60 protein-coding genes, 1 pseudogene and 1 other annotated feature (2 of these 62 cut by a window edge) are annotated in these 57671 nt (G+C 42.1%); of the genes and pseudogenes, 29 read left to right on the forward strand and 32 right to left on the reverse strand.

Annotated elements, in window-relative coordinates:
* From PQR79_RS03150 to PQR79_RS03200, 11 genes are all read left to right on the forward strand, one after another.
* A protein-coding gene (locus PQR79_RS03150) for an S-adenosylmethionine decarboxylase proenzyme (protein WP_238104384.1) crosses the window boundary here: on the forward strand, positions 1 to 215 show its 3' end. It extends 715 nt beyond the left edge of the window; only the last 215 of its 930 coding nucleotides appear in the window; its start codon lies off the left edge, out of view; the stop codon is at positions 213 to 215.
* A gap of 348 nt (positions 216 to 563) precedes the next feature.
* Complete coding sequence (gene pdxH / locus PQR79_RS03155; protein WP_238104386.1) at positions 564 to 1202, forward strand: pyridoxamine 5'-phosphate oxidase; 639 nt, start codon at positions 564 to 566, stop codon at positions 1200 to 1202.
* Between the two features lie 29 nt (positions 1203 to 1231).
* Positions 1232 to 1687, forward strand: coding sequence for a YaiI/YqxD family protein (locus PQR79_RS03160; RefSeq protein ID WP_238104388.1), 456 nt, complete (start codon positions 1232 to 1234; stop codon positions 1685 to 1687).
* Between the two features lie 87 nt (positions 1688 to 1774).
* Positions 1775 to 2350 (forward strand): YceI family protein, encoded by a 576-nt coding sequence (locus tag PQR79_RS03165; RefSeq protein ID WP_238104390.1) that lies wholly within the window; start codon positions 1775 to 1777, stop codon positions 2348 to 2350.
* Positions 2351 to 2430: 80 nt separating this feature from the next.
* Positions 2431 to 2781: a DUF3802 family protein gene (locus PQR79_RS03170; RefSeq protein WP_188919796.1), complete on the forward strand. Its 351-nt coding sequence runs from the start codon at positions 2431 to 2433 to the stop codon at positions 2779 to 2781.
* A gap of 50 nt (positions 2782 to 2831) precedes the next feature.
* A complete protein-coding gene (locus tag PQR79_RS03175; RefSeq protein WP_238104392.1) occupies positions 2832 to 3719 on the forward strand; it encodes a putative ATP-dependent zinc protease in 888 nt (295 codons plus the stop codon).
* Positions 3720 to 4320: 601 nt separating this feature from the next.
* Positions 4321 to 5304, forward strand: a complete 984-nt coding sequence (gene pheS, locus PQR79_RS03180) for a phenylalanine--tRNA ligase subunit alpha (RefSeq protein WP_238104444.1) — start codon at positions 4321 to 4323, stop codon at positions 5302 to 5304.
* 15 nt (positions 5305 to 5319) lie between these two features.
* The gene (pheT, locus tag PQR79_RS03185) at positions 5320 to 7707 is read left to right on the forward strand and encodes a phenylalanine--tRNA ligase subunit beta (RefSeq protein ID WP_238104394.1); all 2388 of its coding nucleotides are present in this window, start codon (positions 5320 to 5322) and stop codon (positions 7705 to 7707) included.
* Between the two features lie 3 nt (positions 7708 to 7710).
* Positions 7711 to 8010 (forward strand): integration host factor subunit alpha, encoded by a 300-nt coding sequence (gene ihfA / locus PQR79_RS03190; protein WP_160052251.1) that lies wholly within the window; start codon positions 7711 to 7713, stop codon positions 8008 to 8010.
* A 161-nt stretch (positions 8011 to 8171) separates the two neighbouring features.
* Positions 8172 to 9107, forward strand: coding sequence for a lauroyl-Kdo(2)-lipid IV(A) myristoyltransferase (gene lpxM / locus PQR79_RS03195; RefSeq protein ID WP_238104396.1), 936 nt, complete (start codon positions 8172 to 8174; stop codon positions 9105 to 9107).
* Positions 9108 to 9183: 76 nt separating this feature from the next.
* Positions 9184 to 10053: a mechanosensitive ion channel family protein gene (locus PQR79_RS03200; RefSeq protein WP_238104398.1), complete on the forward strand. Its 870-nt coding sequence runs from the start codon at positions 9184 to 9186 to the stop codon at positions 10051 to 10053.
* Positions 10054 to 10134: 81 nt separating this feature from the next.
* Here the strand turns inward: PQR79_RS03200 and hisIE are convergent, their stop codons facing one another.
* The 9 genes from hisIE to PQR79_RS03245 all read right to left on the reverse strand — a co-directional run bounded on the left by hisIE (position 10135) and on the right by PQR79_RS03245 (position 19130).
* Positions 10135 to 10758 carry a bifunctional phosphoribosyl-AMP cyclohydrolase/phosphoribosyl-ATP diphosphatase HisIE gene (gene hisIE / locus PQR79_RS03205; protein ID WP_238104401.1) on the reverse strand — a complete coding sequence of 208 codons (624 nt, stop codon included), beginning with the start codon at positions 10756 to 10758 and terminating at the stop codon, positions 10135 to 10137.
* Positions 10759 to 10782: 24 nt separating this feature from the next.
* Positions 10783 to 11556, reverse strand: coding sequence for an imidazole glycerol phosphate synthase subunit HisF (hisF, locus tag PQR79_RS03210; RefSeq protein ID WP_238104403.1), 774 nt, complete (start codon positions 11554 to 11556; stop codon positions 10783 to 10785).
* Positions 11538 to 12275: a 1-(5-phosphoribosyl)-5-[(5-phosphoribosylamino)methylideneamino]imidazole-4-carboxamide isomerase gene (gene hisA / locus PQR79_RS03215; protein WP_238104406.1), complete on the reverse strand. Its 738-nt coding sequence runs from the start codon at positions 12273 to 12275 to the stop codon at positions 11538 to 11540. The genes hisF and hisA overlap by 19 nt, the downstream gene beginning before the upstream one ends.
* Complete coding sequence (gene hisH, locus PQR79_RS03220; protein ID WP_238104408.1) at positions 12272 to 12922, reverse strand: imidazole glycerol phosphate synthase subunit HisH; 651 nt, start codon at positions 12920 to 12922, stop codon at positions 12272 to 12274. The genes hisA and hisH overlap by 4 nt, the downstream gene beginning before the upstream one ends.
* A 9-nt stretch (positions 12923 to 12931) precedes the next feature.
* The gene (gene hisB / locus PQR79_RS03225) at positions 12932 to 13999 is read right to left on the reverse strand and encodes a bifunctional histidinol-phosphatase/imidazoleglycerol-phosphate dehydratase HisB (RefSeq protein WP_238104410.1); all 1068 of its coding nucleotides are present in this window, start codon (positions 13997 to 13999) and stop codon (positions 12932 to 12934) included.
* 59 nt (positions 14000 to 14058) lie between these two features.
* Entirely contained in the window at positions 14059 to 15120 is a 1062-nt protein-coding gene (hisC, locus tag PQR79_RS03230) for a histidinol-phosphate transaminase (RefSeq protein WP_238104412.1), read from the reverse strand.
* Between the two features lie 27 nt (positions 15121 to 15147).
* Positions 15148 to 16440 carry a histidinol dehydrogenase gene (hisD, locus tag PQR79_RS03235; RefSeq protein WP_238104414.1) on the reverse strand — a complete coding sequence of 431 codons (1293 nt, stop codon included), beginning with the start codon at positions 16438 to 16440 and terminating at the stop codon, positions 15148 to 15150.
* 3 nt (positions 16441 to 16443) lie between these two features.
* Positions 16444 to 17343, reverse strand: coding sequence for an ATP phosphoribosyltransferase (gene hisG / locus PQR79_RS03240; RefSeq protein ID WP_238104416.1), 900 nt, complete (start codon positions 17341 to 17343; stop codon positions 16444 to 16446).
* Positions 17344 to 17412: 69 nt separating this feature from the next.
* Positions 17413 to 17531 (reverse strand) — a sequence feature (His leader region).
* Between the two features lie 255 nt (positions 17532 to 17786).
* A complete protein-coding gene (locus tag PQR79_RS03245; protein ID WP_238104417.1) occupies positions 17787 to 19130 on the reverse strand; it encodes a hypothetical protein in 1344 nt (447 codons plus the stop codon).
* A 461-nt stretch (positions 19131 to 19591) separates the two neighbouring features.
* Between PQR79_RS03245 and PQR79_RS03250 the strand changes: the two genes are divergently transcribed.
* On the forward strand, positions 19592 to 19960 hold the full coding sequence (locus PQR79_RS03250) for a Fis family transcriptional regulator (RefSeq protein WP_238104419.1): 369 nt from the start codon (positions 19592 to 19594) through the stop codon (positions 19958 to 19960).
* A gap of 13 nt (positions 19961 to 19973) precedes the next feature.
* Here the strand turns inward: PQR79_RS03250 and PQR79_RS03255 are convergent, their stop codons facing one another.
* The 3 genes and pseudogenes from PQR79_RS03255 to PQR79_RS03260 form a co-directional block, all read right to left on the reverse strand.
* Positions 19974 to 20297: a DUF1569 domain-containing protein gene (locus PQR79_RS03255; RefSeq protein WP_303648301.1), complete on the reverse strand. Its 324-nt coding sequence runs from the start codon at positions 20295 to 20297 to the stop codon at positions 19974 to 19976.
* Between the two features lie 202 nt (positions 20298 to 20499).
* Positions 20500 to 20688: pseudogene (locus tag PQR79_RS20265) on the reverse strand (DUF1569 domain-containing protein); the annotation flags it as partial.
* Between the two features lie 101 nt (positions 20689 to 20789).
* Complete coding sequence (locus PQR79_RS03260) at positions 20790 to 21260, reverse strand: DUF6265 family protein (RefSeq protein ID WP_238104155.1); 471 nt, start codon at positions 21258 to 21260, stop codon at positions 20790 to 20792.
* A gap of 168 nt (positions 21261 to 21428) precedes the next feature.
* On the opposite strand from PQR79_RS03260, the gene yoaA reads away from it, so the two are divergent.
* The 8 genes from yoaA (at position 21429) to rnd (ending at position 30180) form a co-directional block, all read left to right on the forward strand.
* Positions 21429 to 23354 carry a DNA repair helicase YoaA gene (gene yoaA / locus PQR79_RS03265; RefSeq protein ID WP_238104154.1) on the forward strand — a complete coding sequence of 642 codons (1926 nt, stop codon included), beginning with the start codon at positions 21429 to 21431 and terminating at the stop codon, positions 23352 to 23354.
* Between the two features lie 71 nt (positions 23355 to 23425).
* Positions 23426 to 24127 (forward strand): tRNA (adenosine(37)-N6)-threonylcarbamoyltransferase complex dimerization subunit type 1 TsaB, encoded by a 702-nt coding sequence (tsaB, locus tag PQR79_RS03270; protein ID WP_238104153.1) that lies wholly within the window; start codon positions 23426 to 23428, stop codon positions 24125 to 24127.
* A gap of 62 nt (positions 24128 to 24189) precedes the next feature.
* Entirely contained in the window at positions 24190 to 24519 is a 330-nt protein-coding gene (locus PQR79_RS03275) for a hypothetical protein (RefSeq protein ID WP_238104152.1), read from the forward strand.
* Entirely contained in the window at positions 24512 to 25186 is a 675-nt protein-coding gene (locus PQR79_RS03280; protein ID WP_238104151.1) for a M50 family metallopeptidase, read from the forward strand. Before PQR79_RS03275 ends, PQR79_RS03280 begins: the two co-directional genes overlap by 8 nt.
* A complete protein-coding gene (locus PQR79_RS03285) occupies positions 25183 to 26043 on the forward strand; it encodes a class I SAM-dependent methyltransferase (protein WP_238104150.1) in 861 nt (286 codons plus the stop codon). Before PQR79_RS03280 ends, PQR79_RS03285 begins: the two co-directional genes overlap by 4 nt.
* 176 nt (positions 26044 to 26219) lie before the next feature.
* Entirely contained in the window at positions 26220 to 27107 is an 888-nt protein-coding gene (locus tag PQR79_RS03290; protein WP_238104149.1) for an alpha/beta fold hydrolase, read from the forward strand.
* Positions 27108 to 27321: 214 nt separating this feature from the next.
* Positions 27322 to 28995: a long-chain-fatty-acid--CoA ligase FadD gene (gene fadD, locus PQR79_RS03295; RefSeq protein ID WP_238104148.1), complete on the forward strand. Its 1674-nt coding sequence runs from the start codon at positions 27322 to 27324 to the stop codon at positions 28993 to 28995.
* 72 nt (positions 28996 to 29067) lie between these two features.
* Positions 29068 to 30180 (forward strand): ribonuclease D, encoded by a 1113-nt coding sequence (gene rnd / locus PQR79_RS03300; protein WP_238104147.1) that lies wholly within the window; start codon positions 29068 to 29070, stop codon positions 30178 to 30180.
* A 75-nt stretch (positions 30181 to 30255) separates the two neighbouring features.
* Here the strand turns inward: rnd and minE are convergent, their stop codons facing one another.
* From minE to minC, 3 genes are read right to left on the reverse strand one after another with little or no spacing between them, the layout of a single operon-like run.
* A complete protein-coding gene (gene minE, locus PQR79_RS03305) occupies positions 30256 to 30516 on the reverse strand; it encodes a cell division topological specificity factor MinE (RefSeq protein ID WP_188919744.1) in 261 nt (86 codons plus the stop codon).
* 2 nt (positions 30517 to 30518) lie between these two features.
* On the reverse strand, positions 30519 to 31328 hold the full coding sequence (gene minD, locus PQR79_RS03310; protein WP_188919742.1) for a septum site-determining protein MinD: 810 nt from the start codon (positions 31326 to 31328) through the stop codon (positions 30519 to 30521).
* 27 nt (positions 31329 to 31355) lie between these two features.
* Positions 31356 to 32021, reverse strand: a complete 666-nt coding sequence (minC, locus tag PQR79_RS03315) for a septum site-determining protein MinC (protein ID WP_238104145.1) — start codon at positions 32019 to 32021, stop codon at positions 31356 to 31358.
* A gap of 118 nt (positions 32022 to 32139) precedes the next feature.
* Here minC and PQR79_RS03320 point away from each other — a divergent pair, with 118 nt between their 5' ends.
* The 3 genes from PQR79_RS03320 (at position 32140) to PQR79_RS03330 (ending at position 33921) form a co-directional block, all read left to right on the forward strand.
* Positions 32140 to 32418 (forward strand): YcgL domain-containing protein, encoded by a 279-nt coding sequence (locus PQR79_RS03320; RefSeq protein WP_238104191.1) that lies wholly within the window; start codon positions 32140 to 32142, stop codon positions 32416 to 32418.
* Positions 32419 to 32450: 32 nt separating this feature from the next.
* Complete coding sequence (locus PQR79_RS03325; protein ID WP_238104144.1) at positions 32451 to 33413, forward strand: lytic murein transglycosylase; 963 nt, start codon at positions 32451 to 32453, stop codon at positions 33411 to 33413.
* 61 nt (positions 33414 to 33474) lie between these two features.
* On the forward strand, positions 33475 to 33921 hold the full coding sequence (locus tag PQR79_RS03330; protein ID WP_238104142.1) for a YcgN family cysteine cluster protein: 447 nt from the start codon (positions 33475 to 33477) through the stop codon (positions 33919 to 33921).
* Positions 33922 to 34001: 80 nt separating this feature from the next.
* Here PQR79_RS03330 and dsbB read toward each other — a convergent pair whose 3' ends face one another.
* Together dsbB and nhaB are read right to left on the reverse strand one after the other, a co-directional pair.
* Positions 34002 to 34511 (reverse strand): disulfide bond formation protein DsbB, encoded by a 510-nt coding sequence (gene dsbB, locus PQR79_RS03335; RefSeq protein WP_238104141.1) that lies wholly within the window; start codon positions 34509 to 34511, stop codon positions 34002 to 34004.
* Between the two features lie 121 nt (positions 34512 to 34632).
* Positions 34633 to 36225, reverse strand: a complete 1593-nt coding sequence (gene nhaB, locus PQR79_RS03340; RefSeq protein ID WP_238104140.1) for a sodium/proton antiporter NhaB — start codon at positions 36223 to 36225, stop codon at positions 34633 to 34635.
* Positions 36226 to 36813: 588 nt separating this feature from the next.
* Here nhaB and fadR point away from each other — a divergent pair.
* Positions 36814 to 37533, forward strand: coding sequence for a fatty acid metabolism transcriptional regulator FadR (gene fadR / locus PQR79_RS03345; RefSeq protein ID WP_238104139.1), 720 nt, complete (start codon positions 36814 to 36816; stop codon positions 37531 to 37533).
* 72 nt (positions 37534 to 37605) lie between these two features.
* Here fadR and PQR79_RS03350 read toward each other — a convergent pair whose 3' ends face one another.
* The 4 genes from PQR79_RS03350 to sodB form a co-directional block, all read right to left on the reverse strand.
* Positions 37606 to 39147: a SpoVR family protein gene (locus tag PQR79_RS03350; protein WP_238104138.1), complete on the reverse strand. Its 1542-nt coding sequence runs from the start codon at positions 39145 to 39147 to the stop codon at positions 37606 to 37608.
* Positions 39148 to 39156: 9 nt separating this feature from the next.
* Entirely contained in the window at positions 39157 to 40425 is a 1269-nt protein-coding gene (locus PQR79_RS03355) for a YeaH/YhbH family protein (protein WP_238104137.1), read from the reverse strand.
* A 56-nt stretch (positions 40426 to 40481) separates the two neighbouring features.
* Positions 40482 to 42416: a PrkA family serine protein kinase gene (locus PQR79_RS03360; protein ID WP_238104136.1), complete on the reverse strand. Its 1935-nt coding sequence runs from the start codon at positions 42414 to 42416 to the stop codon at positions 40482 to 40484.
* A 298-nt stretch (positions 42417 to 42714) separates the two neighbouring features.
* Entirely contained in the window at positions 42715 to 43299 is a 585-nt protein-coding gene (gene sodB, locus PQR79_RS03365) for a superoxide dismutase [Fe] (RefSeq protein ID WP_238104134.1), read from the reverse strand.
* A 422-nt stretch (positions 43300 to 43721) separates the two neighbouring features.
* Between sodB and PQR79_RS03370 the strand changes: the two genes are divergently transcribed.
* Positions 43722 to 44063, forward strand: a complete 342-nt coding sequence (locus tag PQR79_RS03370; RefSeq protein ID WP_238104132.1) for a Grx4 family monothiol glutaredoxin — start codon at positions 43722 to 43724, stop codon at positions 44061 to 44063.
* A gap of 84 nt (positions 44064 to 44147) precedes the next feature.
* Here the strand turns inward: PQR79_RS03370 and PQR79_RS03375 are convergent, their stop codons facing one another.
* Complete coding sequence (locus PQR79_RS03375; protein ID WP_238104130.1) at positions 44148 to 45377, reverse strand: uracil-xanthine permease family protein; 1230 nt, start codon at positions 45375 to 45377, stop codon at positions 44148 to 44150.
* A 518-nt stretch (positions 45378 to 45895) separates the two neighbouring features.
* Between PQR79_RS03375 and PQR79_RS03380 the strand changes: the two genes are divergently transcribed.
* Positions 45896 to 46993: a DUF2066 domain-containing protein gene (locus PQR79_RS03380; protein WP_238104128.1), complete on the forward strand. Its 1098-nt coding sequence runs from the start codon at positions 45896 to 45898 to the stop codon at positions 46991 to 46993.
* Positions 46994 to 47078: 85 nt separating this feature from the next.
* A complete protein-coding gene (gene hda / locus PQR79_RS03385; protein WP_238104127.1) occupies positions 47079 to 47789 on the forward strand; it encodes a DnaA inactivator Hda in 711 nt (236 codons plus the stop codon).
* A 102-nt stretch (positions 47790 to 47891) separates the two neighbouring features.
* Here the strand turns inward: hda and PQR79_RS03390 are convergent, their stop codons facing one another.
* From PQR79_RS03390 to bepA, 4 genes are all read right to left on the reverse strand, one after another.
* Positions 47892 to 49838 (reverse strand): PKD domain-containing protein, encoded by a 1947-nt coding sequence (locus PQR79_RS03390; RefSeq protein ID WP_238104126.1) that lies wholly within the window; start codon positions 49836 to 49838, stop codon positions 47892 to 47894.
* A gap of 144 nt (positions 49839 to 49982) precedes the next feature.
* Positions 49983 to 50354, reverse strand: coding sequence for a DUF2069 domain-containing protein (locus PQR79_RS03395; protein WP_238104125.1), 372 nt, complete (start codon positions 50352 to 50354; stop codon positions 49983 to 49985).
* Positions 50355 to 50365: 11 nt separating this feature from the next.
* Positions 50366 to 50722, reverse strand: a complete 357-nt coding sequence (gene arsC / locus PQR79_RS03400) for an arsenate reductase (glutaredoxin) (protein ID WP_238104124.1) — start codon at positions 50720 to 50722, stop codon at positions 50366 to 50368.
* Between the two features lie 84 nt (positions 50723 to 50806).
* Complete coding sequence (gene bepA / locus PQR79_RS03405; RefSeq protein WP_238104123.1) at positions 50807 to 52276, reverse strand: beta-barrel assembly-enhancing protease; 1470 nt, start codon at positions 52274 to 52276, stop codon at positions 50807 to 50809.
* Between the two features lie 127 nt (positions 52277 to 52403).
* On the opposite strand from bepA, the gene PQR79_RS03410 reads away from it, so the two are divergent.
* Entirely contained in the window at positions 52404 to 52625 is a 222-nt protein-coding gene (locus tag PQR79_RS03410) for a sulfurtransferase TusA family protein (RefSeq protein ID WP_188921610.1), read from the forward strand.
* Positions 52626 to 52653: 28 nt separating this feature from the next.
* A complete protein-coding gene (locus tag PQR79_RS03415) occupies positions 52654 to 53733 on the forward strand; it encodes an AI-2E family transporter (RefSeq protein ID WP_238104122.1) in 1080 nt (359 codons plus the stop codon).
* A 73-nt stretch (positions 53734 to 53806) separates the two neighbouring features.
* On the opposite strand, the gene PQR79_RS03420 is transcribed toward PQR79_RS03415, so the two are convergent.
* The 6 genes from PQR79_RS03420 to dapE all read right to left on the reverse strand — a co-directional run.
* Entirely contained in the window at positions 53807 to 54064 is a 258-nt protein-coding gene (locus tag PQR79_RS03420) for a DUF2897 family protein (RefSeq protein ID WP_238104121.1), read from the reverse strand.
* A 56-nt stretch (positions 54065 to 54120) separates the two neighbouring features.
* A complete protein-coding gene (gene kdsB / locus PQR79_RS03425) occupies positions 54121 to 54858 on the reverse strand; it encodes a 3-deoxy-manno-octulosonate cytidylyltransferase (RefSeq protein ID WP_238104119.1) in 738 nt (245 codons plus the stop codon).
* Between the two features lie 315 nt (positions 54859 to 55173).
* Positions 55174 to 55788, reverse strand: coding sequence for a carbonate dehydratase (gene can / locus PQR79_RS03430; RefSeq protein WP_238104118.1), 615 nt, complete (start codon positions 55786 to 55788; stop codon positions 55174 to 55176).
* 108 nt (positions 55789 to 55896) lie between these two features.
* Positions 55897 to 56745, reverse strand: a complete 849-nt coding sequence (locus tag PQR79_RS03435; protein ID WP_238104117.1) for an alpha/beta fold hydrolase — start codon at positions 56743 to 56745, stop codon at positions 55897 to 55899.
* A gap of 37 nt (positions 56746 to 56782) precedes the next feature.
* Positions 56783 to 57490: a M15 family metallopeptidase gene (locus tag PQR79_RS03440; protein WP_238104116.1), complete on the reverse strand. Its 708-nt coding sequence runs from the start codon at positions 57488 to 57490 to the stop codon at positions 56783 to 56785.
* On the reverse strand, positions 57481 to 57671 hold the end of the coding sequence (dapE, locus tag PQR79_RS03445) for a succinyl-diaminopimelate desuccinylase (protein WP_238104115.1). 940 nt of this gene lie beyond the right edge of the window; 191 of the gene's 1131 nt are visible here — the last part of the coding sequence; the start codon falls outside the window, past its right edge; its stop codon occupies positions 57481 to 57483. The genes PQR79_RS03440 and dapE overlap by 10 nt, the downstream gene beginning before the upstream one ends.

Consider the following 57671-nt stretch of genomic DNA (forward strand, 5'->3'; position numbering starts at 1 on the left):
ACTCACCCGATAATCCTATCGCGACGCAATTACTGGCTTTATTGCAGCCCATCAGTTGGGACACTATCGGATTTAATACGCCAGTGATTGCGTCTGCTAAGCCGAAAAATATATGTTTAGCCCATTGTACTTATCCTATTGAGCAAGATTACCAAGTACATTTTGGTCACTTTCAGCAACTCGACTCTGAGGTGCTGACCCCTGAATTTATGTGATTAGCTGGGGGAATGTTGATTACAACTTTTAATGGCAGCTAAAGCCTTAATTAAAAAGTCGTTGATAATGCCTCTTTAAATGATAAAGCCAACGTTTAGGCGTTGGCTTTTTTGTGTCTGCTGAGCGTAAAATAGTACCAACAAGTATAATCAACCTCAACTCGGGATAATAAAAGGCTTTCAAACAGTCCTTTGTCTCGCTAATGGCGTTATTTTTACTGCGATTAACGCGTCAATTCGCCTAATCGCAAAACAAAAGACAAGTGTGAAATAGATGTGATTTATTATTTTAATATTAAATGTTTATTTCACCTCTTACCCCGAATTCAGGTTAATCAAGGAAGCACAATGAGTGATTTAAGTGATATTCGTCGAGAGTACACCCAAGGCGGCTTAAGACGTGGTGATTTACCTGTTAATCCAATGGATTTATTTGAAAAGTGGCTTCAGCAAGCTAAAGATGCACAATTAACCGATCCCACCGCTATGTGTGTTGCGACCGTTGACGAGCAGGGCCAACCCTTTCAGCGTATTGTGTTGCTTAAGCGTTTTGATGATAACGGCTTTGTGTTTTTTACAAACCTTGAGAGTCGTAAAGCCAAACAAATTGGCGTGAATAGCAAAATCAGTTTGTTGTTTCCTTGGCATTCATTAGAACGCCAAGTGGCCGTCACCGGTGAAGCTGAGCCCCTTTCGATGTTAGATGTGGCTAAATATTTTATGAGCCGCCCTAAAGACAGCCAAATCGCGGCTTGGGTATCAAAACAGTCGAGTAAAATTTCAGCACGTCAGGCTTTAGAAGGTAAGTTTGCTGAAATGAAGGCAAAATATGCTCAAGGCGAGGTGCCTTTACCTAAGTTTTGGGGCGGTTATTTAGTCCGTCCAAACAGTATTGAGTTTTGGCAAGGTGGTGAACATCGCCTGCATGACAGATTTATGTACAGTAAAACTGATAGCGATTGGCAAATAGATCGTTTAGCACCTTAATCTGTGTTAATAAATAGGAGCAATATCGCGTGATAAGCAATAAAATTTGGGTCGATGCTGATGCCTGTCCAAATGCAGTAAAAGACATGTTATTTCGTGCATCTGAGCGGAAATCGATTCAATTAGTATTGGTGGCTAATCAACTGATTAAAATACCGATCTCACCGTTGATCTCGATGATTAGAGTCAGCTCTGGCTTTGATGAAGCCGACAATTATATTGTTGAACAAGTTGCCGCGGGTGATTTGGTTATCACTGCCGATATTCCATTGGCGGCAGAGGCAATTGAAAAAGGATCGCTGGTGTTAAACCCAAGAGGGACGGTGTACACCACAGAAAACATCAAACAAACCTTGACCATGCGCGACTTTATGGAAGAAATTCGCAGCAGTGGGATCCACACTGGTGGCCCTAACAGTTTTTCTCAGGCAGACAAACACGCTTTTGCACAGGCATTAGATAAGTGGCTAGCGAAAGTAAAATAACGGTTTTTGCTTAATTGATAAAAGAGTTACCTATACTCAGGTAGTATTGTTTCATAACGTGTTAATTTTAATTAAAAGGAGTCAACAATGAAAATAGCATTACCTTTGTTCGCCGCTGGGTTGTTAAGTTTTCAAGCCATGGCTGGCGATTGGCAGGTTAACCAAGATCACTCGCGCGTTAGCTTTATCTCGGTAAAGAAAAACGACATTGCTGAAGTGCACCACTTTAAGCAAGTTGCGGGCTCATTGACCGAGGCAGGCGCTTTTGCGTTATCGATAGATTTAAATTCGGTTGATACTGGCATTAAAATTCGTGACGATCGAATGCAAACTGTGTTGTTTGAAGTTGCACAATTTCCGCAGTTAAAAGTCAATGCCGTGATTAACCCTCAGTTATTGATGGGAATGAAAGTCGGAGACACCTTAACAACTAAAATTGACGCCACTGTTGAGTTGCATGGTAAAAAACAGCAAAAAAGTGTTGAAGTACTTGTGGCTAAATTATCTGATGACAAATTAGTCGTCAGCAGCTTCGCACCTTTATTGGTTCAAGCTGACGAGTTTAATTTAGTGACCGGTATTGAAAAGTTAAGAGAAATCGCTGGTTTGCCAAGCATCAGCTTAGCTGTGCCAGTGTCGTTTGTGCTAACCTTAGCACAATAATTGAACACCATGGCGCAATGGCTTTTTGCTATTTAACCTAAGCCATTGCCCATTCAATAATCGTAAATAAAGGTGAAAAAATGGTTACCGATAAAGACGGATACATGCATTTAATTCAGTATTTAACTGAACATTTAGGCTTGTTTGAAGCGCCTGAACAGAATGCGGCCGCGACGGAGACCGTAATGGAGTTATTTGAAGAGCAATTATCTGCACAAATTATTATGGTCTGTGGGCAAAACCCACAACTGTCATTTGCGCAACGTAATATGGTCATCCGTGAAATCGACGCAATTGTGTATGATTTAGAGGAGATTTTAGCGTCGGTGGCCAACCAGCAGGCCACACCTGAACAAAGTATTTTTATTACTGAGTTTTCAGGATTAATTAAAAATTTATTCGATCAAGAAATCGCTCATTTATTAGCTTGATTGCACTGTAAACTTGGTTGTTTTAGGCGTGGTAGTTTTTGGAATTGAACATGTTTAGAAAAGTCGTAATTTCTGCTGTTTTATGTGTTTTGTCTTTATCTGTTTTTGCCAGTAGTCAAGCCATTGTTGTGAGTCAAATTGAAACTATGACCGTGGCCAATTCAGGCTTAATGTTTAAGGCTCGTATTGATACTGGTGCAGGGAATACCTCATTACACGCTGTTGACCTTGAAGTGATTGGCGGCGAATCTGATAATATGAAACACAATATTGGCAAAACTATTGCCTTCACCACTGAGAATGAACAGGGTGAAAAGCAAAGGATGCAAGCTGAAATTGTCAGTACCTCAACCGTCAGAAATGCGCAAGGAAGAGAAACCCGCTATATGGTGAAGTTAGGGGTTGGCTTTCCAGACCGTCTGCATAATGTGTATGTTAATTTACGCGATCGCAGCCATATGAACTATAAACTTCTCATTGGTCGTAACTTTTTAAAGCAAGGCTACCTTGTCGATGTGTCTCGAAAAAAGATTATTGGCCCAGTGGCAGAACTTAGCATTAAGCAAACCGGATTGTTGTTCAATACGCGAATTGATACCGGTGCGGTTGAAAACTCATTGCATGCGGTCGACATTCGTATCGAAGATCAAGACTTTGACGATATGGCTAATAACGTCGGTAAAATGATCACCTTTACCACCGAAAATGACAAAGGTGAAACGGTCGATGTGCGGACTAAAATTCGTGGTACCTCTTATATTCGTAATGCCCAAGGCACTGAAGTACGTTACATGGTCAGACTCAGTGTCGGTGAGCCCAAGAAAGAATATTTAGTGGATGTAAACTTAAAAGATCGCACGAAAATGGGCTACAAATTGCTGATTGGGCGCAATTGGCTTCAAGGACATTATGTTGTTGATGTGACGCAAGAGCTTTAAATTTAGCTAAATACTGGAATTGCCAATAATAGGCCTAACAACGATAGTGCTTAAAAAAAGTGGTACTTTTAATTTATTACGCTGTATTGGCAATGCGTCGTCAAATGCTATCACTTTAATCAGTCTTGCTTTTATAAAGGCAGCATATTATTAATATTCATTATCAATTATTTAACCTCTGTGTAGCTGCATAAATAGGCATTTAGAATTATTATTTGAGTTTTAGAGACTCTGGGTGTTTTCTTTATTGCTTATTGGATTCGATTTTTAGTCCCTAAATTTGTCTGTTGATTTTTAGTTTATCGACCAAAAAAGCGCTGCGGTGATTTAAGATTCGTGATGATGAGCTATCACCACGACGTTAGAAAGCTAAATTGCAGTTAAATACAGCTATTTGCCACTAAAAAGTCCAATAATGACTAGTAAAATAGCGGTCGCTCACGTAAAATTTCACTCTTTTATTTTAACCCTAGCTTTAGCTCTTTGTGGTAAATACCAAGAGTTAAACTACCGCGTCGGCACTATCGATTTAGTTGGTATATTTGATAGTCGAATCAGACGCCCAATCGCATTGATATGCACAAATGCAGTGGATGATAACATGCAGCAGTTAACCGAGATCGTAGAACAAGCCTTAGAGGTCATTGACAAGGCCAGTGATCTAAAGGCATTGGATGATATCCGTGTCGATTACCTTGGTAAAAAAGGTAAAATCACTGACATGATGAAAATGATGGGATCATTAAGTGCAGAAGAAAAACCTGCCTTTGGTCAAGCCGTCAACCAAGCTAAACAAACCGTGCAGCAAAAGCTGTCTGAGCGTATCGATGGATTGAAGGCGTCGGAATTAGAAGCAAAATTAATTGCTGAAAAAATCGATGTCACTTTGCCAGGGCGTACCTTAGAAATCGGTGGCTTACATCCGGTTACGCGTACAATCGAACGTATTGAAACCTTTTTTGGTGAATTAGGCTTTGTTGTTAAGGAAGGTCCTGAAATCGAAGATGATTTTCATAACTTTGACGCCTTAAATATTTCTGAGCATCACCCAGCTCGTGCCGATCACGATACCTTTTACTTTAATCCAAAAGTGATGTTGCGTACCCAAACATCGGGCGTGCAAATTCGCACGATGGAACACGAAAAGCCACCGCTGCGTATCATTTCTCCAGGCCGTGTTTATCGCAACGATTACGACCAAACTCACACGCCAATGTTCCACCAAGTGGAAGGTTTAATGGTGGCTGAGAATGTTAATTTTGCAGAACTAAAAGGAATTCTGCATGACTTTCTACGTAACTTCTTTGAAGAAGATTTAGAAGTGCGCTTCCGTCCTTCTTACTTTCCCTTCACAGAGCCTTCTGCTGAAGTCGACGTAATGGGTAAAAATGGTAAATGGTTAGAGGTTTTAGGCTGCGGTATGGTACACCCAAATGTGCTTCGCAGTGTGGGCATTGACCCTGAAAAATACTCTGGTTTTGCTTTTGGTATGGGCGTAGAGCGTTTAACCATGTTGCGCTACGGCGTTAATGATTTACGTGCCTTCTTCGAAAACGATTTACGTTTTCTTAAGCAATTCAAATAACGGAGCAATAATTAGATGAAATTCAGTGAATCTTGGCTTCGTGAGTGGGTTAACCCATCTGTAAGTCGTGACGCATTATCACACCAAATCACTATGGCCGGCCTTGAGGTCGACGGCGTAGATCCCGTCGCGGCCGATTTTAGCGGCGTGATCATTGGTGAAGTGGTTGAATGCGGTCAGCATCCTGATGCGGACAAATTACGTGTAACCAAAATCAATGTGGGTGGCGACGAGCTAATTGATATCGTCTGTGGCGCGCCTAACTGCCGTTTAGGCTTAAAAGTTGCTGTGGCTATGGTCGGGGCAGTTTTGCCTGGCGATTTTAAAATTAAAAAAGCCAAATTACGCGGTCAGCCTTCAATGGGCATGTTGTGCTCATATGGTGAACTCGGTATCGACATCGAAAGTGATGGCATTATTGAGCTGCCACAAGATGCACCATTAGGCGTTAATGTACGTGAGTTTTTACAACTTGATGATGCCATCATTGACGTTGATTTAACCGCTAACCGTGCTGATTGTTTAGGTATGGTTGGTCTTGCGCGCGAAGTAGGCGTGTTAAACCGTCAAGCAGTCACCGAGCCGACTTGGCAAGCTGTAGACGCAACCATTGACGCGCCATTTAGCATCAATGTTGTTGCGCCTGACTTATGCCCGCGTTATTTAGGCCGTGTGGTTAAAAATATCAATGTTAATGCTGCTACCCCTTTGTGGATGCAAGAAAAGCTGCGTCGTAGTGGTATTCGTTCAATCGACCCGATTGTGGATATTACCAACTACGTGTTGATTGAATTTGGTCAACCAATGCACGCGTTTGACTTAAACACCCTAAACGGCGGCATTACTGTGCGTTTAGCCGATGGCGTTGAAAAGTTAACCTTGCTCGACGGTAACGAAATTACTGTACCGAACGACACCTTAGTGATTGCTGACGACAAACAAGCCGTTGCACTTGCTGGTGTATTTGGTGGCGAAAGCACTGGCGTTAATGACAACACCCAAGACATCTTATTAGAATGCGCATTTTTTGCCCCTCTGGCCATTATGGGTAAGTCTCGTCGCTTAGGCTTACACACAGATGCCTCACACCGTTTTGAGCGTGGTGTCGACCCTGAGCTACAACATAAGGTGATGGATCGTGCTACACGTCTTGTGCTTGATATTTGTGGCGGTGAAGCAGGGCAAGTGATTGAAGCAGTATCTGCTGAGCATTTACCAAAAGCGGCTAAAATCACGCTACGTCGTAACAAGTTAGATAAAACATTAGGTCACCCTATTCCTGATGCAGACGTGGTTGAGATCTTACAGCGTTTAGGCTTTAGCGTTGAATCGGCAAATGATGCATGGCAGGTTACTACCGCAACCTACCGCTTTGATATGGCAATTGAAGAAGATTTAATTGAAGAAGTGGCACGCATATACGGCTACAACAATATCCCTAACACAGCGCCACAAGCAGCGCTTACCATGCCAGATCACAAAGAAGCGGATATTTCGCTTAAGCGTGTTCGTAGCATGTTTGTTGCACGAGGTTTCCAAGAAGCGGTGACTTACAGCTTTGTTGACCCTAAAATGCAAAACTTAGTGCACCCTGGCCAAGAAGCAATGGTGTTACCCAACCCCATTTCAATCGAAATGTCGGCAATGCGTTTGTCTATGTTTACTGGGTTATTAACCGCTGTTGGCTACAACCAAAGTCGTCAACAAAGTCGTGTAAGATTATTTGAGACTGGATTGCGCTTTGTTCCTGATGCACAAGCAGATTCTGGCGTACGCCAACAAGCCATGCTAGGCGCGGTGATTTCAGGTGTGCAAAACGAAGAACATTGGTCAATGGAATCGAAAACTGTCGACTTCTTTGATTTAAAAGGTGATTTAGAAGCTATTCTCGGCTTGACAGTTGCCGCTTCAGAATTTAGTTTTAAAGGGGCAACACATCCTGCGCTGCATCCAGGACAATGTGCTGAAATATTAAGAAATAATCGAGTCATTGGTTACATCGGCGCTATCCATCCTAGCTTGGAAAAGCCTTTTGGACTCAATGGTAAAACAATTGTTTTTGAGTTAGAACTGGATGCATTATTGCAAGCCCGTTTGCCGCTAGCCCAAGCTGTATCTAAGTTTCCTGCTAACCGTCGTGATATCGCGCTAGTAGTAGATGAAACTGTTTCTGCCACTGATGTTATGAATTTGATAAGAAAAGTTGGCGAAAATCAGTTGGTTGGCTTAAACTTGTTCGATGTATACCAAGGTAAAGGTGTTGAGCCTGGCAAAAAGAGCCTCGCTATCGCACTTACATTACAAGACACTACTCGTACACTTGAAGAAAAAGACATTACCGAAACTATGGATTCAGTAATATCCGCTCTTAAGACCGAGTTCAACGCATCGTTGAGGGATTAAAGTATGGCACTTACCAAAGCCGAAATGGCAGAACATCTTTTTGAGACGTTAGGCATTAATAAACGTGTAGCCAAAGAGATGGTTGAATCTTTTTTTGAAGAGATTCGTGAAGCACTCGAAAATGGTGAGCAGGTCAAGTTATCTGGCTTTGGCAACTTTGACCTTAGGGACAAGAATCAAAGACCGGGAAGGAACCCGAAAACTGGTGAAGATATTCCCATTTCTGCTCGCCGTGTTGTTACCTTCCGTCCTGGACAGAAGTTAAAATCACGGGTTGAAGCGGCAAACTCGGGCAAAAAATAGTTCACTAGCTAATACGCCAATCCAGATTTTGGATCTGTAATACTAAGAGCCACTCTTAATTGAGTGGCTCTTTTGTTTTTGAGTTTACCAAAGGATTGGTATAATCCTGAGCATTAACCTTAAGTGTTTATTGTTGGTGCACGTTTATTTGGAGTGTTCTTTTGTCTCGAGAAGCAAAACATTTTGATACCCGCTTTAAAATGGCCTTATTACACCCGCGGTTTTGGCTGACATGGTTAGCCATAGCGGTATTGTTTTTATTTGGTATTCTACCCGCCAGTGTTCGCGATCCTATTGCTAGGAGTTTAGCGGTTATTGTGATGAAAATAGCCAAAAAACCCATTAATATCGCCAGGATTAACATCAATCATTGTTTTCCAGAAATGTCGGAAACAGAAGTTGAAACGTTAGTTGAGCAAAATGTGAAGATGTTTGTGTTGGTGTTACTTTCGCAAGCTGAATTACTGTTTAGATCTTCGGCTCATTTAAAACGCCGCGTCCAAATGAATGGTTTTGAGCATGTTAAAGCGGCTAGGGATGCCGGACAACCGATAATTTTCATTATGCCCCATGTGTGGCCAATGGAGTACGCAGGGCTGCGTGTAAACATGGAAATCCCGTTAGTGACCATGGCAAAAGCTCACAGGAATGACTTATTTAACTGGTTTAGTAATCGCATGCGCACCAGCCAAAATGGTCGTGTGTATATGCGTGAAGCTGGGATCCGTGCGTTATTAGCCGAACTTAAAAAGGATAACAGCTTTTTTTATTTACCCGATGAAGACTTAGGCCCAAATAAAAGCGTATTTACGCCATTTTTAGGCACAGTAAAAGCCACGTTACCTGTTGTTGGTCGCCTTGCTCAAGCCGGTAATGCTCAAGTGATGCCAGTTAAGATTGGCTATAATGAACAAACTAGACAATTTATTATGACGGTGATGCCCGCGATTGACCCACAAGAAATGGTGGGTAAAGAAAACGAAGCCTTAGCATTAAATAAAGTTGTTGAGCAGGTGATTAAAGCCTACCCAGAACAATACATGTGGTTTTTAAAGCTGCTCAAAACGCGTCCACCCGGTGAGCAGAGGTTTTACTAAAACGCATACAAGCAGAGTGTTCAAGTTGTGCTAACAATAACGACAATACTGACTATAAGCATAAAAAGAGGTTTATATGGATTTTAACGAATTGTTATCTGCCCTGTCGTTTGTGGTATTCACTTATGACAATAGCCCAATTACCTTGCTGCAATTATTGCAAGTGCCGTTATACCTCTTCTTAGCGTGGTTTATTATTACCCGTGCAGGTCGACTCATTGTCAAAGCGTTAAAGCGTCGTCATGTCGGCGCAGATGCGATTCATTTATTTACCCGCATGTACTTTATTATCAGTATTGCGGTGCTGGTGTTTACCAGTATGGAGATTTTAAATATTCCATTAACCGCATTTGCGTTTGTGTCGGGTGCGATTGCCATTGGTGTTGGTTTTGGTGCGCAAAATATCATTAACAACTTTATCAGTGGTTGGATTTTGATGTGGGAGCGCCCAATCCGTATTGGCGACTTTTTAGAGGTGGGTGAGGCCCGCGGCGTGGTTGAATGCATTAATACTCGTTCTACCTTAATCCGTCGAAATGATGGGGTGCACATGCTAGTGCCCAACAGCCAATTACTTGAAAACACGGTAACAAACTGGACGTTAATCGACAAAAATGCCCGTACTTTTATTCGTGTTGGGGTGGCGTATGGCTCTGATGTTGTCAAAGTGCGCGAGTTAATTTACCAAGTCATAGGCGAACGAGACGATATTTTACCGCAGCCTAAACCCTTAGTGCTATTTGAAGACTTTGGCGATAACGCGCTGATTTTTGATTTAATCTTTTGGGTGAGTGCGGTATCAGAAACCGATATTCGCCGTCGTCGCAGTGAAATTCGCTTTAGAATGTATGAGCTGTTTAACGAGCATCAGGTGGTCATTGCCTACCCACAACGTGATTTGCATGTGGACGGTAATCTAACCATTACTCAAAGCCATAAAAACTAACTGTTGACCATTTTTAGGAGAATAAAAAAGACGCCGCGGCGTCTTTTTTTGTGTTTATTTAGCCATGCTGCTAAATGGATGTTATTTGCTGGCTTTAGTGTGACGGTCCAATAAATTTTTATTGATATCGGCCATCGATAACCCTTGATCTTCAAGTAGCACAATTAAGTGATACATGAGATCAGAGGCTTCATTGACCAGCTCTTCTTTATCGTGAGTCGCCGCTGCGAGTGCGGTTTCTAAGCCTTCTTCTCCCACTTTTTGTGCAATGCGCTTAGTGCCGCGTTCAAATAATGACGCGGTATAGCTTGAGTCGGCGCTTTGGCCTTTACGTGAAATAATCAAGTTTGTCAGATTATCAATAAAAGGGTGCGCGTTGCCGTCTTTCCAGCAGCTTTCTGTGCCAGTGTGGCAGGTTGGGCCATTTGGAATGACTTGCACTAAAAAGCTGTCATTGTCGCAATCTTTATCGATTGCAATTAAATCGAGGGTATTACCTGAGGTTTCGCCTTTGGTCCATAAACGCTGTTTAGAGCGGCTAAAAAAAGTGACTTGCTTAGTGGTAAGGGTTTTTTCTAGCGCGGCCTGGTTCATGTAACCGAGCATGAGCACTTTACCCGTAAGGTGATGTTGAACAACAGCAGGGATAAGCCCCTGTTGTTTGTCCCAATCAAGGTTTGTGCTGTCAAATACGATATCAGTCATTGAGGTTCTCTTTTTTTGGCAACGTTATAAACGAATGGCGATGTGATTGGCGTGTAAGTATTGTTTTAACTCGCCAATATCAATAATGCCTTTGTGGAATACGCTTGCAGCTAATGCGGCGTCGACTTTGGCCAGTTCAAACACATCTTTAAAGTGTGCCATGGTACCCGCGCCACCTGAAGCAATTAATGGCACGTCACAAATCGCTCGTACCATACTGAGTTGCTTTATGTCGTAACCACCGCGAACGCCGTCCTGGTTCATCACGTTTAGCACAATTTCTCCACAACCGCGTTTTTGCACTTCTTCAACCCAATCTTGAGTATACCATTGGGTGTCTTTGGTGGCGGCTTCATCGCCAGTAAACTGTTTGACTTTGTAGCTGTCTGAAACCGCGTCGTAGTATGAGTCAATCCCAATCACAATGCATTGGCGACCAAATTCATCTTGCAAGCGCGAGATTAAACTTGGATCGGTTAATGCGGGTGAGTTAATCGAGATTTTATCGGCACCAAAAGCCAGTTTTTCCCGTGCTTGCTCAATGGTTTTAATGCCACCAGCTACACAAAAGGGAATATCAATTTGCTCTGCAACACGGCTTACCCAGGATTTATCGATAACCCGGTCGTGGGCACTGGCAGTAATGTCATAAAACACCAACTCATCAGCACCTTCTTCGGCATAACGGGCGGCGAGGGGAACGATGTCGCCGACAATTTCATGGTTGCGAAATTGCACGCCTTTAACGACTTTACCGTCACGAACATCAAGACAAGGAACTATGCGTTTGGCCAGCATTGTATTGCCTCCTCAACGGTAAATTGATTAATCAGCAAGGCTTTGCCGATAATAATGCCCGACGCTTTACTGTCACGCACTGCTGCAACGTTATCTAGGGTGGCGATACCGCCTGATGCTTGCCATAAAATATGAGGATAAGCTGATGCCAGTCCAGTATAGAGCTCGGTGTTGGCGCCAGTTAAGGTGCCATCACGGCTAATGTCAGTGACTAGGGCATGCTTTAAACCAACGGTTTCAAACTCGGCGACTAATGATTCTAGTGACTTACCGCCACCTGATTGCCAGCCTGAAACGGCGACAATTTTTTCGCCTGCCTCGTTGATGTTAACATCAAGGGCTAGGCAGATGGCATCGCTGCCGTATTTTACAAACCAGCTTTTAACCAGTTCAGGCTCTTTGACTGCAAGGGAGCCTATTACCACACGTTTAACGCCAATATTAAGCAGCTCTGCGACTTGTTCTTCACTGCGAATACCGCCGCCAACTTGAATATCAACATCGAGCCCTGCGGCTAATTCGCTGATCAGCTGGGTTTGACGTTTGTTGGGATCTTTTGCCCCAGTGAGGTCAACAATATGCAGTAACTTAGCACCTTGTGCTTGATAAGACTGTAATTGTGCCAGCGGGCTTAAGTCAAAAGTGGTTTGTTTGCCGTAGTCGCCCTGGTATAGGCGCACCACTTGGCCGTCAATTAAATCAATGGCAGGAATAATCACTGTGGTGTCCCCATGTTTAAAAAGTTTCGTAAAATTTGCGCACCGACTTTTGCGCTCTTTTCTGGGTGGAATTGCACCCCGAAAAAGTTATCTTTGCCAATGGCTGCACTAAATGATTCGCCATAAGTGCTGCTGGCTAAGGTGTATTCACTGATGGGCGCGCGGTAGCTATGCACAAAGTACACATAACTGCCATTTTCAATCCCGCTAAATAACGGGTGGTCGCCAACGTCTATTTGGTTCCAACCCATGTGCGGTAAGGGTAAGCCTTTGCTGTCAAGGTCGCCAATGTCAGTGGGCACAAGGCCTAAACAGGTAATATCTTGCTCGCTACGTCCACCATGCTCGTTAGATAAGCTGGCGAGCATTTGCATGCCAAGACACACGCCCATCACTGGTTGAGTTAAACTTTTAATCAACGCGATTAAGTTTTTTTGCTTTAGCGCATCCATTGCCGCTCCTGCGGTGCCCACACCTGGCAGAACAACGCGCGCGGCACTGCGAATCACATCAAAGTCAGCACTAACAACGACATTGGCGTTAAGGCGTTCAAACGCAAAGCGTACCGAGCTTAAATTGGCGCAGCCTGTGTCGATAATCACAGTTAAGTCATTGGCATTGTTTGAAGAAACAGTTTGTTGTGTCACGTTAACTCCTTACAGTACGCCTTTGCTTGATGGCAGTATGTCGCCTTCGACTTTCACCGCTTGGCGAAGTGTGCGGCCTAACACTTTAAACAGTGCTTCCACTTTGTGGTGATCGTTATCGCCTGTTGAGCCAATGTGCAATGTGCAACGAAGGCCGTCAGCAAATGAGCGGAAGAAATGCGGCACCATTTCAGTGGCCATTTCGCCCACCATTTCACGGTCAAAATCAGCACTGAATTTAATAAATGGCCGCCCTGAGATATCCATTAAACATTCACCGCTGGCTTCATCCATTGGTAAGCTAAAACCAAAGCGCGCAATACCGCGTTTGTCACCTAGTGCTTGGCGAATTGCATCACCAATGGCGAGGGCGGTGTCTTCAACACTGTGGTGATCGTCAATTTCTAAGTCGCCGTCGACGTGGACATCCATTTTGAAATTGCCGTGGGTTTGAATTTGATCAAGCATGTGGTCAAAAAATCCAATGCCAGTTTCGATTGACCCTTTGGTTTGACTGTCTAGGTCGATGGTCACTTTAATGTCGGTTTCTTTGGTTGTGCGCACTACCGTGGCGATACGGCCTTTGCTCAATAGGGCATTGGCGATGTCGTCCCAGTTAAGGCTTTGACGGTCGTATTTAAAGCTTTTAATGCCCATGGCATTAGCCAGTTCTACGTCAGTATCACGATCGCCAATCACCGCTGAGGTGGTAAAGTCGATTTTACCTTGAGTTAAGTAGTCTTTCACCAGGCCAAGTTTTGGCTTGCGACAGCTGCAGTTTTCGTCATTAAAGTGTGGGCAAATGACCACATCGTCAAATTTAACACCTTGGCTGGCAAAGATTTGCATCATCATATTGTGTGGCGCGTCAAAGTCTTCTTTTGGAAATGAAGGTGTGCCTAAGCCGTCTTGATTACTCACCATCACCAACCGAAATCCAGCCTTTTGCAGCTTGAGTAGAGCAGGAATGACTTGTGGTTCGAAAACCAGTTTTTCTAAGCGGTCTAATTGCTTGTCGATAGCAGGCTCTTCTACTAATGTGCCATCGCGGTCAATGAATAATATGTTTTGTTTCATGGGACTACCTTAACAATAGGGTGTAATTTTATAGTTAACTTTTATGCTTTTAATGTGGTTTATGCCGCCGAGCCTTTAAACAACGCAATAATGGCATTGGTTTGCAGCTCGTTGGTAAAGCTAAAGCGGATAGCATCGGCTAAGCGAGGATCTTTGTATGCTCGGGCAACAATGCCTGCCTCACGTAAGCGCTCAGCTACGCTGGCAACATCGTCAAATTTAGCTAACACGTAGTTACCGTTTGCTGGCAGTACTTGAGCGCCAAAAGCACTTAATGCCGTACTTAATCGCTGGCCTTGTTCGACTAAAGTGGCCACCTGAGTTTGCATGGTATCAAGACCTTGGGCACTTAAGGCTTTAGTGGCTAATTCAGACACCGGCAGTGGCACGGGATAAGGTGCAATCACTAACATGACTAAATCGATAATGGCATCATTGGCTAACATAAAGCCACAACGTGCGCCGGCCAATGCAAATGCTTTTGATAAGGTGCGCAGTACCACAAGGTTAGGGTAGGTGCTAAGCAAATCTGCCACGCTGTATTGGGGGCAAAACTCAATGTAGGCCTCGTCTACCACCACAATGGCATTGGGCGCAGCTTGAATGGCTTGCTCAATATCTGCTTTCGCGATAACCGTACCCGTAGGGTTATTTGGGTTACAAATAAACACGATTTTGGCATTGCCGATTTGCGCAGGCCATGCAGCGGGTAGCTGATAGCTTTCGGTTAAACTTAACGCCGTGACACTGACATTAAATGTGGCAGCGCTAATGGCGTACATGCCATAAGTTGGCCCAAAACAAGCAATACTGTCGACACCTGGTACGCAAAAAGTGCGGATTAATAATTCAATCGCTTCATCTGCGCCGCGACTGGCAATAATGTTGCTGGCCTTTACGCCGGAATACTGGCTGTATGCATTAATCAGCTCTGGGGGTTGGCATTCTGGGTAACGGTTCACTTTATCTAACTCACTATTGTTAAACGGTGACTCGTTAGCGTTAATCCAAATATCACCACGGCCACCAATACGTCTGGCACTTTGGTACGGGGTTAACGAGAGTAATTCTGGTCGGGCCAACTGTTTAGGGTCAAATGGCGCTGCTGTTTTTGGGCTCATGGCTATGTTCTCTAATTCACTAAACTATCATTGTTGTAGACTGGCTAAACGAATTGCGATGGCATTTTTATGGGCATCTAGCAGCTCATTTTCAGCCAGTACCATGACACTTTGACCTAAGGTTTGTAAGCCGGCTTGACTGAGCTCTTGCACGGTAAAGCGGCGGCTGAAATCAGCGAGCGATAAACTTGAAACCGAGCGACTGTAACCATAGGTGGGTAATACATGGTTGGTGCCGCTGGCGTAATCGCCAACAGATTCGGGGGTATAAGCCCCTAAGAACACTGAACCTGCACCGCGAATGTGTCTTAATACGTCTCGAGGTGCAGCAGTTTGAATAATCAAATGTTCTGGGCCATATAAGTTAGATACTTTAGCGGCTTGCGACATATCGCTGACAACAATACTGCGGCTACATTCTAATGCGGTGGCGGCAATGTCTTTACGGCTCAATTTGGCAAGTTGTTCAGTTAACGCTTGGTTGACCGCGTTTGCTAAATCAACTGAGTCTGTCACTAACATCACTTGTGAATCAACCCCATGTTCTGCTTGTGACAGTAAATCTGAAGCGACAAATGCTGGGTTTGCGTCTTTGTCGGCTATCACCAATACTTCAGACGGGCCTGCTGGCATATCAATTGACACACTGACACGGCTGTCTTGTGACACTAAACGTTTGGCTTCAGTGACATATCGATTACCAGGGCCAAAAATTTTGTCTACGTTTGGCACAGATTCGGTACCAAATGCGAGTGCTGCAATGGCTTGGGCGCCACCCACTTGAAATATGTCGGTAATGCCACACACATTGGCAGCATAGACAATGGCATCATTAATGGGTGGTGGGCTTACTAATACACGTTTTTCACAGCCGGCGATTTTTGCGGGTAATGCAAGCATCATTACGGTAGAGATAAGTGGCGCAGTACCGCCGGGTATATATAAACCAACACGCTCAATTGGCTCGCTTCGAAGCTCACAACGCACTCCCGCTTGGGTTTCAATATCCACACCATTAAACACTTGGGCTTTATGGAATGTTTCAATGTTGGCCACCGCTTGAGCTACAGCTTGTTTAACATCGTCACTCACACGATTACATGCGGCACTAATTTGTTCTGCAGTTAATGCCAGCTTGGTGAGTTCAACACCATCAAAACGTTTGTTAAAGCTAATTAACGCCGCGTCACCTTGGCTGTTTACTTGTTCAATAATATCGCGTACACCTTGCTCAACACTGGCGTCACCGATGAGAGGTGAACGCGCTAACGTTTGTTGTTGCTCAACTTTTGATAAAGACGCCCAATCGAGAATTTGCATGTGTTACCCCATCATTTTTTCAATTGGCATAACAAGAATTGAACTTGCACCAAGGGCGGTTAATTCTTCCATTGTGTCCCAGAATAAATCTTCACTACTTACCACGTGAATGGCCACGCGATTAGTATCGTCATTTAATGGCAATACCGTTGGGTTCTCAGCGCCTGGCAATAGGGCTACAATTTGATCTAAGGTTTCAAGTGGTGCGTGCAATAAGATGTACTTACTTTCGCGAGCACGAATTACCCCATTCATGCGTGATAAAATTTTGTCGATTAACGCTTGTTTCTCCGGTGTTTGATCTTCGTTTGATTGAATGATGCAGGCCATTGAGCGGTAAATGACTTCTGTTTCATATAAGCCATTAGCTTCAAGTGTGGCACCGGTTGAAACCAGATCACAAATACCGTCAGATAAGCCTGCTCGTGGGGCAACTTCTACTGAACCTTTTAACATACAGTCACTGTAGTTAATGCCTTTTTCTTGCATAAAACGACGTAGCAGATTTGGGTAAGAGGTGGCAATGCGCAGACCTTCAAGTGAGGTGGCATCTTTGTAATCAAATTCATTTGGTACCGCTAAAGATAAACGACAAGCCCCAAAATCTAAATCACGTAATTTAGTACATCCAGCAGGCTTACCTGCAAGTTGTCGTTCAATTTGTTCTTCTTCTAGTACGTTTTCACCAATGATGCCTAAGTCAACAACGCCGTCCATGACTAAACCTGGGATGTCATCATCACGAACGCGTAATAAATCAATTGGCATGTTATCAGCGTGAGCGATAAGACGTTGTTCATTAACGTTGAATTTAACGCCACAGCTTTTCAGTAGCTGTTGTGACTCTTTTGATAAACGTCCTGATTTCTGAATGGCGATGCGTAAACGCTTTGACTGACTCATGTGATACTTCCTTAATATATTTAAATAAAATGTCGAAAAATTTAAAAGCTTAAAAAATAATGCTGTAGAAAACAAAAAACCCCTGAAATTCCTTCCAGGGGTTTATGTGAAAATATGTTCACCACCAGAAGGATAACGTCCTCCGGCAGTAAGCATCCGAAGGCTACCGCATATGGTGATGATGATGGATTGTAGTCACTTGGATGTTCATAAATGTTCTCTTAGTTTTGTCTTAAAAAATCACTTTAAATGAGGACTTATTCACTCACTTAATGTCGTATAAAACGACTTGCAGTTAACTTAACCGCATTTATGCTTGTTTGCAATAGTGAACAAAGCATAAATGCCATTTAATTCCCAAATATATTGCATAAGTTATGCATTGCACCTCCATGATGATTTTTACTCATGATGGGTGCGCGATATTTAATCGCCTCATGGGTTTATGGATAAATCATATTGGATGAGGTGAGCTGTAGTTGCATTTGATTACTGATGTCTGCTTTTTGGCTAGCGGTTAATTGTGTTGAGTTATCAATGGCAATCAATGCATTTTTTTTATCAAAAGCATTCCACACATTAACCGTACTAATAATGGATTCTAAACGGGCACTGGTATCGCTAATGCGTTCAGCGACATTAAAGGCTTGCTGTGGATCGGTTTGGGTTAACTGATTCGCTCGTTGACGATAGGCAATGTCTTTATTGTCGTCAGATAGGGATGCAATAGATTGTAAAAAAGTAGACTCGGAATGCTCAACAAGAGCATAACTGGCGTTAATGATGATATCGCGCTGCACATTAACCTCGTAATCATCAATGCGTGCAAGCATCATATCTGGCTCGACACTGGCAATTTCTGCTACTGCACTGTTGTAATAATCCTGGTTGAGCTCGTAAGTTTGTTTTTGGTTATTTAAAAAGACTAAAGCGGCTTCAGGATCGGTTTCAGCCATTTTACGAGAAATAATAAAGACGCCGCTGGCACGCTGTTCTGTGGCAATGTTGTCTAGCCAATCGACGGCTTCTTGGACATTTTTGTCAACTAATTGATACACCATCGAAGTGACAAGGTAATTAGTTGACTCATTTAATGGTAATGATGATATTAAGCTAGCCGCTTCGCTAGGGGATTGCTCGATATAGTAGTACATCGTATTTAAATACATTTTGAGCGTGGAGGGATTTTCGGGTTGTTGTTTTAGCCACTCAAATGCCCCTATTGCGTCAGTACTGGCCCATGAGTCAACAATCGACATCATGACAGCGGTTTTCATCGGCTCAACGGTGAGTAAGTCAACATCGCTTAATGCTTGCAGGGGATTAACTGAGGCTAAGCCGCGCAAATAACTGTCAACCAATGATTCGTATCCGTCAGTGTTATTTTGCTCCGTTATCCATGAGATCACATTGGAGAATTGTTTTTTGCCGGCAATTTCTAAAATAAAGCCATATAAGTCATCATGTTGCGTATCTTGGGCAATAAATAGGGCTTCTAAAGGGTCTTGTTCAGCAAGCTGCAATATTCTAAAAATGGACATGTAAGGCGTGCCATCTCGTGATATTGATGCTTTCATCGCTTCTCGATCATGGCCTGTGTTATCGTACTGTAGTGATGTACTCATATTTGTCTTGGATGAAACGCTCACCCCTGTGGGCTGAGATATTACGGTATCAGTGCTGATTGTTTGCTGCACTGGGTGATTATCAGCATTATTTTGCCAAATTAGCGGATAGCTTAAAAAGCCGACAACCCAACTGATCGCCACCACAATTAACCATTTCATTTTTTGCTTTTCCTTAAGCACAATTCGCTTTTAAACTGTTAATAGCATAGATGTCATCTAACGGTATTATGATGCATTAGCAATTGCAATCATTTGTGTCAGTTAGCTTATACCAATCCGCATTAGAATTTGCTCTTTTAGCGAAAGTTATCAGTGAGGTATTCGAGGCAGCCTTTTGAGGGCATAGTGCACTGCACTACGTTAAGAAAGGCTAACAAAGAAGACCACGCTGATAAATTCGCCCTTCGGGGTTGCGTCACAAACCCCATTACGGCTTCAAATGACTTTGATGTAGATGACTACACCTGCAGTCATTTTCATTGTACTGGGTCTAGTGACGCAGCCTAAAATAGATCACATTCTAATAAGGATTGGTATTAATTGTTGCTTAAACATCAATTTTTATTAATGTGAATAGAAGCTTGTATAGGCAGTGTAATAGGATATTAGAGATCAGTACCATGCGTAAAAGTGATAAAAAAATAGATAATCAATTGAGGCTAGCGTTAACTGATGTGTGCGAGCATGCCCTTGAGCTTTATTCAGGCTTTGAGTGGATTACCCATAGCGTAGACTATGGCTCGTTTCCTAAAAGTTTACGCATAGTGTGTGTGTTTGATACTGAGCAGCAGTTAAGGCAATTTAATCATCAGGGGCATAAAGCCACGTTGTTAGCCCATATTAAACACAACCTAACAGACGTTGGCATTGTACTTCACAATATAGATAAACAGGTCAGTTTTGATACTGAAACCGCTTGCCAACAACAGCATCACGGTAACTGGGCATTACGCTTAAGTGCAACTATTATTAACAACAAGTTCCATTAATGATGATGTTGATTTAGCTAAACGTGTGAAACGTGTCTAAATGATTGTAAAAATGTAAAATATGGGCAAGTTTATAATCTGCTTTGTTTAATTCACCGTAAGCAAAATGGGGTGCCAACATTCCCTGGTACTGCCCAAAATTTGTTAGAGAGTTCAAAAACCTTGTCAGTGCTTGTTTCACATCAACATCAGGTTCAAGTGCAGGCGCTGCAGGTATCGCTTCACTCAGATTGTGTGTCATTGCGCCTTTTGTGGCAAATGCGGTAAAGGCTAGTGCCCCCAAGGTGTGCTTATACCAATCCGCATTAGAATTTGCTCTTTTAGCGAAAGTTATCAGTGAGGTATTCGAGGCAGCCTTTTGAGGGCATAGTGCACTACGTTAAGAAAGGCTAACAAAGAAGACCACGCTGATAAATTCGCCCTTCGGGGTTGCGTCACAAACCCCATTACGGCTTCAAATGACGTTGATGTAGATGACTACACCTGCAGTCATTTTCATTGTACTGGGTCTAGTGACGCAGCCTAAAATAGATCACATTCTAATAAGGATTGGTATTAAATACAGCTGATTTATGTTGCGGAAATCCGATCATAGAAAATTCGGCACTTTGCGCACAATGGCTAAACACCTGGGCACTATTCCACTCACCCGTGCTCATGCTTGCTAGTTGCTCTGAAGGAAGAGTGAGCATTACATTAAGTTTGGCTTTTAAACTAGTAAGATTAAGTAAGCTTGAATCGTTACCTTGGCTTAATCACAATGTACTTGCCCCAGTGACGCCAGTCGCCGCTCCGATTAGTCCCAATTTTATAAACTGTCTGCGCTGCATTATTCATCCTCAATATTGGTTTCATTGATACGCGTAAATTTAATCTCAAAGCCTTGGCTATCTTGACCACTGACGGCAACGCGGATGTGTTCACTGTCGATAAAATGATATTCAATTTTATTAGGGAAGTTATGATCATGGTTTTCAAACACCGCTAACGCACCTTCACAAGAGGTTAGTTTAAAGGCTACAGGCAACGGGTTGTGAGCCACGTTTGCGAGATAATAGATCCCTTCGGGCATGTTGAATAAACTAAGCGACTCATTATGTTGCCATTGGTCGGTGTAAGTTTCACCACTGCCTTCAAATGTATTGTCACTGACTCGGTGCCATTGCTCTTGTAATGTACTGTGCGCTTGCACGCTTTGCCATTTTCCTAACAGACCACTTAGCTGATTGAGGTTATCGCATGGCTTAGCTATGGTGCTAAACGAGGATATGAGCATTAGCATTACCAGTAATAATTTCATGGGGAACTCGTCTTTTTTTATTTGTTAAGCTTACGTGGTTTTGGGGCATAAACCAGCTCAGATAACCAATTACATATTTATGTTGTGATTAATAGTTGGAACATAAGCGTGTTATCAGCATAATACTCAACAATTTCAGCTAGTGTTTGTCGGCCATTTGAGGGCATTTTGAGCTCAAGACTTACTCAAACCGTGATCCACCAGTTTAGCCAAAGCGGTGCCTTGGCTAAAAATGTGCACAACTATCATAACCGCCAAAGTCAAACCGACATGGCGGTGGCGGTAAGTGAGGCTATTAGCCAAAAACAAAATATCATCCTTGAGGCCGGTACCGGCGTTGGTAAAACCTTTGCGTACTTAATCCCAGCCATTCTCAGCGGTAAACAAGTGGTGGTTAGCACTGGCAGTAAAAACTTGCAAGAACAGCTGTTTTTAAAAGACTTACCGGCATTGCTAGTAATGTTAGATATGCACGTACCCATAGCATTACTTAAAGGGCGTAATAACTATTTATGTCAGTTACGTCTTGAAAAACAAATGCAAAATGCCGCTCATTTTAGTGACCATTATATCGATGATTTACTCAAAATTAATCAATGGGCTAATTTAAGTAAAGACGGCGATATAGGCAACTTAACCTCGGTTGCAGAACATTCCGAAGTGTTACCCAGTGTGATAAGCACCAAAGAAACCTGCATCGGTAAAAAGTGTGAACATTACGATGTGTGTTTTACTCGTAAAGCACGTGTGCGCGCTATGGAAGCAAAAGTCATTGTCGTTAATCATCACTTGTTTTTTGCAGATAGGTTGCTCAAAGACACCGGGTTTGCTGAATTATTGCCTGACCCCGATGTGGTTATTTTTGATGAAGCCCACTTAGTGCCAGACATTTGTATTAATTACTTTGGTAGCCATATTTCAAGCCGTGAAATAGACAGCTTACTCAATGGGATTGTCAAACTTCATCGAGAGGTGATCCGCGACAGCATTCAAATTGAGCAATTAGCCCAACGAGGCTTGCTGGCATTAAGTGATTGGCATAACGCCATGTATGACAATCAAGTAACCGACTGGCGTAAAGTATCGGCTAATAAAAAGTTAGCTACAGTGTCTTGGGCGTTGCAGCAAGCACTAGCTGACTTGGCAAGACTGATTACCCATCATCTAGGGCGCGATGATCAACTTGATTTAGCCTTTGAACAACTTCACGAACTTGCTGAAAAACTACAAGACTATTTCGAGTGCAAAGACATGCAAGCGGCCTACAGCGTTGAGTTAGGCGCAAGGTTTATCATGTTAAGGCTAAGTCCAATCAATGTGGCCAAGCAATGCCAACAATTATTTGACTCAAACACCCGGTGGATTTTTACTTCAGCCACATTACAGGTCAACCGCAGTTTAGCGCACTTTGCTAACGAGTTAGGCCTAGCATCAGCCAAACAAGTCATTTTAGACAGCCCGTTTGACTACCCTAATCAAGCAATGTTCTGTGTACCGAGACATTTAGGTAAAGTAGGGCAATCACAACATACGGTTAAACAATTGGTTGATGTGTGTGTTCAAGCCATCAATGCGGCACAAGGCCGAACGTTTATTTTGTTCACCAGCCATCACATGCTTGAGCAAGTTGCTGTTTCCTTACAAAGTCGTATAGCTTATCCATTATTGGTACAGGGACAGGCGAGTAAACAAAGCTTATTGAATAAATTTAGGCAACTTGGCAATGCGGTTCTACTCGGCACCAGTAGTTTTTGGGAAGGGGTAGATGTGCGCGGTAAATTATTAAGTTGTGTCATCATCGATAAATTACCGTTTGTCTCGCCTGATGATGCGCTTTATAAAGCCCGTGCTGCGAATGCTGAACGTCAGGGATTCGATCCGTTTAGTCATATATCGTTACCCCAAGCGGTGATTAGTTTAAAACAAGGTGTTGGCCGCCTTATTCGCGATGAGAAAGACCGTGGCGTGCTGATTTTATGCGACAACCGAATTGTTAATCGCGCTTATGGCCAAGCTTTTATAAATTCACTACCTCCAATGCAGCGCACACGTGATTTAGACAAAGCGCTGCAATTTTTAAAACACATCCCTTAAGCTTTTTAAAACACGACGCATCAGTTATCATATTCGGCTTATTTGATGTTTTTACTGGGTACTTTTTTATAATGTCACAGCTGTTAACCATACTCGCGCTTGATACCTGCACCGAAACCTGCTCTGCAGCGCTCACTGCCAACGGCAAAGTGTTTGCCCAGATTGCTGATGCCCCACGTGAGCATAGCCAGCGTTTATTACCTATGGTAGATGACGTATTAGCACAAGCCCAAGTGACATTAGCCGATATTGATTTAATTGCATATGGCCGTGGCCCTGGCAGTTTTACCGGTATACGTATTTGTACCAGCATGACTCAAGGTTTAGCGTTAGGCCTTGATTTACCTGTGATAGGCATTTCAACACTTGCGGCAATGGCACAAGCTGCCATTACTGAAATGGGTGCCAATCAGGTACTCTGTTGTATTGATGCGCGTATGAATGAAGTGTATTGGGGGCAATATATTGCTCAAGATGGCATGGCAACATTAGTGGGTGAAGAACATGTCGGTTCGCCAGAGTCGATTGAATTGTTACTTGACCCAAGCCAAAATATACATGCTTGTGGAACCGGATTTGATGCTTATCCACAGCTGTTAACATTGTCACCTCAAACGGTGCCCTGTACCGAATCCTGTTATCCCGACGCTAAATATATGCTTGTTTTGGCTCAGCGAGGGCATCAACTAGGACTGCATACCAGTGTTGATGAGCTCGCACCTGTTTACTTGCGTGATACCGTTACATGGAAAAAACTTCCTGGTAGGGAATAGCCATTGGCGATATTTTGACATATTATTTGTGTTAATCACAAAGTAAGGTAACTGAACTGTTAATGGCAATTAATCCGGCACTCGCGACAGCACACAATCAATCAGGCCCAGTGAGCCTGAGTCAAGCTGTTGCCGGAAATCGACCCATTACACCAGCCAGTGACCCTATTGTTGTTAATCCTATTCCTGCAGATGCTGCTCAGCAAAACAATGATAGTCAAAAACTTGCTATTGTTGATGATGTGATTTTATCTGCAAAGCAACAAGCTCGCGTTGAATATGATCGTGACACCAGGAGTCAACGCGGCGCGATAGCCCAATATTTAACGACACAGCACTCAGCTAAGCGTGACGAAATCCAACAAATGGTCGGTATCGACTTATATGCCTAGTGCGGTTTCGGCAACCCCCAGTCGCAGCCGCTTTATGCTTGAATTGTTGGTGGCTTTTTTGCTGACGCGTTTGTCTTTCATTTCTATTCCTTTTAAATGGCTCGAAAGCTACTTTCATGAATTATCACATGGTATCGCCGCCTTATTAACCGGTGGCGTAGTGAGCCATATTCAGTTATTTCCTAATGGCGCCGGTTTTTGTTTTACCCAAGGTGGAAGCAGTATACTTATTGCTTATGCGGGTTATTTGGGCGCAGCATTATGGGGTTATGTGATCTTTTTATTAGCCACTAAAAAAAGCATTATCCGCTTTACACTTGGCTTACTCGGGTTTACGGTTGCGGCATCATTAGTCTTTTGGGCACGGGATCTACTCACCATTGCAATATTGCTCGTATTGGCAATACTTTTTTTGTTACCACTTAAATTAAAAAACAGTAGTGTGTTAAACACCTTACTGCGTATATTAGGACTCATGATAATTTTGAATGCCATGGCAAGCCCAATGGTATTATTAGGCTTAAGTGGTCAGGGCGATGCGGTCATGCTAGCACAGCTGACCTGGATACCTGCATGGATATGGGTCATGACCTGGCTATTATTTAGCGGATTAATGCTGTGGCTATGCTGGCAGAAAGTCGATTACAACAAGGGAGTAAGTAAATGAAACGTAACATGATGTTAGGTGCCTTAATGGGTTTATCGAGCCTAGGGTTAACAACAAACGTGCTTGCTGCAGATTCGGTATCCGCTCAAGTTGCTGCACCTCAAGTGAACGCCGCGTTAGCAAAAGCCGTGGCAAGTGAGTTCCGAACACCTGAAAATACGCTGCGTGATAAATACCGTCATCCTGCAGAAACCTTAGCGTTTTTTGATATAAAACCAGATCAAACCGTGATTGAACTATGGCCGGGCGGTGGTTGGTATGCTGAAATTTTAGCACCTTATCTAGCCGAAAAAGGTCAGTATGTAGCGGCAAATTTTGAAACACAACCGACTACAGACACCAAGCAAACTGCTTATTATAAATCGGCAGGTTTACGATTTGAAAAGTGGGCCAGTGACAACAAAGCCAGCGTCGGAAATGTACAATTTGTGACCTTAGATCCTCCGGCTAAATTTTCATTAGGAAAAGACAACTCTGCCGATCACGTGCTGACATTCCGTAACTTGCATAATTGGGCAATGAAAGGTGAGTTAGAAGGTGTGTTTAAAGCTGCCTATGATGTATTAAAAGTGGGTGGTTCTTTTGGTGTTGTTGAGCACCGTGCCAATGTCGGTATGGCAGCAGAAAGCGGCTATATGGATCAAAATCAAATGGTTGAGTTAGCTAACAAATATGGTTTTGAATTGACGGCTAGCTCAGAAATTAATGCTAACCCAAAAGACAGCAAAGATTACCCAAAAGGCGTGTGGACTCTTCCTCCACGTTTAGCCATGGGTGAACAAGATAAGCAAAAATACATCGACATTGGTGAAAGTGATCGAATGACACTGAAATTTACGAAAATAACATCTAAATAAGTTGAATAGGGGTCATCTACTGCGTTTATGCAGTGGATGATCTCTGTTATTTGAATGACTTCCTAATGGATCATTTATTCTGGTCTATGCCCAGTACATCAATAGTATATGTGCAGTCTCTGGCACCAATCCTTCGCCCCATCCAATGCCGATTACAGTAAAAAAGTGAACTAAGCATGCTGACACTTAACTCAACCGAATTTCAATTACCATTGGCGCATATTACCCTTGCGGCAAAGCGTTATGGTCAAACAGATAAGCCGATTATTTTGGCATTGCACGGCTGGTTAGACAACGTAGACAGTTTTATTCCTTTGGCTCATGCATTGGAACAGCAGGGCATACTTAATGCGTTTCAACTGATTTGCATTGACTGGCCAGGGCATGGTTTATCAGAACATCGCCCAGGACATTATCCTCTGCACTGGATTGATTACATTTATGATTTACATGCAGTGATTCAAGCGCTTAGACAAGATAATTATTCTATCACTCTGCTTGGGCACTCATTAGGTGGCATTGTCGCATCGGCTTATAATGCATGTATGGGAGACAATATTGAAAAATTGATTTTAATTGAAGCCCTAGCGCCATTATTTGAGTCTGCCAGCAATGCTAAAGCTCGATTACATAAAGGGTTACAGCAACAACAACGATTTAATCGACAATTGTCTCGGCCGACGCCAACGTATTCATCGATGGATGTTGCCATTCAAGCTCGCCATCAATTAACCGGACTGGCATTACCTTGGTGCGAGATGATTACCACGAGAAACATGCGATTAGTCAATGAAAAATGGGCTTGGAGAAGTGACCCTAGATTAAAGCTGGATTCTTTAAATCGGTTTACGTTTGAACAAGTTGACGGATTAATGACCATCAGTAATACCCCAACGCTATTTATCGCAGCTCAAGATGGCTATAAGCAACTTACTCTTACCGAACAACATGCAAATACCTGGTTTAGCGACATTAAAATGGTAACATTAGCCGGCGATCATCATCTACATATGGGGAATGCCAACCAGGTCGCAGAAACAATTGGAGCTTTTGTTCTAAATTAGTGCTTATGGCTGCTGAAATCGCTGTTATTTTGATTTCATTTATGTGATTATGGTCAAAAATTAAAACACTTGTATGATTATTGTCACTGCAATTTATGATTACAAGTAACATAAAAGCCTGCGATAACAATATTAATGATACGCAGTCGCTAAAAATTTTACCACTGACGGGGAATGCACGTCTTAGCACAGTGGGATTTATTAGGAGACACCTGTGGACCAGCCTTGGATTAATCACCTGCCTGAACACGTTCCGGCCGAAATCGACCCATCTCAATTTAGTTCTTTAGTACACATGTTTGAAGATTCAGTGGCAAAATATGCCGATCAAGCTGCATTTATCAACATGGGTGCGACGATGACTTATCGCAAACTTGAAGAACGCAGTCGCGCATTTGCGGCCTATTTACAAAATGATTTGCATTTAAATAAAGGTGACCGTGTCGCCATTATGATGCCCAATCTGTTGCAATACCCAATTGCATTATTTGGCATTTTACGCGCAGGAATGGTGGTGGTGAACGTTAATCCACTCTATACCCCTCGTGAACTAAAGCATCAATTAATCGACTCAGGTGCAAAAGCCATTGTTGTGGTATCAAATTTTGCTAATACCTTGGAAGAAGTGGTTGACCAAACCCCTGTTGAATCTGTCATTATTACGAGTTTGGGTGATCAGCTCAGTGCACCTAAACGTACCTTGGTCAACTTTGTCGTTAAGTACATTAAAAAGTTGGTACCTAAATACCATTTGCCACATGCCTTATCGTTTCGTGAGTCGCTCAGTAAAGGTCGGCGTTTACAATACATCAAAGCTGACATCAATGGCGATGATTTAGCGTTTTTACAGTACACCGGTGGCACTACTGGTGTGTCAAAAGGGGCAATGCTTAGCCATAAAAACGTGGTCAGTAATGTACTGCAAGCCAACGGTGCCTATTCGCCGGCATTAAATGACGGCGTTGAATTTGTGGTGACTGCATTGCCGCTTTACCATATTTTTGCGTTAACGGTGAACTGCTTATTGTTTTTACATAAAGGCAGCAAAAACTTGTTGATCACCAATCCACGAGACATTCCAGCATTTGTTAACGAGTTAAAAAAATACCCATTTACCGCTTTAACTGGGGTGAACACATTATTTAATGCATTAGTGAACAATGAAGAGTTTACTCAATTAGATTTTTCACGGTTAAAGTTTTCAATTGGTGGTGGTATGGCCGTGCAGCGTGCAGTGGCTGACAAATGGCAAAAAATAACTCAAACCCGTTTGCTTGAAGGCTATGGCTTAACAGAAGCATCACCGCTTGTGACCTGCTGTCCTTATAACTTAGACGGTTATAATGGCTCTATTGGTTTTCCTGCTCCCTCAACGTTAATTCAAGTTCGTGATGATGACGGTAATGTACTCGCGCAAGGTGAAACCGGTGAGTTGTTTGCAAAAGGCCCGCAAATTATGCAAGGCTATTGGCAACGTCCTGAAGAATCATCGAAAGTTATCGACAAAGAAGGGTGGCTAGCGACAGGTGATATTGGTTACATGGACGAGAAGGGTTTTTTCTTCATTGTTGACCGTAAAAAAGACATGATTTTAGTGTCTGGATTTAACGTATTCCCAAATGAAGTAGAAGAAGTCGTTGCGTTGCATCCTAAGGTCATTGAAGTGGCTGCTGTGGGCGTACCTCATGAAGCAAGTGGGGAGCTAGTTAAAGTGTTTGTGGTTGCCAAAGATAAATCTCTGACCGAAGAAGAGCTAATTAAGCACTGCCGACATCATTTAACGGGATATAAAGTGCCTAAGCTGGTAGAATTTAGGGACGAATTACCAAAAACAAATGTGGGTAAAATTTTACGCCGACAACTTCGAGATGAAGTTAAGAAAGCATAAAATGATAGCCGGCAATTAAGCCGGCTTTTTTATTATTGATTTTCTCATTTGTATTTTTTAGCGGAGCTTATTTTGTTAACGTTTGAATATATCAGTGATGATGCCAGCCTTTTATCATTAGTTGAGCAATACCAACAAAGTACCTTATTGGTACTTGATACTGAATTTGTCCGCACGCGAACCTATTATGCCAAACTAGGGCTTATTCAAGCCTATGATGGTAAAACCTTAGCACTAATCGATCCTGTGGCGATTACCGATCTCAGTCCATTTTGGCAATTACTCACAAACCAACAGATTGTGAAGTTAGTGCATTCTTGTAGCGAAGATCTTGAAGTTTTTGCTCATTACGGCGAATGTCAACCAAGTCCACTATTTGACAGCCAAATAGCAGCCAGTCTTGCTGGATTAGGTCACGGATTAGGCTATGCCAAGCTCGTAGAGGCTTGTTTGCAGGTTGAAATTGATAAAGGTGAGTCGCGTACCGATTGGATGAAGCGTCCACTGACAGAGGCACAGCTACAGTACGCTGCAAACGATGTGTATTATTTATATCAGTTGTACCCACAACTTCAACAAAAGCTTGCTGAAAACCAGCGTGAAGCTTGGTTGTTTGAGGAAGGGCAGCGCATGACCGAAGGGCGGATGTCATTACCAGACGGCGAGACCATCTACTTGAAAGTTAAAAATGCTTTTCAGTTAAACAGCCAACAATTAGCCTACTTAAAAGTGTTAGCAAAGTGGCGTTTAAATAAGGCTGTTAATCGCAATCTGGCGCTAGGTTTTGTAGTTAAAGATCATGCATTAATTGCGTTAGCTAAAAAACAGCCGAGTACCCTAGCTGAGTTAAATCGTTTAACAGAGTTGACTGAGCAAGAAAAACGTATTCATGGTAAAGACTTATTGAGTGTAATGGCTACCGCCGATTTAGTTAACTTGCCTGAGGTTGTTGATATTGTCGCACTTAAATCAGGATATAAGTCGGCCTTTAAAGACATTAAAAATCGTTTAACGGAATTATGTGAGCGTGAAGCTGTGTCTCTCGAGTTTGTTGGGTCAAAACGGCATATACATGAATTTTTACTTTGGCTTTACCATAACAAGCAAACTGCAACACCATTACTGTTATGTGGCTGGCGTGGTCAGCTTGTGAATGATCTATTGGCCGATGTACGCTTTGGCTAATTAGGCTAAAACCGATAAAAAAGGATACTCGCATTACGCCAGTATCCTTTTTTGTGCCCGCAATGTTGTAGCCGTTTACTTTGACTCTGGCAAGGTTACGTTAAGTTCTAATACCGATAAATTATCATCATTTTGGTCGAGTTGCACAGATACCTGGTCATCTGATATCTGTACATATTTACGGATCACTTCAATGATTTCTTGTTTCATCTTAGGGAAGTAATCGGGTGCACCGCGCTCTCCACGCTGATGAGCCACAATAATTTGCAACCTTTCCTTCGCCAACGATGCGGTATTGGTTTTTTTATTGCTTCTGAAATAATCAAGTATCGACATAGTTAGCTACCAAATATCCTTTTAAGGAATCCCTTTTTTTCTTCTGTTATAAATCGAACCGGTACATCTTCGCCCAATAAACGAGCAACAGTATCACTGTACGCTAAACCTGCATCACTTTCCTGATCAATAATGACCGGTACACCTGAGTTTGATGCTTTAAGTACTGATTGCGACTCGGGAATAACCCCAAGCAGCTCAATCGCTAAAATTTCTTTCACATCCTCAACGCCAAGCATTTCACCTGTTTTTACTCTAGCAGGAGAATAACGCGTCAGCAGTAAATATTCTTTAATCGGCTCAAGAGATTGCTCTGCACGGCGAGAGCGACTTTGTAACATGCCTAAAATACGGTCTGAATCGCGCACTGAGCTGACTTCTGGGTTGGTCGTTACAATGGCAATATCGGCAAAATACAGTGCCATCATCGCCCCTTGTTCAATCCCTGCTGGAGAATCACATACAATGTAGTCAAAATCTTTGGCTAAATCGTCTAATACGCGACCAACACCTTCTTTGGTTAAGGCATCTTTGTCGCGCGTTTGCGAGGCGGGTAATATAAACAATTTATCGCAGCGTTTATCTTTAATTAACGCTTGGTTTAAATTGGCTTCGCCATTAATGACGTTAACAAAGTCATATACTACACGACGTTCGCAACCCATGATTAAATCAAGGTTACGTAAGCCAATATCAAAGTCGATAACGACGGTCTTTTTGCCTTTTAAAGCTAACCCGGTGGCAATTGCTGCACTGGATGTTGTTTTTCCCACACCGCCTTTACCTGATGTGACAACAATAATTTGCGCCATTTTGTTTTATATCCTTTTATTTGCCAATTATTGGGGCAATGATTCTACTGTGAGAGACTCGCCATCAAGGCGGACACAACCTCTTTGATTGAGAGCGTATTGTTGTAAATGTTCTGTTAACCAATACTGTCCTGCAATCGACACTAATTCTGCTTCTAGCGAATTTGCGATAATCACACTTTGATTATCACCCGCAGCACCTGCCATGGCTTTGCCACGCAAGGCTCCATAGATATGAATGCTACCATCAGCAATGACTTCTGCGCCATTACCAACTGCACCAAAAATGATTAAATCAGCATTTTGTGCGTATATTTGTTGGCCAGAACGCACATTTTGCTTAACAATTTTAGTGGCGCGTTTAGGTAACTCAGCTTTTGGTGCTTGTTTACCCGATTTAACCACGGCAATGGCCATTTCTTTTGCTTGTTCTATTTGTTCTTTACTGGCATCGGTAATACCAACAATAATTAAATTTCGGTCAGTTAATAATTGTTTGAGCGCGTAAAAATCAATTTGAGCATGCTGGATGGCAGATAGGTTTAATACCAGAGGAGCACCCAGAAAAAATTGAGGCGCTTGAGCCAGTTTGTTATCCAATTCAGCTGCGATAAGGTCGAGATCGTGATGATTAATATGCAGTACTGATAATGTAAAAGACGTGGCTTTTAATTCGAGATTTTGTTTAGCCATCCCGGCATTGTTCTCCAAACATCAGTTAGAAACTGATTTACAATTATTTTCTTTAGTCTCCATGTTATAGTGTGCTTAGTTGACTATCAAGTTTGAACCTTTGGAAATTTACACTAAAATGATTTGTGCAGTATATAAAAGCAGTAGAAAAGCCGATACGTACCTTTTTGTCAAAAAACGTGATGTTTTTGATGATGTTCCAGAACCGTTAATGGAAATGTTTGGCACACCAATGTTAGTGATGGTTTTCCCATTATCTAAGCGTGATCATCTTGGTATTGCTGACATAGACAAAGTCAAAAGCTCACTAGAAGAAAAAGGCTTTTATTTACAAATACCGCCACCCATTATGAATTTGCTTGAACAACATAAACAAGAGATAGGTTTTAAACAATAAACAGAATCTCTTGAGGAGTAAACAGGACTCATATGATTCTAAAAATCATTTTAAGCGCAATTATTTACTTCTTCACTTCTCATTTGGTGGTCGCTAATAATAGCCATCACCAATTTGAAGATTACCTACTTTCCCTACAACAGCAAGCTATCAGTGCCGGCGTATCGCCTTTGTTAGCCGAACGCTTAGTTAGCGATATCAAAATATTCAAAAAAGCCAATATCGATAATGATTTACAACATACCCTTGAAACCTATATACCGCAAATGGTCCCTGAAATCAGTGTCAGTACTGGCAGAGCCATGCTTCAACAACATGAAACCTTGCTTAGTAACTTAAGCGAGCGCTACCAAGTGCAACCACGGTTTATGATTGCATTGTGGGGCATTAACTCGCGTTTTGGTGAGCGTCCTGGTCGGTTTCCAGCTTTATCGGTACTGGCCTCGTTAGCCTTTAACGGTGAGAATCAGCTCTTTTATGTCGATGAGTTTATTGCTGCGCTTAAGCTCATTGAGCAAAAAAAGTTTGATGTAAATGCACTTAAAAGCTCATCGACTGGAGCCATGGGGCAAATGCAAATGATGCCCTCACAACTACTGAGTTACCTTGTTGATGGTGATAACGATGGCCATTTTGATATTTGGAATAGCACAGATGATGCTTTTGCGAGTGCTGCAAATATGCTTAATCAGCAAGGATGGCAGTTTGATGCAACTTGGGGTAGGCAAGTTAAAGCGACAATGATGCTAGATCCTAGCTTGTTAGGGCTAGCCAGTACCCATACTTTTTCACAATGGCAAGCATACGGGATTAAGCGCTTTAATGGAAAAAATCTACCGCAGCGAGATGACATTAATGCTTCACTCATTGCGCCCGATGGCCCTCAGGGACGCTATTATTTAGTGTATGACAACTTTCGATTGTTAGATCAATTCACCTCATCGTTACATGATACTTTAGCGTTAACCTATCTTTCTGAAAAAATTAAGCAGTAACCGTACTGGTTTTAGGTGTAAAATAGCGACAAATTTAAATCAATAGCCAGTTAGATAGACAATGATGACTCAGTTTTGGACAACCACTCCGCTTGAACAAATGACCCCCGTACAATGGGAGTCTCTTTGTGATGGCTGCGGAAAATGTTGTTTAAATAAAATAATCGATGATGAAACCGACGAGCTTTATTACACCAATGCCGCCTGCCATTTATTAGACAGTGAGAGTTGTGGCTGTCGACGCTACATTGAGCGTTTTAACTATGTGCCAGAATGTACCGCGATTACGCCAGAGAATATCAGCGAGTTAACCTGGTTACCTAATAGCTGCGCTTACCGACGTTTACATTTAGGTAAAGGCTTGCCTAGTTGGCATCCGCTTTTAACCGGTAGCAAAGATGCCATGCATGCAGCGGGCATTTCTGTGCAAGGTAAAACGGTTAACGAGATGAAAGTAAAATACCTAGAAGACTGTATTGTATTGTGGCCATTGTTGGATGTTGAATAGCCAAATTACAGCCTATCATTGTGGCTCTATTAACAAAAAAAGACCTGTTTGAGGTCTTTTTTGTTAATAGAGCCACCTAGCTACTTAAGTGGTTTTACACTCGGAACCAGCATGATTAACCAAATCACGCCATAAATAGCAAAACACACCATCATCCATTGTGCCATGCTCACCGACAACCAAGTCCAAGGTAAATCACTGCACATACCTGTAGGTGAAAATACTGAAGGTAACCACACATCTAATGGCATAAAGCTTGGAAATTCAGGGTAAAAAGAGCATGTTGCAAAAGGTGATGGGTTCACCTGCATGTCGTTAAGTTCATAGGCTAAACGAAATCCCCACACTGAAGATACCGCCCAGCTCACTAACCCCACAAAGCGGAAAATCCACCGTTTAGGTTGTAGCATGCCAATCAGTCCGGCCAATATTAGCCCCAGAACGGCAACTCGAACATAAATGCACATAACACAGGGCGCTAGATCCATAACGTACTGAAAAAACAGGGCGGCAAGTTCTAACACTACACCTGATAGGGCAAGCAATCCCCATGATAAACGGCCACGACAAAAAAGTTGTAACGCTGACAAGTGTTGCTCCTAATACAATGTGAAGATAAAAAAACACCCTCAATTGAGGGTGTTCAAAAGGGTGTGTCGACTTTAAGATAATTTATCTATTAAGTCTATTCCTCTTGGGTGTGCTACCGTATTAATGACCGCTAACCATACCGCCCAAATCTTTCGCCGAATGGTGAATAATCCAGTGATTGTCATAAAGCCCTTGGGTCATATCGGTTAAAAACCCCGTTTCAATTGCAAGCACACCGACGATTGATAATACAATGGTGTACGGTAATGCCATCCACACCATACGACCATAAGAGAGTCGAATAAGTGGAGCAATAGCTGAGGTTAATAGGAATAAAAATGCTGCTTGGCCATTTGGTGTGGCAACCGATGGTAGATTAGTACCAGTGTTAATTGCGACAGCAAGCAAGTCGAACTGATCGCGAGTAATTTGGCCGCTTAATAAAGCCGATTTCACTTCATTAATGTAAACCGTACCCACAAACACGTTGTCACTCACCATAGACAGTAAGCCGTTAGCAATATAGAAAATGACTAACTGCATATTACCTTCATAGCTCAGTGCCCATTGAATCACTGGCGCAAATAATGCTTGGTCAATGATCACACCGACAACCGCAAAAAACACGGCTAATAATGCGGTAAAGGGTAGCGCTTCTTCAAACGCTTTACCTAACGCGTGCTCATCCGTTACACCATTAAACGCAGTGGCTAAAATGATGACAGATAAGCCGATCAAACCGACAGAGGCTAAATGCAATGCTAAGCCAACAATCAACCACACACCGATTAAGGCTTGAATCACCAATTTCATTTTATCTTGGTTGGTTCTGTGTGAGTCTTCGTGTGCTGCATAATCAGTTAAAATACGATGAACCGCATCTGGTAACTGTGCGCCGTAGCCAAACCATTTGAATTTTTCAACAAGGAAGCAGGTTAAAATACCGGCAGCTAAAACTGGCATTGTTACTGGTGACATACGTAAGAAGAACTCACCAAACTGCCAATGAGCTTGCGCAGCAATGATTAAGTTTTGCGGTTCGCCCACCATGGTACACACACCACCTAAGGCAGTACCAACACCAGAGTGCATTAATAAGTTACGTAAAAAGGCCCTAAATGCTTCTAACTCATCATCATTGAGTTGCCCTGATGATTCTGATGTATGGTCATGGCCATCGTTATCACTAAAACTCTTGCCTGAGGCCACTTTGTGATAGATAGAGTAGAACCCCACCGCGACAGCAATAATCACTGCAATAACCGTTAATGCATCTAAGAATGCAGATAGAAAAGCTGATGCGGTACAAAACATCAAAGACACGATAATTTTTGAGCGGACTTTGGTGATCATTTTGGTAAACACGAACAGCAAAAGCTGTTTCATGAAATAGATACCCGCAACCATGAACACTAACAGTAGAATAACTTCTAAGTTGGCTTCAATTTCATGCAGTACTTGCGTGGGGGATGTCATTCCAATCATGACCGCTTCAATAGCGAGTAATCCACCCGGTTGTAATGGATAACATTTTAATGCCATCGCAAGGGTGAAAATAAATTCTACGACTAACACCCATCCGGCGACGAATGGACTAACGTAGAAGAACAGCAGGGGATTGATGACTAAAAATGCCAAAATTGCATATTTGTACCACTTAGGCGAATTGCCTAAAAAGTTAACAAACAGCGCCTGACTCTTGGTTGCCTGCATTGCAGCCTCTCCAGTATTGTTATTGTGACAGTATTGGTACCATTTTTGATAACAAACAACACATCATTATTTTCAACAAGTTTGGGAGAATAGAGGCAAGTTCATATTTAAAACTTGATGAAAATCAATATTTCATTAATTTTCATTAAAACCCTAGGCACGTCATTGGTATAAAACAGCCTGCTCTTTGTTGTAAAATAGCGATGTATTGCCTTAACAAACAATGCGTTAATTCACCTTTGGATCTGGTGTACGCGATATGGCCATTAAATTTGCCGTTAGTGTAGCTTAAGTAAAATCGAATTGTAATCTCGTTGCTTGGGCAAATAATCTTACATCGCACTAACAAAACAGCTACATGAGTATATACTAAACTTGGTTGATTTTATCGAGTAAAATCGCCATATCATGATGATTCTAGTGGAGTAATGTGAGCTCTATTCAATAAATCAAATTTGAGTGATTTTCTGCAGGTTAAAAAATGTGCTTTAAAAGTATTGTGAATAAACAATGGTTTTTATTTTCTACCGCTCTGGTATGATCAGTACAATAGTTTCGCCATTGTTTAGCAATAGGATATGAAGGCTAATGATCATCAATGCCAAAGGCCCAGCAAGTTTTGCTGAGAAATACATTGTTCGTTCCATTTGGGAAAATAAGTTTCCACCCGGATCCATTTTACCGGCAGAACGTGAGCTTTCTGAACTCATCGGTGTCACTCGTACTACGTTACGTGAAGTACTTCAGCGTTTAGCTCGCGATGGTTGGTTAAAAATTCAACACGGCAAACCAACCCAAGTGAATAACTTTTGGGAAACCTCAGGACTTAATATTCTTGAAACCATTGCTGACTTAAACCCTGATGGATTTCCATTATTAGTCGATCAACTTATGTCTGCACGTGGCAATGTCAGTAATATTTATTTCCGGGCATCTATTCGCCATAATCCTGAAAAAGTGGTTGAGGTACTTGCGGGTATTCATAGCCTAGAAAACGATGCTGAAGCTTATGCAGAATTCGATTATCAATTACATCACACCTTGGCTTTTGCCTCAGGTAATCCTTTATACGTATTGATATTAAATGGTTTTAAAGGTTTATATAACCGAGTAGGCCGTTTCTACTTTTCAAGCCAAGAAGCGCGGGAGTTAACTATGCGCTTTTATGTTAAACTTGAGCAACTTGCTAAAGATAAAAACTATAGCGATGTGCCTGCGTTAATGCGTAATAATGGCATTGAAAGCGGTAAGTTATGGCAAAAGTTACGTGATGACATGCCTGCTGAAATCGGTCACGACAATAGTTAATGACTTAACGAATGATTTGACATTGTTCCGTGAAATAAAAAAGCCAATCGTTGAGTGATTGGCTTTTTTAATTTATGCGATGACATCGTGTGAATGGATTCTCTCTTCTGCCGTGTCGGGACAACTTGAGATGACTTTTATCATACCCAGTTCATCCACTTGTTCTAACTTTACATTAAAGCCCCACAAGCGATGTAAGTGCTTGAGCACCTCTTGATGATTGTCGGCCAACGGGATGTTATCAAATGGAATGTAGCGTAACGTAATAGAGCGGTCACCATTGACTTGGACCTGTTGTACCTGAATATTGGGTTCAATATTGGATAAATTATACTGCTGCGACAATATATTACGAATGTCTTGATACCCCTGCTCGTCGTGTATAGCGGAAACCGCGAGGTGACTGCGTTTTTCATCGTCTAAAATGCCAAATAATTTAAAGTCTCTAATCACTTTAGGGGATAGATATTGGCTAATAAAGCTCTCATCTTTAAAGTTTTGCATTGCAAAATGCACGGTTGTTAACCAATCACTTCCGGCAATATCAGGAAACCAATGACGATCCTCATCCGTAGGGGTTTCGCAAATACGTCTAATATCGACAAACATTGCAAAACCAAGAGCATAAGGGTTAATCCCATTGTAATACGGACTGTTGTAAGCGGGTTGAGCAACAACCGCTGTGTGACTTTGTAAGAACTCTAGTATAAAGCGGTCACTGACTTTGCCTGTATCGTATAGGTGGTTCAAAATGGTGTAATGCCAAAATGTAGCCCAACCTTCATTCATGACCTGAGTCTGTTTTTGCGGGTAAAAATATTGCGCCATTTTGCGCACAATTCTAACTAGCTCACGTTGCCAGGGGGCTAATAAAGGGGCGTTTTTTTCAATAAAATACAATATGTTCTCTTGCGGCTCCTCTGGGAAGACCTTGTCAGTCTTTTGTGATGCTTGTTGCGGTTGAGTCGGTATAGTGCGCCACAAATCGTTAACTTGGGTTTGCAGGTAATCTTCACGCTCTTTTTGACGGGCCTGTTCTTCTTTAAATGATACTTCGGCAGGGCGCTTATAGCGGTCCACGCCATAGTTCATTAAGGCATGGCAGGAGTCTAGCGTTAATTCTACTTGCTCAATACCGTATTTGACTTCACATTCTCGAATGTAATTCTTGGCAAACACTAAGTAATCGATAATGGAGCTGGCGTCTGTCCAGGTTTTAAACAAATAGTTATTTTTAAAAAAGCTATTATGTCCATAACAGGCGTGAGCCATGACAAGTGCCTGCATGGTGATGGTGTTTTCTTCCATTAAATAAGCGATACAAGGGTCTGAATTAATCACTATTTCATATGCAAGGCCCATTTGGCCGCGCTTATATCCTTGCTCGGTTTCAATAAAACGTTTGCCAAAAGACCAATGAGTATAACCAATGGGCATACCAATGCCGGCATAGGCATCCATCATTTGTTCGGCAGTAATGATTTCTATTTGATTCGGATAGGTGTCTAACTTAAAAAACTTAGCCGCATTGGCAATTTCGTGTTGGTATTTTTCCAGTAAGTCGAATGTCCATTCGGGTCCATCATCCAACGGTTTACGGGTTGCTTTAACCATGATTTCCCCCTATACAGCTTGTTTTTTAAAGAGTTCGCGAAATACTGGATAAATGTCTTCGACTTCACGAATGTGTTGAACAGCAATATTATCAAATTGTTTTTGTAGATCTTGGTATTGGTTCCATAAGGTTTGATGGGCTCGGTGGGTAATTTCGATATAACTGAAATAACGCACTTTGGGCAAAATATGGGTAGCCAATAAGTCATGGCAGTGAGGCGAATCATCGGACCAATTATCACCGTCAGATGCTTGCGCTGCGTAGATATTCCATTCATTTTCGGGGTAGCGAGCTTGCTGAATGTCATTCATCAGTTTTAACGCGCTTGATACAATGGTTCCGCCAGTTTCTTGTGAGTAAAAAAATTCATGCTCGTCGACTTCTTTGGCTTGGGTGTGATGACGGATATACACAACTTCAAGGTTTTTATAGCTGCGCGTTAAAAACAAATACAACAATATATAGAAACGTTTGGCGATATCTTTGGTAGCTTGATCCATCGAACCAGACACATCCATCAAACAAAACATGACAGCCTGACTGGACGGTTTTTCTCGTTTTGCATAATTGTTGTAACGTAAATCGAACGTGTCGATAAACGGCACATTAGCAATTTGTTTTTTGAGCTGTTCAATTTGCTCTTTTAACGCGAGTATCTTTTCAGCTTGGGAGCCCGGCATATCTTGTAGTTGCTCAAGTTCAGCTTGTAACGCCTTAAGTGCGTGTTTTTTACTGCCAGACATTGCAATACGGCGGGCTAGGGACGATCGCAGTGAACGTACAATATTAATATTGGCTGGCACACCGTCGTTGGTAAAACCTGCTCGGTATGTTTGGTATTCAACCAACTTATTAAGACGGTTGTTTTGTAAGTTAGGGAGTGCTAAGTCTTCAAATAGCAGCTCTAGGTATTCATCTTTTGAGATATTAAAGACAAAATCGTCATTACCTTCGCCGCTGTCTGAGGCATCGCCTTGACCCGCACCACCTTGTCCGCCACCGCGTGGCCGTTGAATTTGGTCGCCACGATTAAACTGATCATTACCTGGGTGAACACGATTACGTTTACCCCCTTGACCCTGTCTAAACAGTGGTTCACTTATGTCACGGGTTGGGATACTGATTTTTTCACCTTTATCAATATCGGTAACACTGCGACGCGTCACCGCATCACTGACTGCTTTTTTGATTTGTTTTTTATAGCGCTCAATGAACCGCTGACGATTAACCGTGCTTTTTCCTTTAGCGTTGAGCCGTCTATCAATAAAATTTGCCATACGCCCCCCAAGTCAACGATCTGGCTGAGTATGCCTCAACCAGGGCTGGGTGTTGATTATGATGATTTTCGAACGCGTAAATACCATTCAGACAATAAGCGTACTTGTTTCTTGGTGTAACCTTTCTCCATCATCCGATTGACGAAATCATCGTGTTTACGTTGATCATCATTTGAGGTTTTGGCATTAAACGAAATAACGGGTAATAAATCTTCTGTATTGGAAAACATTTTCTTTTCAATCACAGTGCGCAGTTTTTCGTAACTGGTCCACAATGGATTATTACCTTCATTGTTGGCTCTGGCACGTAAAACGAAGTTAACAATTTCGTTACGGAAATCTTTAGGGTTACTGATGCCTGCGGGTTTTTCTATTTTTTCTAACTCGGCATTTAATGCACCTCGGTCAAATAACTGACCGGTTTCAGGATCGCGATATTCTTGATCTTGGATCCAAAAGTCAGCGTAGGTGACATAACGGTCGAAAATGTTCTGGCCATATTCAGAATAAGACTCAAGGTAGGCAGTTTGAATTTCTTTACCGATAAACTCCACATACTTTGGAATAAGATAGCCTTTTAAAAATTCAAGGTACTTCTCGCCAGTTTCACTCGGGAATTGTTCTTGCTCAATTTGTTTTTCAAGTACGTAAAAAAGATGCACTGGATTAGCTGCAATCTCGGCACTATCAAAGTTAAACACTCGCGATAAAATCTTAAAGGCAAAACGGGTCGACAACCCTTGCATACCTTCATCAACCCCCGCGTAATCGCGATACTCTTGGTACGACTTAGCTTTGGGGTCGGTGTCTTTTAAACTCTCGCCGTTGTATACCCGCATTTTAGAATAAATAGACGAGTTTTCAGGGACCTTTAAACGCGACAACACACTAAATTGCGCTAACGTTTCTAGCGTACCAGGCGCACATGGTGCCATCGATAATTCAGAGTGAGCCAATAGCTTTTGATAAATGGCCATTTCTTCTGAAACCCGCAAGCAATAAGGCACTTTGACAATATACACCCGGTCTAAAAACGCTTCGTTGTTTTTGTTGTTTCTAAACGTAGACCATTCTGACTCGTTGGAGTGAGCCAAAATAATCCCATTGTAAGGCAGTGCAGATAAGCCCTCTGTACCGTTATAGTTACCTTCTTGAGTGGCGGTTAATAATGGGTGCAGTACCTTAATGGGCGCTTTAAACATCTCTACAAACTCCATTAATCCTTGGTTTGCTCGACACAGTGCACCCGAATAGGCATACGCATCGGCATCATCTTGTGAAAAATGCTCAAGTTGACGAATATCGACTTTACCGACAAGGGCTGAAATATCTTGATTGTTTTCATCACCGGGTTCGGTTTTTGCTATACCGATCTGATCTAATACTGACGGGTAGACTTTAACCACCCTAAATTTAGAAATGTCACCACCATATTGATGCAAGCGTTTTACTGCCCATGGAGACATGATCGTTTTAAGGTAACGCGCCGGGATCTTGTATTCGTTTTGCAATAACTCGCGGTCTTCTTCAGGGTCAAATAAACAAAACGGATGATCATTAACCGGACTGCGCATACCATCGGCGCTAAGAATGTAAATGGGCACTTGTTGCATTAATGCTTTGAGTTTTTCTGCCAGCGATGATTTACCGCCCCCAACAGGGCCTAGTAAATAGAGGATCTGTTTTGATTCTTCTAAGCCTTGAGCTGAATGTTTTAAATATGCCACGATTTGTTCGATGGCATCTTCCATGCCATAAAAATCTTTAAAAGCGGGATAACTGGCAATAAGTCGGTTGGAAAATATGCGACTTAAGACTGGGTTTTTGGCGGTGTCTATCATTTGGGCTTCACCAATAGCCATTAATAATCTTTCAGCAGCAGACACGTATGCACTTTTGTCTTGTTTACAAATATCAAGAAATTGCTCTAAGGTGTATTCCTCGTCGAGTTTTTTCTCATAACGTTGTTGATAATGCTCAAAAATGCCCATGGTAACCCCCTCAAAACATACTGTAATCTCACTTTTAAAAGCCAGAGTGATGGGTGAGGATCTAGATAATCAAGATGCTAGACCTATCCAGCTTATATTAGGCTTTACGACTAAAGTGTAGGACAGGCTTAAAGACTTCGCGAAGTTTTAATTAAAATAAATTAAACAAAAACAATGACAAACAGTAGCATTTGCAATAGTTGCAAAAATAGGAGTAGTAAGAAAGTTTTATTTTTAATCAATGACGCACATAAAAAAGGAGCCTTATAGGCTCCTTAGGTTTTACTGTTAATTAAGATTAAGCAGCAAAATTTTTGTTAACAAATTCCCAGTTAACAAGCTGCCAGAAGTGCGCTAAATACTCTGGACGTGCGTTACGGTAATCAACGTAGTAAGCATGTTCCCATACGTCTACAGTTAATAGTGGTGTAACCATTTCGTCAGTTAGCGGAGTCGCTGCATTGCTAGTGTTAACAATAGCTAGAGAACCGTCAGCTTTTTTCACTAACCAAGTCCAAGCGCTACCAAAGTTATTGACTGCAGAGTCAGTAAATTTAGCTTTGAATTCTTCAAAAGAACCGAAAGAAGCATTGATAGCAGCAGCGATATCGCCAGTTGCTTCGCCGCCAGCGTTTGGCGCTAAGCAGTTCCAGTAAAAAGTGTGGTTCCAAACTTGAGCAGCGTTATTGAACATGCCACCTGTTGAAGTTTTAACAACTTCTTCTAGCGTTTTGCTAGCAAATTCAGTTCCTTCAACTAAACCATTTAATTTTACCACGTAAGTATTGTGGTGTTTACCGTAATGATATTCGATCGTTTCTTGTGAAATATGCGGTTCAAGTGCGTTCTTTGCATAAGGTAATGCTGGTAGTTCGAAAGCCATTAGTATCTCTCCATGGATTCAGGTTATCGTTTTTGTTTACCAATCAGGTAACATTGCTCTACTGCTATTGTACTGATTATTTTTGTGATGTGAATCATTGTTTAGGTAATTAACGTTAGCGCGAGGCTAAATTTGCATAGCAAATGCCCCATAGCATTTAAACTCACGCTTTTGTTACATTTTTTAGTTGTTAATGTGCCATTTTTAACCATTTTAATGCTCAAAAGGTTAATTAGGATATTATAACGTTAGTTTATGTGGGTATTATTTAAGTGTGGATTATGCTTAGGGTATTTTAATCTATGGAATAACTGATTATTTTATGGATTTTAAATAAACCTTACAATCTGTGGGATTTTGTTATTGGCTTAGGTGTCGTACAATAGATATTAAATGTTCAGTCGTCGTACTTAGGAAATCAAATGGAAACTGTAGAAAAGATTAAACAGCAAATTAGTGAAAACCCAATTATTGTGTACATGAAAGGTTCGCCTAAATTACCAAGCTGTGGATTTTCATCTCAGGTTGCTCAGGTGATGATCAATTGTGGTGAACAATTTGCATTCGTAGATATTTTACAGCACCCAGACATCCGTGCTGAATTACCTAAATATGCTAACTGGCCGACATTCCCACAATTATGGGTTGAAGGCGAGTTGATTGGTGGTTGTGACATCATTACCGAGATGTTCCAAAAAGGTGAACTTCAACCTATCATCAAAGCGACAGCTGACAAGTATCGTACTGAAGACGCTGCAGAATAATCGTTATTGATTGTGTGTTGATATACACAACAAAAAGCCCCAATCGCAACGTGCCATTGGGGCTTTTTGTTCGTGCTTTAGTTGCTAAGCGTCGACTTTATGTTTTTTAGCCGCAGGTAAAATCAAGTTCATTATGATAGCAACAATACCGCATAAACTGATGCCGGTTAAACTGAACGAGCCAATACCAAATGCCATGCCGCCAATACCAAACACTAATGTCACTCCAACAATACTGAGGTTACGCGCTTCGCTAAGATCCACTTGATGGCGAATTAACGTATTTAAACCTACCGCTGCAATAGAGCCAAATAATAAACACATAATGCCGCCCATTACAGGCACCGGAATGGTTTGCAAAAGTGCTCCGAGTTTGCCGACAAACGCTAAGGTAATCGCCGTTATAGCGGTCCACGTCATAATGCGCGGGTCAAAACTTTTGGTTAAAGTCACCGCGCCTGTGACTTCACTGTAAGTTGTGTTTGGCGGGCCGCCCAATGCTGATGCTGCGATTGTGGCAATACCATCGCCGGTCAAGGTGCGATGTAAGCCAGGTTTTTTAAGGTAGTCTTTACCAGTCACATTAGAAATCGCTAAAATATCACCGATATGCTCAACCGCTGGCGCAATGGCTACTGGGATCATAAATAAAATGGCGTGCCAGTTAAATTCTGGTGCGACAAAGTTAGGTACGGCCAACCAAGCAGCTTGACTGACAGGCGTAAAGTCAACAATCCCAAATGCTAAACTCACCGCGTAACCCATTAAAATACCAGCAAGAATGGGCATTAAACGAACTAAGCCTTTGGCAAATACTGCGACCAAAACAGTTGTGGCTAACGAAGCCAATGAGATAAACAGGGCTGTATTTTGTTCAACAATAACAAGGCTACCATCACCACTTTTACCTAAGGCCATATTGACTGCTACAGGGGCTAAACCCAAACCAATGATCATAATCACCGGGCCAACAACAACTGGAGGCAATAAGGTGTGAATAAAGTCGGTGCCTCGCAACTTAACCGTTAGGCCGAGTAGCATGTATACAACCCCAGCCGCCATTAATCCGCCCATAGTGGCAGGGATACCCCATGTTTGCACGCCATATAAAATTGGGGCAATAAAGGCAAATGAAGAGGCAAGGAATATGGGAACTTGGCGTTTGGTGACGAGTTGAAAAAGTAGGGTGCCGAAACCGGCAGTAAACAGGGCAACGCTAGTGTCTAAGCCAGTTAGCAATGGCATTAACACTAACGCACCAAAAGCGACAAATAACATTTGTGCGCCTTGAAGCGGAATTAACACGCGTTTCATATTTTTCTCCATCATTATCTTGGGCCTGTTGACCTTTCAAGGTTTTTTTACAGCGAAGTGCTGGCCATTAGTCACATATACAACTGTGCGGCAGAGACGTTGAGGTGTAGTTATTCTATGTAAAAAGTCGATAACACCGCAAAACTGGTCAACAAACGCTGCCGAAGGGTTCGGCTAAAAATGTTTTACTCTTTGTTGAATGATGCTTCGGAATAAAGAGTTGCTTAGTTCACTAAGCATCAATCCATTCGCTTCGATTAACACGTTTTTAACTCGAACAACATTCAATCAGCAATGATCAACAGGCCCTAGAAGTAGGCGTGTGATTAAACGGCGCGAATTGTCACATAAAACCGACCAATTTCATAACCTGTATTAGGCCCATGTAGCGATTATAGTTATTTGATATCGCTACAATACTTGGTCAATTTGACCGCTGTTGAAAAAGAGTTTTCGTTATCCATTTTTTATTATGATATAATTTTAATTACTTATATTGGCTGCGTTTATGTTATCAGATGCTGAAAAAACTAATTAATCTCATTGTGTTACCTCTAATTGCGTTTACTTCAATTTCAATTGTGCAAGCGGCCGAAGTTGGCAAGCTCGATGAAGCCGATATTGCGGTGAGTTCACGTGCAAACGATGTTAAAAGCAATGCATTGAAAGAAGCGTTAGCGGCGGTGTTTTTAAAAAACTCCGGTAGCCCGAGTGTGGTATTAAATCCGTTAATCAAAGCGCAGATAGATGAGCCTGAAGTTATTTTGACTCAATACGGCTACTTTGAACAAAATGGCGAGCTAATGCTTAAAGCCAACTTTGATCATCAGCGAGTTATTGAAACACTCCGTCAAGCAGGACTACCCGTGTGGGGAAGCCAGCGTCCGTTGACATTGTTGTGGCTTTCTGTTGATGAAAACAGTGAACCTACCATTCTTGCCGACGCATCACTATCAGATATTCGTGACGATTTGAGTCAGCAATCTGCTAATAAAGGCATACCGGTTATGTTGCCGGTTATGGATTTAGATGACGTGATGGGCGTAACCGTCAATGATGTTCGGGGCCGCTTTACCGATACCGTCTTTATTGCTTCTGCCCGTTATCAATCTGATTATTTTGCTATTGCCAATATTGAAAACCAAGGTTCTAGAGTGACGTTTTCAATTAGCTTATTCAATAAAGTGAGAACCAACGGTGTGCTTCAACCTTTGGTGGCACAACAGGGGGAGGCGAGTGATAACCAACAAGCGGTAAAACGCATGATGAGTATTTTAGCCGATTATTATATTAGCCAGTATGCTATTGCATCAACGGGCAGTAATGCAGCAACAGAGGTGAGTTTTAGCGGGTTAAGTAATATGAGACAAGTGGTCAACATCGAAGCTTATTTACGTCAGTTAAGCGCCGTTAAATCAATTAGTTTAAGCCAATTTAAAGGCAGTACAGCAACCTATAGTATCGCGTTGTTTAGTAATGTTGATGATTTACAGCGTTTACTGAATATTGATAACCGTTTATCGCAAATTGACACCATGGGCAGCGTTGAATCATTTTATCAACAACAAACTGAAACCGTTCAACCTAAACTCATGTATCAATGGTTGGGTCAATAACCTTATAAAGAGTGGCGCTTTGTATTTACAGAGCGCTTACATGTATAATGAATTTAGTTCGTTTTTGATGTTGAGACCTATCTGAGTGACACAAAACTCACCGAGACAATTATCTTTGCCCGTTTACTTACCTGACGATGAAACGTTTCAGAGTTATTACCCTGCTTCGGGTAATGATGAGCTGATCCAAAAGCTTCAAGCCAGTGCTGAAGGTAAATTAACGTCTTCTTTGTATGTCTATGGTCCTGAAAAATCAGGTCGTACCCATTTAATGCATGCCGCTTGTGCTCATGCGAACGACTTGGAGCGCCGGACGCTATATATTCCACTTGGGATCCATGCCAGTATTTCGCCAGCATTGTTTGAGGGGCTCGAATCACTAGAGCTTATTTGTATTGATGATGTTGAAGCCATTGCTGGGCATCCTGTGTGGGAGGAAGCGATTTTTCATCTGTATAATCGTATTGCTGAGCAGCAAGATTGTCGTTTGATTGTCAGTGGCAATGCATCGCCATCTGAGGCGGGATTCTCTTTACCTGATTTAGTCTCGCGGATGCAATGGGGCTTAATTTACCAACTTCAGCCAATGGCAGATGATGAGAAACTGGCTGCATTACAACGCCGCGCTGCAATGCGAGGTTTGCAGTTATCTGATGAGGTAGGGCGTTTTTTGCTTACTCGTATGGCACGTGATTTACGTACCTTATTTGATGTGCTCGATAAGCTTGATAAAGCTTCCATGGTGCATCAGCGTAAACTGACGATTCCGTTCATTAAAGAAATGCTTAGGCTATAAATCACGCTTATCCATGTCGCGAACACGCAGTCATGGATAGTAAATGACAATAAAAAACGCCAAATGAATTCATTTGGCGTTTTGTCTATCTAAATATGGCGACTAATGTGCATGTTGGTCGCCACTGAACTGTAAAGGCTGATTATCAATGACTGCCCCATCAGTTTGGCTAGCGACTTTTTGTGGCGATTTAGATTGATCCGCAGTTAAGACTAAATTCTGTGCCCAGGTTTGGCCTTTCACTAACGCAACAGGCTCGGGTAAACCATCCATCACGAGTTGGGTGTTAATGTCGGGCAGCATTTGACCGAGAACGTAACTGGCGCGATCGCGTAGCTCTGCTTGTCCAACTCGGCCGCGTTGTCCCCATTCAACGGTAATGGTTGAGCTGGTTTGTACTTCAGGCTTATCCGTAATGGCGATATCCCGTAAAATACCGTAGCGATGGCTCATCATGATTTCTTCAAACAGCATCGCAGTATCTTCTCGTGTTGATGAATAAGCATAGTCATCGTTTGCGAGATCCGTTGAGAAAAATAGCGCTACATCACTTGGGGTGTAGGCTTTTTGGGTGCTATTTGCATTTTCACCAGAGTATTGAACGTTAGCAAGGGCATACATTTCGCTACTGGTTAATGGGTAGCGTATTTGAAGTTGGCTTGATGTCATGTCATCTGAAGTAAAACGACGATCAAATTCTTCTCTTAGGCTTGGTCCTTGCAGTGTGGCGTGTATGCTTTGCGGGTAATAGTCATTGGCATGAGCTAGTTCATGGTACATGAGTCTGGCAAAGTTAGCTGACATGTTATCCATGGCACGGTTAATACGGTTACCTTTTTCTATGTATTCACTGGCATACGCATTATCTTTAACGTAACGGTATGGGGATAAATAATTCAAGTCTTCACCAAAACTGCTGCGATAGTCTGGGGTTTCGTTAATGGTGTCTCGTTGAGCCGGTGTTAGCCATAAGTATTCTGGATCAATATAAATTGCACCAATGTAACCACTGTAAAAAGCCGGTCTGATATCGTAGCTGATAATCACCGCGGTCACAGATTGTAATAGCTCAATAAAATCTGTGTGTGTTTGTGCGCGTAAAAAAGTTTCAAAATTCTGTCCCATCCAGTCGTGCGACACCACGACTCTGTCCATAATGGTATTAATAGGGTCCGTTTGAGAATCCTGGCTGATAAATGGCAGCTCGTTAAGGATGTTACATTGGTCAATTAGCTGGTTAGAGTATGTACAGTTAACAAGTTTATCGGCATAAGCTGAGCCTGCTTTGTAAGGATGTACACGTGCAAGTGGATTGGCGAAGTATGCCTTTGATGGGATAGCTTGCTCTTTTGTGACAAGTAAATGTACATCATCACTGACGGTTTGGCCGTCAAAGGTTGCAGTGGCTTTTAGGCTAATAAGTTGGTCGCTGTTTACATTTGGTGCGTTAAACAATGGTCGATTAAGGTCGGTTAAATCGACACTATTAAAACCTACGTTGTCGATGTTTGGGTACATGCACCAGCTGATATCTGTGGGTACTTGGCCATTTATATTTTGAACTCTTAAACTTGCATCTGTATTGGCCACCATTTGATGGTCATTGTTAATCCGTAAAATATTATCAGTCGCGTTTGCGGTTATTGACACCACTTCCTCGTAATTGACTGTATCGCTAGCTACCGTCACTTTAAAACTGTAGTTATCGTTACTCATCGGTGTAAAGGCTAATACAGGACTATTAACAGAAGCTAACTCAAGGCTAGGACCAGAAACTTGTTGCCACAGGAACGTATGGTCTGCGCTATCTTGATCGGCTATGGACGCAGTAATACTGCCAGGTCTATTGGTGGCATAATCTTGTTCCACGATAAAAACCAGTTCAGAGTTTGTGGATATTAAGCTACTGGTCGAACTATCACTGCAGATCTCAAAAGCTGAAGAGGATGGTACATCAGAATGATCATCAAAAGAGTCACTGCCACAGGCTGTGAGTAGGATGACACTGGCCAAAAGGCTGTAAAGACTGACATTACGCGGTACATTCATTAAACGACTCCATGTCTATTGTTATTCATATATCACAATTTGTTAACGCACAAATGTAGCATGTCGTCTTGTGATTAGGCAATAAACAAAAAAGCGCCATAAGGCGCTTTTTAATACAACAATTTAAATGCTAGAACACTATTTTTATTCAGATTTTTTCTTTAAACCTAACCCGAGCTCTCTGCCTCTTTGGCGGGCGTAAAATGGAAAGGTTACCAGCAAAATACAAATCAAAATTGATTCTATTAAGGCAAAAGTGAGTGCATCGGTCGTGATGTAAGCCAAGGTTAAGCCATGCAATAAATACACGCACAAAATAAAGCTCGCCCAGGCGTATGTGTAAGGGTTACCAGTAATAATGCCTTTTAGCGGAAACAATAAAGGCACAATCCAAAGCAGACTAAAGCCAAGCGAATAGGTGCCATTTAAACCTTGTTGAATAAACCAGCCGCTAAGCAGCAAGAGTAGAGCAAGGTAACCAATACGGCTGAGTTGGAACAAGGATTGTGTGGTCATTATGTTACTCGTTAAAGAATAGATAAAACATTTTCAGGTGGGCGGCCAATGGCAGCTTGGTTATTAGCCAGTACGATTGGGCGCTCAATCAACTTTGGCGTGGCGACCATTGCGGCAACCAGCTGTGCTTCAGTCAGTGCTGGATTGGCTAAATTTTGGGTTTTATATTCATCTTCTTTGGTGCGCATCATTTGGCGGGCAGTGATACCGAGTAACGATAAAATATGAGTGATTTCAGCTTCGCTTGGGGGGTGCTTTAAGTATTCAACTACAGTGATGTCGGCACCGTTCGCTTCTAGTAGAGCGAGTGTCTCACGACTTTTTGAGCAGCGAGGATTGTGTAAAATTGTTGTTTTAGTTTTAGTCATGGGGCTTTCCGTCATAAAAAATGGCAAACAATACGTTTGCCATTATTCTATCAAAAAATGATGGGTAAAGTTATACAGTTGTACTTACTTAAATTCTTCCATGTCTCTGTCAGCTTGTCTGAATTGCCTTATCCGGGCTTCAATTCTGGCTAATTGCAAGGTGTTACCTTCTGAGTAACGATAAGCGTAGTTAAGCTGGTCAATCGCACCTTGATAGTTTGCTGTGAGCGCCATAATTTCAGCATTGCTGTAATACTCTAATGCTTTGTTATCGAGTTTACGGTAAGCATCGGACATGATTTGGTACGGCAGCATATTTTGCTTATCAAAAAAGATTGTTTCTTCCAATAATGGGATAGCCTTGGTGGGCTGATCTGCCTCAACATAAATATTAGCGAGGTTAATATTTATCACTGGTGACGTTGGTTTTAGTTTGCGCTGTGATTCTAATAACGCAATAGCTTCTGGGTAAGCCTTTTTTTGAGCCAGTAAGTCGGTTTTAGTGTCGATATAAAATAAATTATTGTCGTCGTTTTTCAGTAACTCATCGATGATGACTTCAGCCTGGTCAAATTTTTCTAAGCGAAATAATGCCAAGGCTTTACCGTAAAGTGCGGCATCCTTATGGGTATATTCACGTTTTTTTAATTGTTGCTCAAATAGTGATAATGCCGCTTCGTCACTAAAGTTTGAAAATCGAACTTGAATCCGCGCCTTAGCCAGCTGATACAATAAACTATCTGGAACGTACCGGTCTGGATATTGAGCCGCGCGGTTACGGGCTTCTGTTATCCGAGATTCGGGTAATGGGTGAGTTAATAGCATTTGTGGTGGTGTGGTTGAAAACCGGTAGCGCACGGCTAATTGTCCAAAAAATGTCGCTGCAGCATTGGGGTCAAAACCGGCATCAACTAAAATTTGCATGCCGATGCGGTCTGCTTCTTTTTCGTGGAGTCGGGTATAGTTAATTGACGATTGTGTTGCAAGGGCTTGGGTGGTTGCCAGTGCCGCGATACCGACTTGTGGCGCCGCAATGGTCAGTAATATCGCCCCTAACATCCCCGCAATGGTAGCCGTTGAGCTTTTTTGCTGTGCTTCAATTGAGCGTGCTAAGTGGCGTTGTGTCACGTGGCTTATTTCGTGGGCTAATACTGATGCTAATTCACTTTCGTTGTCAGCATTTAAAAATAATCCGGTGTGTACACCAACATGGCCGCCAAAAAAGGCAAAGGCGTTAATTTCATCATTACGGAGTAAGAAGAAATAAAACGGGGTTTTTACGCCTGTCGCGTTCGCCACTAGTTTATTACCGAGCTCGGATAAATATTGGCTTAACACCGGATCGTTTAATACTGGTGCACTTGAGCGGATAACACGCATGTATGCATCACCATACACATTTTCTTTTTCTAGACTGAAGGTATTAACGGCTGCGGTGCCAAGATCTGGAAGGTCGTTATTGGCAAAACTATGGGCAATACTTCCCGCCAACACAATACTGATCGCTGTGGCTGTTAATGCTTTAGAAAAACTCGATAATGATAATTTACGCAAGCGAAACCTATAATGCTAAATGAGTCGTAAGTTCTTGGCTTAACGCACAAGTTGGTTTTGCAACATCGCTTGTGGTTTAGTGTTCAAGCTAGGATAATAGCCCTAGAATGATTAAAGCAAGTTCATAATGATTTTTATTGATTTAACCCCTTATTCTTGCCCTTATCCTTTAGTTAAAGTGAAACTTTTACTAAAGCAGATGCAAGTGGGTGAAACCTTACATGTTTTATTATCTGACCATGGCTCACGCCGAGATGTTCCCCTGTTAATGAAAAAAATGGGTTTTGGTATTGAAATCGTCACCGATGAGTCGCATTGTTTATCTGTGATTATCACCAAAACAAACTAATTTAGCATTTTTATATAAAGGTTGTTCAATGCTGTCATTTTTAACTGAATGGTACAAAAACCGTTTTAGCGATCCTCATGCCATTACATTAATGTTTATTATTGTTGGTATTGGTTTAGCGTTGTACTTTGGTGCTGGGTTACTTGCGCCTTTATTGATTGCGCTTGTATTGGCTTTTTTACTTGAATGGCCAGTGGCGCAAATGTCTCGTTTAGGGATAAGTCGTACTGCTGCTGCCAGTATTGTATTAGTGGCATTTTTAGGTTTAATGTTGATTTTAATGTTAGGCCTAGCCCCAAGTATTTGGCGTCAAAGTGTGTCGTTAGTGGCTGATCTGCCGACGATGATTGATAAAGGCATGTCAATTGTAAAAGGGTTAAGTGCCGAATACCCGCAATTTATCAGTGCTGCACAACTTGATTCAATGATGGAAGAAATCAATAAAATGCTCGACACCCAGCATTTACTTGATTTGGGTAAACAAATTTTAGGTTACTCAGCATCATTATTAGTGTTGATGGTTTATGCGATTTTAGTGCCTTTATTGGTATTTTTCTTCTTAAAGGACAAAGAACAATTATTAAAAGGCAGTAAGCGATTTTTCCCTGATAATCGTGATTTAGCTAGGAAAGTATGGCTTGAAATGGACCAACAGATTTTCAATTACATTCGTGGCAAGGTGATTGAAATTGTGATTGTGGGCGTGGTCAGCTATATCGTTTTTGCATTGATGGGTTTACGATATTCAGCCCTATTAGGGGTATTAACGGGGCTGTCAGTGCTTATTCCGTATGTAGGGGCAACTTTAGTGACACTCCCTATTGCGTTAGTGGCGTTCTTTCAATGGGGGTTTAGCCCTGAATTTGGTTATTTGATGCTGAGTTATGGCGTTATTCAAGCACTCGATGGTAATGTTTTGGTGCCATTGTTGTTTTCTGATGCGGTTGATTTGCATCCTGTGGTTATCATTGCCGCGGTGTTAGTGTTTGGTGGTTTGTGGGGGGTATGGGGGGTGTTTTTTGCTATTCCATTAGCCTCACTCGTTAAAGCCGTGTTAAATGCCTGGCCGAACGCAGAGTCACCTAAAATGACCCTCGATAGTGAATAATCTCTTTCATAAATAAAAAAGCTCGCAAGTTAACTTGCGAGCTTTTTTTATGGCACGGTTACTGGGTAAATATTTATTCACTTTTAGGCTTACTGTCTGTGATATCAGTAGTGTTATCACTTGTTGAACCCGTGCGGCTGTCTGGGGCGGCCGGATTCGTTGAACCTGCTTGTGCTTCATCTTCGGGATTTTTTGTTGTTTTATTATCTTTAGGATCACCAAATTGTGGCATCTTAAATTTAGCAGAGTACTTAAGCACTGCAAGATTGCTGGCAATGACTCCTATGACTAAAATGATAATTAGCCAAACTTCATAACCTTCTAAACTCATGTTTCACCCCAGTTAATATGTGCCATTTTGTATCACATCGATGATGCGCAATGAATTTAGCTTATTGCTAAAATGCGTTCACATTTTTCAATATCATCAGGTACGTCAACTTCTGGTGCATTATAGTGACTGATGACCACTTTTATTTTGTGGCCATTTTCTAACGCGCGTAACTGCTCAAGTTTCTCGATGTCTTCTAATCTGCCTACTGGTAATTTGGCAAAGGCATTGATGAAACGCTTTGTATAAGCATAGACGCCAATATGTTTAAAGACGGGATAGTCTTTAATGTCTCGGCCAAAAGGAATGCGAGCTCTTGAGAAGTACAATGCATTGTAGTCATTGTCAAATACCACTTTAACGTGCATTGGGTCGTCGAGTTCTTTTTCTTCGGTAATTTGAAAGCCCAGTGTCGCCATTTCAAACTCTCCAGGCTGTTGTTGAAACAAATTTACCATTTGTTCAATAGAGCTTGGGTCAATCAATGGTTGGTCGCCTTGTAAATTAATGACTAAGTCATCTTCACCTAAGCCTAAACGTTCAATAGCATCGTTAATGCGGTCGGTACCTGAAGCGGCATCAGGATCTGTCATGACTGCTTTTCCACCAAAGGCTTCTACTGCATTTTTAATGCGATCGTCATCGGTGGCAACAAAGATATTATCGATACCTTTAGCCAGTGCAGCACGTTCGTACACGCGTTGGATCATCGGCTTACCTGCAATAAGGGCGAGAGGTTTGCCTGGAAAACGGCTTGAGCCATAACGTGCAGGAATGATAAGAGTAACGTTCATTAAATTAGCCTTACTGTTTGTAGACAATATCTATTGAGGAGAAACAACACCCCAATAACTGAATATGTTGTGAGTTAACCGCAACTTGAGTGAGCTGATGAGGTTTATTATATACAAGGTAATATTTTAATCTGCATATTTCGTGAAAACATCTCAACATCAAGTATCGTATGTTTAAAAAATTTGCGTTTAATAAAGGTTATTGCACAAAATATAACACGACACTTTTTTGAGTTGTTCACATAAACAAAAGCCTGCTAAATATCCGTTTAATTGGATAATGCAGGCCAGTGTTAGATTATTTTACTCAGATATTTATGGAATATCACTACCATGGACACGGTCAACAGTCACATCTAAGTCAGTCAATAAACCGTTGTCGATGCCGTAAATCCAGCCATGAATGGCTACATCTTGGCCGCGGTCCCATGCCTCTTGAATAATATTGGTTGAAACCACGTTTGATACTTGTTCCATGACGTTGAGTTCGCATAAACGATCAAAACGCTGTTGTTCTGTCATCGGTTCAAGATCGGCATAGTGAATACGATGAATGTCACGAAGGTGCCCAAGCCAATTATCAATTAAGCCAAAGCGCTCTTTACCCATTGCGGCACGCACACCACCACATCCATAGTGACCAACGACCATTATGTGTTTTACTTTGAGCACATCGACGGCATATTGCAGTACTGATAAGCAGTTTAAGTCGGTATGAATCACCATATTAGCAATATTACGGTGGACAAAGACTTCACCGGGTAATAAATCAATAATTTGGTTTGATGGTACTCGGCTATCCGAGCATCCAATCCACAAGTATTCAGGGGTTTGTTGTTTAGCGAGCTGTTCAAAAAAAGTAGGATCTTCTTTATTGATCCGTTCAGCCCACCGGCGATTGTTATCAAATAATGGTTTAAGCAGTTTCATTGGCGCTCTGATTTTGACTAGGTTGCCGGTGACGATTCACAGGCAATATGACATTTTGTAACGAGTATATCAGCAATATAGATGGATCTGGTCTATCCATCTTGTTGATTAATTAAAATTCACTTTACTCAAAAAATCAATAAGATGCTGGTTGAATAAATCGGCTTGCTCAATATTAGCCAGATGCCCAGCTTGATCAATATGCAACAATTGACTGCCATCAATACAGTCATGCATTAAATAGCTTTCTAATGGTGTACGTAAGTAACCATTTAAGCCAACTGCAATTAAGGTGGGCAAAGTCAACGCCTCAACAGACTCTAAGGTGTCGCGTTTAAAAATTGCCATATTAGCAAACTTTAGTAATGGCGTTATTTGCGATGGGCTGATGTCGGTTAGTTGTTGATTAAATTGTTCAATTGCTTGTGCTAATGCCGCATTGTACTGACTCGTTTGTATCGCATCTTTACTGAAAAACAATTCAGTTAAGCTTGTTGCTAATTCATCAGGCATTGCCTGAGCATTGGCCACTTGTGCCATAAAACCTTGATACTTTACGCAGTTAACTTGTGGTTCAAAGCCGACAAAACTGTTAAGCATCACCAGGCCTCGTACTCTTGCAGGGGCCATGAGTACCATTTCGGTAGCAATGGCCCCACCACAACCATGGCCAATCACAGCAAAATTGCTCACTTCAAGTGCATCCATTAAATCGAGTAAATTTTTGGCAACATCCTGTAAATTATCACAACTTTCTGGCAGGGTCTTACTCTGACCATGCCCCCATAAGTCAACGGCGATACAGCGGTATTGCTTGGCTAACTCGGTTATCTGGCTTTGCCACATTTGACTGCTGGCCAACAAACCATGACAAAACAGAATGGCTGGCCCTGTGCCTTGGTCGGCATAGTAAAGGGCGTGTTGATTTATGGTTTTACTGGTTAATTGTAATGACATTTAGCAGGCTCATTGAATAAAAAGTAGCACGCAGGCATTAAGCCGGAGAGGGCGCGACAAAAAAAACATAGTGATCGACTAATTCGGCTAATCGTTCGAGTAGCGACGATTGTAATGCTATTTCGGCGCCAGACAATACTTTAGCTAATTCGGTAGGGTTAAATTGAGCTAAATAGTTGTCAGCGATGGGGTAATAGCTTAAATGCCACGGTTCAGGGCTTACGCCACTTTGCTGTGGCTGATACGGGAAGTAAAAACCATATTGGCTCGCATGTTGTTGTAACCATTGATGCATTGCCGCGCATGGGCCAGAATCTTGATATTCAGCAGTGACCAATTGTAATGACGCTTTATTGATTTGCTTGGCATCAAACACATCAATATCGGTGCCCCAATGATGTCTCGACGCACCAGGTAAGGCAGACCAAATTAAAATTGTGTCGATAAGTTGTGGCTCTGATAACGCAGCATAATTTACTGGTTGTGAAGCTTTATCTAGCAGAGGCCGAGCGCCTGAAGCTTTAGCATTCCAAATAAGCGCTTGGCGTTCAAAAGGTCGATAAGCTGAGCAAAGCTGTAAGTCTATACCACTGTTTGCTGCTGCGTGTTGCATTTGACTAAACGCTGCAGCCGTCTGCTGCTCGAGTAAATAATCCCCGATGGCAACTAAGTGCTGGCTGTCTAAACCATACAACTTTGCTTGCTGTTGGGGAATATCAACATTGAGCGTAGGGGTTAATCGCACAATAGTTTTTCCAAAATGCGCTCATAACAATTAGCGAGCACTTCTAAATCTGACACTTTAACGCATTCATTCACTTTATGAATGGTGGCGTTAACTGGACCAAGCTCAATCACTTGTGCGCCAGTAGGAGCAATAAAGCGTCCATCTGATGTCCCGCCTGAGGTTTGTGGATCGGTATCAT

The organism is Shewanella metallivivens, from assembly GCF_028750675.1.
GTDB lineage: Bacteria > Pseudomonadota > Gammaproteobacteria > Enterobacterales > Shewanellaceae > Shewanella > Shewanella metallivivens.

What these genes read in the sequence shown, in the direction of transcription:
- ihfA (WP_160052251.1), top strand. Translation starts at nt 7,711, where the DNA reads ATGGCACTTACCAAAGCCGAAATGGCAGAACATCTTTTTGAGACGTTA.
- pdxH (WP_238104386.1), top strand. Translation starts at nt 564, where the DNA reads ATGAGTGATTTAAGTGATATTCGTCGAGAGTACACCCAAGGCGGCTTA.
- PQR79_RS03360 (WP_238104136.1), bottom strand. Translation starts at nt 42,416, where the DNA reads ATGGGCATTTTTGAGCATTATCAACAACGTTATGAGAAAAAACTCGAC.
- minE (WP_188919744.1), bottom strand. Translation starts at nt 30,516, where the DNA reads ATGTCGATACTTGATTATTTCAGAAGCAATAAAAAAACCAATACCGCA.
- PQR79_RS03325 (WP_238104144.1), top strand. Translation starts at nt 32,451, where the DNA reads ATGATTCTAAAAATCATTTTAAGCGCAATTATTTACTTCTTCACTTCT.
- PQR79_RS03275 (WP_238104152.1), top strand. Translation starts at nt 24,190, where the DNA reads ATGGCAATTAATCCGGCACTCGCGACAGCACACAATCAATCAGGCCCA.
- PQR79_RS03395 (WP_238104125.1), bottom strand. Translation starts at nt 50,354, where the DNA reads ATGACCACACAATCCTTGTTCCAACTCAGCCGTATTGGTTACCTTGCT.
- PQR79_RS03410 (WP_188921610.1), top strand. Translation starts at nt 52,404, where the DNA reads ATGATTTTTATTGATTTAACCCCTTATTCTTGCCCTTATCCTTTAGTT.
- sodB (WP_238104134.1), bottom strand. Translation starts at nt 43,299, where the DNA reads ATGGCTTTCGAACTACCAGCATTACCTTATGCAAAGAACGCACTTGAA.
- hisB (WP_238104410.1), bottom strand. Translation starts at nt 13,999, where the DNA reads ATGAAACAAAACATATTATTCATTGACCGCGATGGCACATTAGTAGAA.
- PQR79_RS03280 (WP_238104151.1), top strand. Translation starts at nt 24,512, where the DNA reads ATGCCTAGTGCGGTTTCGGCAACCCCCAGTCGCAGCCGCTTTATGCTT.
- PQR79_RS03420 (WP_238104121.1), bottom strand. Translation starts at nt 54,064, where the DNA reads ATGAGTTTAGAAGGTTATGAAGTTTGGCTAATTATCATTTTAGTCATA.
- PQR79_RS03435 (WP_238104117.1), bottom strand. Translation starts at nt 56,745, where the DNA reads ATGTCATTACAATTAACCAGTAAAACCATAAATCAACACGCCCTTTAC.
- PQR79_RS03355 (WP_238104137.1), bottom strand. Translation starts at nt 40,425, where the DNA reads ATGGCAAATTTTATTGATAGACGGCTCAACGCTAAAGGAAAAAGCACG.
- hisIE (WP_238104401.1), bottom strand. Translation starts at nt 10,758, where the DNA reads ATGACTGATATCGTATTTGACAGCACAAACCTTGATTGGGACAAACAA.
- PQR79_RS03250 (WP_238104419.1), top strand. Translation starts at nt 19,592, where the DNA reads ATGCGTAAAAGTGATAAAAAAATAGATAATCAATTGAGGCTAGCGTTA.
- arsC (WP_238104124.1), bottom strand. Translation starts at nt 50,722, where the DNA reads ATGACTAAAACTAAAACAACAATTTTACACAATCCTCGCTGCTCAAAA.
- pheS (WP_238104444.1), top strand. Translation starts at nt 4,321, where the DNA reads ATGCAGCAGTTAACCGAGATCGTAGAACAAGCCTTAGAGGTCATTGAC.
- PQR79_RS03370 (WP_238104132.1), top strand. Translation starts at nt 43,722, where the DNA reads ATGGAAACTGTAGAAAAGATTAAACAGCAAATTAGTGAAAACCCAATT.
- hisD (WP_238104414.1), bottom strand. Translation starts at nt 16,440, where the DNA reads ATGCAAATTCTCGATTGGGCGTCTTTATCAAAAGTTGAGCAACAACAA.
- PQR79_RS03415 (WP_238104122.1), top strand. Translation starts at nt 52,654, where the DNA reads ATGCTGTCATTTTTAACTGAATGGTACAAAAACCGTTTTAGCGATCCT.
- tsaB (WP_238104153.1), top strand. Translation starts at nt 23,426, where the DNA reads ATGTCACAGCTGTTAACCATACTCGCGCTTGATACCTGCACCGAAACC.
- hisC (WP_238104412.1), bottom strand. Translation starts at nt 15,120, where the DNA reads ATGAGCCCAAAAACAGCAGCGCCATTTGACCCTAAACAGTTGGCCCGA.
- PQR79_RS03245 (WP_238104417.1), bottom strand. Translation starts at nt 19,130, where the DNA reads ATGAAATGGTTAATTGTGGTGGCGATCAGTTGGGTTGTCGGCTTTTTA.
- pheT (WP_238104394.1), top strand. Translation starts at nt 5,320, where the DNA reads ATGAAATTCAGTGAATCTTGGCTTCGTGAGTGGGTTAACCCATCTGTA.
- PQR79_RS03375 (WP_238104130.1), bottom strand. Translation starts at nt 45,377, where the DNA reads ATGAAACGCGTGTTAATTCCGCTTCAAGGCGCACAAATGTTATTTGTC.
- PQR79_RS03200 (WP_238104398.1), top strand. Translation starts at nt 9,184, where the DNA reads ATGGATTTTAACGAATTGTTATCTGCCCTGTCGTTTGTGGTATTCACT.
- PQR79_RS03260 (WP_238104155.1), bottom strand. Translation starts at nt 21,260, where the DNA reads ATGAAATTATTACTGGTAATGCTAATGCTCATATCCTCGTTTAGCACC.
- PQR79_RS03350 (WP_238104138.1), bottom strand. Translation starts at nt 39,147, where the DNA reads ATGGTTAAAGCAACCCGTAAACCGTTGGATGATGGACCCGAATGGACA.
- nhaB (WP_238104140.1), bottom strand. Translation starts at nt 36,225, where the DNA reads ATGCAGGCAACCAAGAGTCAGGCGCTGTTTGTTAACTTTTTAGGCAAT.
- PQR79_RS03330 (WP_238104142.1), top strand. Translation starts at nt 33,475, where the DNA reads ATGATGACTCAGTTTTGGACAACCACTCCGCTTGAACAAATGACCCCC.
- minC (WP_238104145.1), bottom strand. Translation starts at nt 32,021, where the DNA reads ATGGCTAAACAAAATCTCGAATTAAAAGCCACGTCTTTTACATTATCA.
- PQR79_RS03290 (WP_238104149.1), top strand. Translation starts at nt 26,220, where the DNA reads ATGCTGACACTTAACTCAACCGAATTTCAATTACCATTGGCGCATATT.
- hisF (WP_238104403.1), bottom strand. Translation starts at nt 11,556, where the DNA reads ATGCTGGCCAAACGCATAGTTCCTTGTCTTGATGTTCGTGACGGTAAA.
- PQR79_RS03175 (WP_238104392.1), top strand. Translation starts at nt 2,832, where the DNA reads ATGTTTAGAAAAGTCGTAATTTCTGCTGTTTTATGTGTTTTGTCTTTA.
- PQR79_RS03380 (WP_238104128.1), top strand. Translation starts at nt 45,896, where the DNA reads ATGCTGAAAAAACTAATTAATCTCATTGTGTTACCTCTAATTGCGTTT.
- fadR (WP_238104139.1), top strand. Translation starts at nt 36,814, where the DNA reads ATGATCATCAATGCCAAAGGCCCAGCAAGTTTTGCTGAGAAATACATT.
- kdsB (WP_238104119.1), bottom strand. Translation starts at nt 54,858, where the DNA reads ATGAACGTTACTCTTATCATTCCTGCACGTTATGGCTCAAGCCGTTTT.
- PQR79_RS03285 (WP_238104150.1), top strand. Translation starts at nt 25,183, where the DNA reads ATGAAACGTAACATGATGTTAGGTGCCTTAATGGGTTTATCGAGCCTA.
- can (WP_238104118.1), bottom strand. Translation starts at nt 55,788, where the DNA reads ATGAAACTGCTTAAACCATTATTTGATAACAATCGCCGGTGGGCTGAA.
- hisG (WP_238104416.1), bottom strand. Translation starts at nt 17,343, where the DNA reads ATGAGTCAGTCAAAGCGTTTACGCATCGCCATTCAGAAATCAGGACGT.
- PQR79_RS03170 (WP_188919796.1), top strand. Translation starts at nt 2,431, where the DNA reads ATGGTTACCGATAAAGACGGATACATGCATTTAATTCAGTATTTAACT.
- PQR79_RS03320 (WP_238104191.1), top strand. Translation starts at nt 32,140, where the DNA reads ATGATTTGTGCAGTATATAAAAGCAGTAGAAAAGCCGATACGTACCTT.
- PQR79_RS03390 (WP_238104126.1), bottom strand. Translation starts at nt 49,838, where the DNA reads ATGAATGTACCGCGTAATGTCAGTCTTTACAGCCTTTTGGCCAGTGTC.
- minD (WP_188919742.1), bottom strand. Translation starts at nt 31,328, where the DNA reads ATGGCGCAAATTATTGTTGTCACATCAGGTAAAGGCGGTGTGGGAAAA.
- PQR79_RS03165 (WP_238104390.1), top strand. Translation starts at nt 1,775, where the DNA reads ATGAAAATAGCATTACCTTTGTTCGCCGCTGGGTTGTTAAGTTTTCAA.